The organism is Gemmatimonas sp., from assembly GCF_044376735.1.
Lineage (GTDB): Bacteria > Gemmatimonadota > Gemmatimonadetes > Gemmatimonadales > Gemmatimonadaceae > Gemmatimonas.
In genome coordinates, this window is sequence record NZ_JBILKJ010000011.1 from 1 (window position 1) to 57,671 (window position 57,671).

A 57,671-nucleotide genomic window follows, 5' to 3' on the forward strand; every position below is an offset into this window, starting at 1 on the left:
CCGGTGGCGAGTTCCCGCACCCGCAGCCCCGTCTTGTCTTCGTAGCGTGACCCGTACACGAGCCACTTGCCGTCAGGGCTGAGCGTAGGGCGTACGGCCGACCCGTAACGCGACGACTGAACGTCGCGCTCACCCGTGTCGCGATTGTAGACGTAGATCTGATACTGCGGGAACTGCGCGTTGTAGTTCCACGCGCCGGTGCGCTGCGTGTACCAGATCGACTTGCCGTCGGCGCTGAACGCGGCGCCAGTCTGTTGCACGGCGGTGCCCGGCGCGGCGTTGGCCGGCGCCGTGTACAGCGGCATGCCGTTGCCGCCATCGGCGTGATACATCCACAGCGTGGGCAGTCCGCCGCGGAATCCGCCCTTGCTGGCCACGATGTACTGGCCGTCGGGCGACCAATCGGCCGAGAGGTACACATTCGTCTTGCCGCGCGTGATGCTCTTCACGGCCTTGGTGGCCACATCCACCACATGCACGTTGTCGGCGCCCTCCCGATCGGAGATGAACACGATCGACTTGCCGTCGGGGCTGAAGCGCGGCTGCGCGTCGAAGGCCATGCCGCTGGTAAGGCGCGTGGCATCACCGCCGGCGAAGGGCATCGTGTAGAGATCGCCGAGCATGTCGAAGGCGATGGTGGTGCCGTCGGGGCTCACGTCGAGCGAGAGCCAGGTGCCTTCGCGCGTATCGAGCGAGAACGTACGACCTGCTTCCAGCGGCAGCGGCTTTTCAGGAGCGCGCGCACCACCACGGGGAGCGGCACCTTGTCCCTGCGCGATGAATGGAGCAGACGTCGCGATCGCGGCAGCACACAGCGCGCCGAATCGCCAGAACAGACGGGACATCAGGAGCCTCCAGGGCGGGAATTACAGGTTACGAACGTCCTTCGCTCATCGCGATTACAGTCTCCCACTCGTCGGGCTGCACCGGCACCACCGAGAGCCGACCGACTTTCACCAGCGCCATATCAGCGAGCGCCGCGCTGCTCTTGATGGCCGGCAGCGCCACCGGGCTCGCCAGCTTCTTCACGGCTTTCACGTCGACCATGAACCACGTGGGCGTATCCGCATTCGATGCCGCGTCGTAGTAGTCATGCGAAGGATCGAGGGCCGTAGGATCGGGATACCCTTCACGCACCACTTCGCAGATGCCTACGATCGCCGAGGGCTCGGCGTTGGAGTGGTAGTAGAACGCGAGATCGCCCTTCTTCATGCCATCGCGCAGGAAATTGCGCGCACTCGAATTGCGCACACTGTCCCAGCAGGTCGTTTGCTTGGGTGCCGCCAGCAAGTCGTCGAACGAGAACACGTCGGGCTCGCTTTTGATCAGCCAATACCGTTGCTCGCCCGGCGCGCGCGCCGAGAACGCAGCGGCCCACGCGCCCTTTTCGTAGGGCATCGACTTGGGCGCGGCTTTCTTGGCGGGTGCCTTCGTGGCGGGGGCTTTCTTGGCGGGGGCTTTCTTCGCGGGGGACTTCTTAGCGGGCATGGAGACCGTGGTTGGGGCAGTTGCCGTTCGGCGGGGAATCACATGGCCACAGCGGCGGCGGCGATGCCGGCCGAGCGCCCCGTGGCCCACGCCCAGAGAAAGTTGTAGCCACCGATCGGGCCGAACGCGTCGAGCACTTCACCGCACAAGAATAGCCCGCGGTGCCGGCGACTTTCCATCGTGCGCGGATCCACGTCGCTCAGCGCCACCCCGCCGCCCATCACCTCGGCCTTCTTGTAGCCCTCATCGCCCTGCCACGGCAGATCGCCGCGCACGAGGACATCGATGAGCCGTAACCGTTCATCGCGACGCAGCTCGGTGAGCGGGCGGGTGGGCTCCACGTTGGCCTTGGCCAGCAGGGCCGCGGCCAACCGGTCGGGCATCTCGGCCCGCAGCGCGCCGGTGACCGTGCGCGCGCCGTGTGGCTTGAGGGCTGCCTCCCACTCTTTTTCGCCCAGCGCGGTCCACTGCACCTGCACCTTGGCCGTGGACGGCTCCCCTTTGGGCGCATGACCGGCGCGGGCGCGCACCGCCACGTGCGACACGTTCAGCACCGACGGGCCGCTGTAGCCATGGTGCGTGAACAGGAAGCCGCCGCGCCACGTAGCCTGCTGCAACGCACTCTTGGCGGTGAGCGACACGGTGAGCGAGATCCCCGACAGGTCGTTGAACGCCGCGTCGGTAGTCGTGAGGGGCGTGAGCGCAGCGTAGGTGGGGTGCATCGTGTGCCCCAGCGCCTTCAGCATGTTGAGCCCCGCGCCGTCGCTCCCGGTGTTCGGCACCGACAGACCACCAGTGGCCACGATCACGGCGTCGGCTTTGAGCACAGTGCCGTCATCGACCGTCACCTCCCAGCCGCCGTTCACCGGGGCGATATCCACCACGCGCGACTCCATGCGCAGGCGGACCCCCTGCCGACGTGCGTAGTCCAGCAGCCCGTCGCGCACATCACGCGCCTTGTGCGACGCGGGGAAGAGCTTGAGCGATTCGGTCTCTTCCTCGAGCGGAATGCCCAGGGTGTCTTCGAAAAAAGCGCGCTGCTCGGCCAGCGGCCAGGCGCGCACGATCTTCTTGAGCAGATTCGGTGAGGAATCCGTCACGAACCGGGATTCGTCCACCCGCAGCGGGAGTACGTTGCAACGACCACCGCCACTGATCAGGATCTTGCGACCGCCGTCGCGCGTGCCCTCGATCAGCAGCGTGTCCGCCCCGCCGGATGCCGCGAAGATCGCCGCCATCGAGCCGGCCGCTCCAGCTCCGATTACAATCACCCGCCGCATACGCACTCCACGCCATCGCCTGTTGAGGAACCGCTGTCCATCAGGTAAGCTAGCGCATTCGCCTGTCATGTCCTCTGCCGAGCACCTCATGTCCCGTGCCCTGATTCTGCTTCTCCTTGCCGCGACCACGCTGCAGGCCCAGACCACCGGGCGCTCCGCCGACTGGCCCGTGTACGGCGGCAGCGAGGATCACACGCACTACACCACGCTGGGCCAGATCTCGCCGGCCAACGTGAAGCAGCTGAAGGTGGCGTGGACATACGACACGAAAGACTCGTTCACCGGCTCGGAGATGCAGGCGAATCCGATCGTGATCGATGGCGTGATGTATGCCACGACGCCCAAGCTGCACGTCATCGCGCTCAACGCCGCCACCGGCGTGCCGATCTGGCGCTTTGATCCCAACAACGGAGCGCCACCGGCCTCGCGCTTCCGCCATCGCGGCGTGGTCGTGACCGGCGACCGCGTGATCTTCAATTATCGCAACCGCCTCTACGCCCTCGATCGCAAAACCGGGCGCCCCATCACGACCTTCGGCGACAGTGGATGGGTGGACCTGCGTCAAGGACTCGGCCGTCCGGTGGAAGGGCTCTCGGTAAGCGCCAGCACGCCGGGCGTGGTGTTCGAAGACCTGCTCATCATCGGCAGCTCGGTGCCTGAAGCGCTGCCCAGCGCGCCCGGTGACATCCGCGCCTTCGATATCAACACCGGCAAGCTGCGGTGGAGCTTTCACACCATTCCGCATCCCGGTGAGCCCGGCTACGAAACGTGGCCGCCCGATGCGTGGAAGATCGCTGGCGGTGCCAACGCTTGGGCCGGCGTCACGATCGATACCAAGCGGGCCATGGTGTTCGCCGCCACCGGCTCGGCGTCGTACGACTTCTACGGTGCCAACCGTCTCGGCGACAACCTGTACGCCAACAGTGTGCTGGCCCTCGATGCACGCACCGGCAAGTACGTGTGGCACTATCAAGTGCTCAAGCACGACCTGTGGGATCGCGATCTCCCGGCCGCACCAGCGCTGGTGACTATCACGCGCGGCGGTCGGAAGATCGACGCCGTGGCGCAGATCACCAAAACGGGGCACACGTGGCTCTTCGAGCGAGAGAAGGGCACGCCGCTGTTCCCGGTAGAAGAGCGCGCCATGCCCGGCATCGCCCTCGGTGACGACAAGCCCGCCTCGTCCCAGTTCTTCCCCACCATGCCGGCACCCTTCGCGCGCCAGCAGCTCACGCGCAACGATCTCACGGCCCGCACCCCGGCCGCACGAGCATCGGCGCTCAAGATCTTCAACGAGTACAAGACGGAGCATCCGTACGACGCGCCGAACACCCGTGGCACCATCGTGTATCCCGGCGTGGACGGTGGCGGTGAGTGGGGTGGACCGGCGTTCGATCCGACCACCGGCCTGCTGTACGTGAACTCGAACGAGATGGCGTGGCTGCTGAAGCTGGTGCCGCGCAGCGACAAGTCGCTGTACGCCGCCAACTGCGCCGGCTGTCACGGTGACAAGCTGCAGGGCTCGGCCGCCGGCCCCACGCTCATGGACATCGCCAAGCGCCGCTCGAAGGAGCAGCTGGCCACGATCATCAAGGAAGGCACCGGTCGCATGCCGGCCTTCGGCACCGCACTCGAAGGCGGCGCCGTGAACGACATCGTGAGCTATCTGCTGACCGGCAAGGACAACTCGGCCGCACTGGTAGGCACGACGCCGTACATGCTGCCGTATCGCACGGCGTTCTTCGACATCTTCCTCGACCACGAAGGCTATCCGGGCATCAAGCCGCCCTGGGGCACGCTCAACGCGATCGACCTGAACGCCGGCACCATCAAGTGGTCGATTCCCTTCGGTGAGTATCCCAAGCTCGCCGCCAAGGGCATCAAGAACACCGGCACCGACAACTACGGCGGCGCCATCGTGACCGAGAATGGATTGCTGATCATCGCCGCGACCACCTACGACAACAAGATCCGCGCCTACGACAAGAGCAATGGACGCCTGCTGTGGGAAGCGAAGCTGCCGGCCGCCGGTAATGCCACGCCCAGCACGTACATGGTGGATGGCAAGCAGTATCTCGTGATCGCGTGCGGTGGCGGCAAGAACGGCGCGCCCAGCGGCGGCACCTACGTGGCCTTTGCGTTGCCCTAACCGTAAAGTGCGCCGTACATTCGGCGCATGACTCCTCGCCTCACTCCCCGCCCGGCGCGAATCGCCATCGCGCTCCTGCTGGGCACCCTCGCGCCGTTGACCGCGGGTGCCCAGCGTACCGACCTGGCCGCGGTGACCGATAAGGTCTTTGCCGCGTGGAACTCCACGCACACGCCCGGATGCGCCGTCGGTATCGCACAGGGTGGCAAAGTGCTGCTCACGCGCGGCTACGGCATGGCCGATATCGCCGGGGCCCGACCGATTCTCCCCGGCACCATCCTCGAGTCAGGCTCGGTGGCCAAGCAGTTCACCGCCGCCGCCATCATGCTGTTGGTCAACGACGGCAAACTCCGCCTCGACGACGACGCGCGCACCGTGCTGCCCGAACTTCCGGTGTACGGACGCACGATCACCTTCCGCCATCTCCTCACGCACACGAGCGGACTGCGTGAGTGGAGCAACCTGGTGGCGTGGCAGGGCTGGCCGCGCGGCACACGGGTGCATACCCAAAGCGATGTGTTCGAGCTCATCACGCATCAGCGGGCGCTCAACTATCCCGTGGGCGACTACTACTCGTACACGAACTCGGGCTTTCTGCTGCTGCGCACGGTCGTGGAGCGCGTGAGCGGCATGTCGTTCGTGCAGTTCACCACGCAGCGCATCTTTGTGCCGCTCGGCATGACCAACACGCAGTGGCGCGACGACTTCACGCGCATCGTACCGGGACTCGCGCAGGCCTACTCGCGTCGGCCCGACGGCCTGCACATCGACATGCCGAACGACAACGTGATCGCCGCCGGTGGACTGCTCACGACCGTGAGCGACTGGCTCTTGTGGAACGATCATCTCACGAAGAAGACACTCGGCGCCGGCGTGGTCGATTCCCTCACGCGCCGCATGACGCTCACCAGCGGCCTCGAGATCGCCTACGCGCTCGGGCTAACCGTAAACAACTACCGCGGCCTGCGCGAGATCTCTCACAGTGGCTCCACGGCGGGCTACGGCACATATCTCGCCCGCTATCCGGAACAGAACGACCTGTCGATCGCCGTGATGTGCAACGTGGCTGGCGCCGGCGCCACCGGGCTTACTCACGCGCTGGTGGACGCCATGGTGCCGGGACTCCCACGCGCCACCGCCCCCGACACCGTGCGAACCGATGCCGCGACAATCGCCCGTCTCGCGGGGATCTATCGCGACACCCGCACCAATACGGTCACGGTGCTCGACACCGCGCGTGGTCGCTTGCGGCGTGATGGCGGCACGGCCTTCCTGCCGCTGCGCGATGGCAGCTACCAGATGGGGGGCACGCGGGTGCGATTCACCACCGACGCCAGCGGCACGCCGGTCACGATGCGCATCCCCACCTCCGACGGCGACACGGTGGTGCACGCCTTCATGGCCGCCGAACGCTGGAAGCCGAGCGCCGCGGAGCTCGCCAGCATCGCGGGCCGGTACCGGAACGACGAGATCGACGTCACGTTCACCGTTGGCATCGCGGGGGATCGCGTTACCGTCAGCCCCCGCGTCGGTGTGGCGGATACGCTGGCGGCGACCTATCGCGACGCCTTCGGCGGCAGCGAGGAGACCGTCTGGTTCGTGCGCGACAAGCAGGGGCGTGTGTCGGCCATGCATTTCGGCAGTGGTCGTGCTTGGGATTTCGTGTCATCCCGGGTGAAGTAGGCCTCAACACCGTAGTTTCCAGAATGCCGATTGTCTTTCCTTTCGATCCCAACATCGAGCGCGCCGCGACCATTCCGGCACGCTTGTACAACGACCCCGTGTATCTCGAACTGGAGATGGAGCGCGTCTTTGCGCACACGTGGCAGCTCGTGGGGCGGGTCGATCAGGTGGCCGAGCACGGCCAGTTCCTCACGGCGGAGGTGGGGAACGACAGCATCGTGGTGCTGCGCGACGGCGACACACTGCGCGGCTTCCACAACGTGTGCCTGCACCGCGCCGGCCCGATCGCGCACGGCTGCGGCAAGCGCAACACGCTGCAGTGTCGCTATCACGGCTGGACGTACGGACTCGACGGCGCGCTGCAGCGCGCCCCGGGCATGGAAGGCGTGGAATCGTTCCGCCCCGCCGACATGCACCTGGTGCCGGTGAAGGTCACGACGTGGGGACCGCTGGTATTCGCGAACCTCGACGGCAAGGCGCCGCCGCTCGTCGACATGATGGAAGATATTCCCGCGCGTGTGCAGGCGTTCGGCTGCGAGTCGATGCAGTACGTGATGTCGCGTAGCTGGGACATCGCGTGCAACTGGAAGGTGTACGTGGACAACTTCCTCGAGGGGTACCACGTGCCCGTCGTGCATCCGGGATTACACAAGGAGCTCGACATGGACCACTACCGCGTGGAGCCTCGTCGATACTTCTCCATTCAGCATGCGCCGCTGCGTCCGGTGCATGGCGGCAATCCGGATCGCATCTACAATCCGAGTGCCACCGACACGCCGGAAGCGGTGTACGTGTGGATGTTCCCGAACATCATGCTGAACGTGTACCTCGGACAGATGCAAACAAACGTGGTCATTCCCATGGGCCACGATCGCTGTCGTGTGGTGTTCGACTGGTACGCCACGAACCCGCCCACCGACGCCGCCACAGATCCCGCCTGGACGAAGCTCCTGGCCTTCAGCGCGGAGGTGCAGGACGAGGACATCGAGATCTGTGAGACGGTGCAGCGGAATCTCCGTTCGCGTGTGTACGACCGCGGCCGCTACTCGGCGCGCCACGAGAACGGCGTGCACCATTTCCATTCGCTGCTTCACGAATTCCTGACCTGATCACGTGTCCGCTCTGTTCTCTCCGCTTACCCTCCGCTCCCTCACGCTGCGCAATCGCGTGGGCGTATCCCCGATGTGTCAGTACTCCAGCGAGGACGGCTTCGCGACCGACTGGCACCTCGTGCATCTGGGCGCGTTTGCGACCGGCGGGGCCGGGCTCGTACTGACCGAGGCGGCGGCGGTCACGCCGGAAGGGCGCATTAGCCCGCACGACCTGGGCATCTGGGACGACGCACACATTCCGATGCTGCGGCACATCACCGCGTTCTGCCGGGCGCAGGGCGCGGTCATGGGTATTCAGCTGGCGCACGCGGGTCGCAAGGCCAGCACGCGTCGCCCGTGGGAGCAACCGGCCGGTGCCGTGCCGCTTGCGGAAGGCGGATGGGACAACGTGATGGCGCCCAGCGCCGTGCCGTTTGCACCGACCTACCCGTTGCCGCAGGAACTCTCGCTCGACGGTATCGCGCAGGTGATCGCGTCGTTCCGCGCCGCCGCCAACCGCGCCCTCGCCGCCGGATTCCAGGTGGTCGAGCTGCATGCGGCGCACGGCTATCTGCTGCACGAGTTCCTGTCGCCGCTCGCCAACGCGCGCACCGATCGCTACGGTGGCTCGTTCGAGAACCGCACACGCCTGCTGCTCGAGGTCACCGACGCGGTGCGCGCGGTGTGGCCCGATGAGCTGCCGCTCATCGTGCGCATCTCGGCCACCGACTGGGCCGACGGTGGCTGGACCGTCGACGAGTCGGTACAGCTCGCCTCGCTATTGAAGGCGCGCGGTGTGGACCTCATCGATTGCTCGTCAGGTGGTCTGGCCGCGCATCAGCAGATCGCGATCGGCCCCGGCTATCAGGTGCCGTTCGCGCACCGCATTCGCGCCGAGACGGGTGTGCCCACGGCGGCCGTCGGGCTCATCACCGACGCCGCGCAGGCCGAGCAGGTCGTGGCGGACGGCAGCGCCGACGTGGTGTTGCTGGCCCGCGAACTACTGCGCAATCCGCGGTGGCCGCTCATGGCGGCCCACGCGCTCGGCGCCAGCATCACGTGGCCGCCGCAGTATGAGCGCGCGCGTCTGCGCTCGTGACGTGAAGCGGACGTTCGCGGAAAAGCCCGCGTGACGCTCTCGAGCATTTCGACCGCGGACGCGCTGGCATGAGCCGGGTCTTCCTCGCCGTGGAGTCCGCTCCCACCCGCTACTGGAGTCCCCTAGTGCCACATCAACGTCGAAGTCTGCCGGCCTGGATCGTCGGCCTGTCGCTCCTCCTTGGAAGCCCCGCCGCATCCCTGCCGGCGCAGGGCGCGCGCGCGGCCATCGAACGCTCGACCCGTGACTGGCTCGCGGCCGTGAAGGTCGACTCCATCGGGCTCACGCGAACCGATCTGCGCATCCTGGGTGACGTGGCCATCGAGATCGGCACCGTCCGCACCGCCTCCACGCCGCGGGGCGGGACCACCAGCACGGTCGATCACGCCGACTATCTCACCGTCTGGCACCGGCAGCGGGACAGCGGCTGGAAGATCGTGCGGGACATGACGAGCCCCCTGCCACGGCCGGCCGCCGCTGCGCGGTAAAGGGCGTCGGGGGCGCTCACCAATTCGGCGGGGGCTGCGCACCGTGCCACGGTCTCGCCCGCACGGCCCACGAGTCCGCCGCGTATTTTTCTGCATGACCACTGCCATGGCCCATGACTGATTTCGCCGCCGCGCTCGCGACCGCCCTCGGCCCCGCCTACCGACTCGAACGCGAGCTCGGCGGCGGGGGCATGAGTCGGGTCTTCCTCGCCGTGGAGACCGCCCTCGGCCGCCGCGTCGTGATCAAGGTGCTCCCGCCCGACGCGGTCGCCAGCGTCAATGCCGACCGCTTCCGGCGCGAGATCCAAATGGCGGCGCAGCTCCAGCATCCCGCCATTGTGCCGCTGCTGTCGGCTGGGAGCGGGGACGGCCTGCTCTGGTACGTCATGCCCTTTGTCGACGGGGCCTCGCTGCGCGCCAAGCTCGCGCGCGCGGGGCAGCTCCCGCTCGACGAGGCCGTGCGGGCGTGGCGTGACCTCCTCGAGGCCCTCGAGTACGCGCATGCGCAGAACGTCGTGCACCGCGACATCAAGCCCGAGAACATCATGCTCAGCGGGCGCCATGCGGTGGTGCTCGACTTCGGCGTGGCCAAGGCCGTCTCGGCCTCCACCGGCGTCACCGCCGCCGGAATGACGGGCCTCGGCATGGCCATCGGCACCCCCGCCTACATGGCCCCGGAGCAGATCGCCGGCGAGGCCGGTGCCGACGGCCGGCTCGACCTCTACGCCGCCGGGCTCGTGATGTACGAGATGCTCACTGGCCGCGCGCCCTTCGAGGCCACCACTGCCAGCGAGATCATGGCGGCGCACATCGCCCGGCCACCGGCGCCCCTCGGCCCCATCCGACCGGGGCTGCCAGCCGCGCTCGAGCGGCTGGTGATGCAGTGCCTCGAGAAGAGCCCTTCCGCACGCCCCCGGTCGGCGGCCGATGTGCTCCAGGCGCTCGACGCCATGAGCGGCGACATCTCCGGCGCCCGCACGCCGTCGGCCGTCCAGCCGCCGCCCACCGCGTCCGCCTCAGCTCGGCGTCGCATGCCGCGCGCGCTCTTGGCCGCGGTCGGAGTCGGCGGGCTCGCCGCCGTGGCGTTTGCCGGCTACCGGTATCGCGAACAGCGCGCCGAGGCCGTGGCGCGACTGGGCGAGACGCTCGCCGACTCTTCGCGCCTCGCCGTGCTGTTCCTGCCCACGGTGTCTGACCCCGCCGACAGCGTGCTGGCGCGCGGCCTCGCCAGTGCCGTGCTCAATGCTGCCCAGAGCGATCGCCGCTTGCTCCCGCTGGGCGACCAGCGGGCGATCTCGATGGCGCTCGAGTTGGGGTTGGAGCCCGGCACCGTGAGCCGCGACACGCTTTTTGCCATGGCGCGTGACCTCGGCCTGCATGGCACCGTGTCGCAAGCCGTCGCCCGCGTGGGGAGCGGGTTCCTCTTCAGTACCGAAGCCCGGGTCACCGCGAACGACAGCGCCCTCTTTCGCCTCGAGGTCTCCGCCGCCGACGCCGCCGGCGTGTCCGCCGCCATGCAGTCGCTGGCCGAGCAGACCCGCGTCGGGTTGGTCCGGGCCTTCAGCCGCCTCCCGCGGCCGCAGGCCACGGGGAAGCTCATTGGCACCACCCCCGAGGCGGCGCGCCTCTGGACGGAGGCTCAGGAACTGCTCGACCGGCAGGACTATCTCCCCGCCGCCGACAAGCTGCGGGCGGCGGTGGCGCTCGACAGCACGTTCGCCGGCGGCTGGAGCCTCCTTTCCATTGTGCTAGGCAATGCCGGTGTCCGCCCGCAGGAACGGTTCGTGGCCATGCGCGAGGCGTACCTGCACCGCGACGGAGTGCGCTCCAAGTGGACCCGTTCACTGGCCACCGCGCCGTACCTCCGTTCAGTTGGGCGGCCCGCCGAGGCCATCGAGGTGCTGTCGGCCGGGGCCCTGCGTGACCCGGGGCAGTTCCGCGGAAACACCGAGAACGAGATCGCGCTGGCGTACTCGGGGCTGCGCCGCCCCGACCTGGCCGCCCGCTACTACGCCGCCGCCCGCGATTCGACGCGCCGCGCCCCATCCGTCAGCGACCGGAACCTCCTGAGTGCGCTACTCGCGTCCGGCCAGGTCGACGAGGCACGCCGGGAGTTGGCCCAGTACGCCGCCCGCGCCGATGCCTCGAACGACTACGTGCAACGCATGCGGCAGGAGTTGGCCTTTGCGCTGCGCGACGTCGACAGCGCGCAGGCCATTGCCGCCGCGCGGATTGCGGCGGCACAGTCCTCCGCCGTAAAGCTCATCGCCGGCCGGGCGCTCCGAAACGCCCTGATCGCCGGTGGGCGGCTCGACTCGGCGTGGCGGGTCGAGCGCCGCCGTCGGGAGATCCTGACCGGCGTGTACGATACCGCGTCGCTGCTGGCGGCCGAGGTCACGGAGGCGCTGGCGCGCGCCGAGTTCGGCGAGGGCGCCGGCGCGGGGCCCCGTCTCGAACCCATCCTGCGGGATGGGCGCTGGCAGGCCTTGGCACCGCTCGATCGGCCGTACAGCGGCCTCGTGAGTGCCTTGGCCGCCACCGGCCGCGTCGCCGACGCCCGGCGGGTGCTGGCCGAATGGAGCGCGAGCATGCCCCCCGACCTGGCGCGCGTGCAGGGCTGGTCCATCGCGACCGCGCGCGGGGAGGTGTACCTGGCCGAGAAGAACGGGGCTGCCGCCCTCGCCGCGTTCCGTGCCGGCGACTCCGTGAACTGCGTCCCCTGCGCCTGGCCCGGCTACGCGCGCGCCTACGACCTCATGGGCAAGCGCGACTCGGCCATCTTTTGGTATGAGAAGTACCTCGCCGCTACCTCGGTGGCGCTCGCCGATTCATCCCACGCGCGGCTGCTCGCCCAAGGGTACCGCCGCCTCGGCGAGTTGCACGAAGACGCCGGCCACACCAAACAGGCGCTCCAGCGCTACAGCGACTTCGTGGCGCTCTGGAAGAATGCGGACCCGTCGCTCCAGCCGGCCGTGACGGCCGCGCGCGAGCGCATCGCGCGGCTCCAGGCCAAGCGGAACTGACCAGCGGGCGACAATGGTCGAGATTCGATGTCTCGATCACTCCGGCGTGCAGCCGCCGCCCGTTGTGAGCAACCTCCTTGTCATCTACCGCTAGCCCGTCATGCCAACCAACCGACGCAATCACTATCGGCTGCTTCATGTGCAGCCGGATGCGCCGACCGAGGTGATCCGGGCCGCGTACCGGGCCCTGATCGCGGTGCGTCATCCCGACGTCGGAGGTGACGGGTATCAGGCGACGCTGCTGAACGACGCCTATGCCGTGCTGTCCGATCCGGCGAAACGGGCGGCGTATGATGCCCGTCGCGCGTCACGCGCCGCATCACGCCAGCGTACCTCGAGTACGGTGGCCACCGAACTGGTCCCTCCACCGGCGAATGCCTGCCCGATGTGCCGCCTCGGTCTTCCGGGGCGCATCGGACGTGACACACGATGCGCGCGTTGCCGTGCGCCGCTGTCGCCGGCGCTCGCCGCCGATGCGCGCGCCATGCCGATGGATCGCCGCGGCATCCCGCGCGTAAGCAAGTCGGACTGGGCGATCATGCACGTAGATGGGCAGGCCGACGCGATCGATGTGCGGCTGCGTGATCTCTCGCTCGACGGCATCGGCGTGTACAGCGGCCTCGAACTGCCGCTGCACGGGATCGTACGCATTGTCGGTCAGTCCTTCGATGTGGTGGCCATGGTCGTCGGCTGCCGACGCCTCGACGCCGTCTTCACGGTCCATGCGCAACTCGTAACCGCACTCTTCGCCGGCCCCACCGGCGGTTTCGTCTCGGCCACCGCGTAACCAGCGCGTCTCACGGCAGAGAAAAGCCGAACGCGTATAGGGCATTCCGGGAGCCGGAACGTAGATTGCACCGACGGTCGCATCACGCTCCCGCCCTTTCACGACGCCCATGCATCAGCACCCGTCCATGTTCGGCCATGCGAAGGAAGACAGTGTGACCGGCTTCGTTGTCTTCCTCGTCGCCCACGTTCGCCCTCGAAGCGCGCCAATGTGATCGCCGGCGTGTTCATTGCAACTCTGCCCCTCGGACTGTAACCTACAGCAGTGTACTCCGTGGCGTTTCGGTGTGGTGTCTCGCCACGACGTCGGGCGTCGTGGCGCCCTGAACGGCCTTCGCCAACCCAATCCCGCACCTTAACATGAACCGAAGCTCGGGCATCACGGCATTTCCGACGACCCCTGTCGGCAGGCTGAAGCTGTTCTTCACGTTCTTCGATTCGCGCTGGGAAGACCTAACCCGCGAGAACTGGGGCAAGGTCGTCTATAAGGACTTCAGCGCCGGCCTGATCGTGGCGATGACCGCGATCCCGATGGCGATGGGCTTCGCGATCGCGATGGGTATGCGCCCCGAGCACGGCATCATCGCCGGCGCCCTCGCCTGCCTGGTAGGGCGGACCTTCGGCGGATCCAAGTATCAGGTGTACGGACCGACCGCCGCGTTTATTCCGATCATCGCGGCCGTGATCACTAAGTACAGTGACCCGGCCACGGGTGGTTCCTTCGAGTCGGCTCACGCCTTCCTCGTGTTCGTCTCGATTCTCTCCGGCATCGTCCTGATCGTGATGGGCATCTTCGGCGTAGGCAAGTACGCGAAGCTCGTGCCGAACTCGATCATCGTGGGATTCACCGTCGGCATCGCAGTGGCCATTGCGCTGTCAAACTTCAAGGATATCCTCGGTCTCGCGTCGTTCTCCGATCTGGTAGGCACCACCTCAGTGGGATTCCTCGCCAAGCTCGATGCGGCGCGGGCCAACCGCGATATGATCAACGTCTGGGCGATCCTCATCGGCATCCTCACCTTCGCGATCACCAAGACCCTGCTGCGCATCTCGGTGTATATCCCCGGTCCGGTCATTGCGATGGGCACGGCCACCCTGCTCGCCGCCACCGTACTCGCCGACAAGAAGATCCTGCTCGTGAAGGACCTGTACGGATCCATTCCAAGTAACCTTTTCAAGCTCCAGCTCCCTGGTTTTCCAGATATGACTGGGGCACTGGCGTTTGACATTGTTTACTTCGTGGCGGCCATCGTCTTCGTCTCCGGCGTAGAGAGCATCCTCTGCTCGTCGATGGCCGACAAGCTGGCGAAGAATACGCGCACGCCGTTCAACCCGGATAAGGAGTTCTTCGGGCAAGGGCTGGTGCAGATCATTACGCCGCTCGTGCAGGGCTTCCCGTGTACCGGCGCGCTCGCTCGGACGGCCACCAGCATCAAGGCCGGCGCCACCACGCCGCTGGCCGGCTACTTCAAGGCCGTGCTGAAGCTGACGATGGCCTACTTCTTGGCGCAGTACCTCGAACTCATTCCGATGGCCTGCATCGGCGGCATCCTCGTCTGGGTGGCCAGCAACATGATCAAGGTGTCGGAGATCAAGGAAATCCGTCACCTCGGTAAGTTTGAGTTCTCGATGATGGTGTACACCGCGTTGATGGTGCCGCTGACCGACTTCCTGACCGGCGTGCTCTCGGCACTCGTGATCTACTTTATCGTGCGTAAGGTGTTTGTCGAAAAGGTCATGGCGTAAGAATTCCGCGGCTGACCAGTCGATGGTGGCACCACGCGCACAGGGTGAGACCATCAGCGGTCTGGATGTATCGCTCCGTGAGAGTCAACCGGCAGGATGAGTAGACGATTTCGGTTCCTGCCGGTATGCTGTTCCACATGACCACTCCCGCAAGACCCGTCTGCCTCATCACCGGTGCGGCCACCGGTATCGGCGCCGCCTGCGCCCGCACCTTCGCCCGCCACGGCTGGGACGTCGGCATCTGCTCGCTCGACGACGACACCCGCCCCGCCGCCGACGCGGTAGCGGCCGAATGCGCCGCGCTCGGCGCGCGGGCCGAGGTGGTGCTGCTCAACGTCACCAGCGACGACAGCTGCCGCGCGGCCGCGTCCACCATGCGCGCGCATTTCGGACGCACCGATGCGCTGGTGAATTGCGCCGGGACCACGCGCTTCATTCCGCACGCCGATCTGGAGGCACTGCCCGACAGTGAGTTCGCGCGCACGTACGACGTGAATCTCACCGGCACCTTTCGCATGATCCGCGCCTCTCGCGATCTGCTGCGCGAGTCGGGGCGCGGGGCGGTGGTGAATCTCTCCAGCATCGCCGGCACGGCGGGGCTGGGGTCGAGTGTGGCCTATGCCGCGTCGAAGGGCGCCGTGAGTACGCTCACGCTGTCATTGGCCCGCGCCCTCGCGCCGGACATCCGCGTGAACGCGATCGCCCCCGGTTATGTGAGCGGTGGTTTGCCCAGTCGCGTGCTCGACGGCGACAAACTGAAAGCGGTGGAAGAGAAGTATCTGGTCACGCAGGCGCTGCCGCGGCTGCTGCAGGTGGACGAGGTGGCGGGGCTGGCGTACTTCCTCGTGGCCGGCGCCCCCGGCATTACCGGCGAAGTGATTCGCATGGACAACGGGTTGCACCTTTATGCCTGAGTCCACGGGCACCGCGATGTCACCGCGCATCGGATTCATCGGCACGGGGCTCATTGGCACGCCGATGGTGCAGCGCTTGCTCGAGTGCGGGCTGTCGGTAACGGTGTGGAACCGTACGCCAGACAAAGCCACCCCACTCGTGCTCGACGGCGCGGCGTTGGCCGAGTCGCCGCGCGCGCTGGCCGAGTCGTGCGACATCGTGTGCTTATGCCTCACGAACACGACGGCGGTGCACGACGTGGTGTTCGGGGTGCAGGGCATCGACGCCGTGCTGCGCACAGGTCAACTGCTCATCGATCTGTCGAGTATCGCTCCCGACGCCACGCGCGAGATGGCAGAGCGGTTGGCGAGCGCGTGCGGCGCGCGATGGATCGACGCCCCGGTGTCCGGTGGCTTGCCACTGGCGCGCGCCGGTCGGCTCATCGTATTTGCCGGTGGCGACGCCCACGATATCGCGCGCGCGGCGCCGGTGTTCGACGCTCTGTCGCAGCGTGTGACGCACATGGGCGGACACGGCGCCGGTCAGCTGGCGAAGAGCTGCAATCAGATGATCGTGGCGTGCAATCTGGTGACGATCGCCGAGATGCTGGCGTTCGCGACTACATCTGGCATCGATGCCGCGCAGCTGCCGGGCGCATTGGCCGGTGGCTTTGCCGACTCGCTGCCGCTGCAGATTTTCGGACCGCGCATGGCGGCAGGCGTAGACAGCCCGCGGATCGGCGGACTGGGCACCTTCCGCAAGGATATCGATCAAGTGGTGCGTCTGGCCGGCGAGTGCGGGGCGTATGCGCCGATGGCAACGCGCGCCGCCGAGGTGATGTTGGAAGCCAGCCGCACGGAGCAGATCGGGGCCGATCCCGATGTGTCGCGCATGATCGCCCTCTTCCTCGAGCGGGCCGCGACCAGCGACGCCTCGGGGACGCCGTGATGCACGCATGACCAAGCGCTTCCGCTCGGCTAACATCCACGAGGGGATGCTGCGCGCCCCCACTCGCGCATTTCTGCAGGCGCTCGGGCAGGACGACGACGAGATCGCGCGTCCGCACATCGGCGTGTTCCATACCGGCGGCGAGATGAGCCCGTGCAATATGCTGCTGCGCGATCAGGCGCTGCATGCGAAAACGGGGATCTACGCCGCCGGTGGCATGCCGCACGAATGTCCGGTGGCGTCGGTGTCGGATGGGTTGTCGATTGCGCACAGCGGCATGCGCTTTTCGCTGGTGTCGCGCGAGATCATCGCCGACAGCGTGGAAGCCTCCACGCGCGGCCATCAGTGGGACGGCATCTTCGCGATCGGTGGCTGCGACAAGAATCTGCCCGGGCTCATGATGGGCATCGTGCGCTGCAACGTGCCCGGCGTGTTCGTGCACGGTGGCGCCGCGCTGCCAGGGCATTTCCGCGGGCGCGACACGAACATCGGCGAGACGTACGAGATGATCGGCAAGGTGCTCGCCAACGAAGCGACGCCGGACGATCTGCAGGAGATCACGCGTTCGTGCCTGCCCACGGCGGGATCGTGCGCCGGGCAGTTCACGGCGAACACGATGGGCATGGTGTCGGAGGCGCTTGGGCTCGCACCCATCGGCTCGAGCATGATCCCGGCCGTGTACAGCGAGCGTGCGCCGCTCATGCGACGCGCCGGCGTAGCGCTGATGCGCGCCGTCATGGGCGACGGTCCGTTGCCGCGCGATATCGTCACGCGCGAGTCCCTCGAGAACGCGTGCGCGGTGGTGTCGGCCACGGGCGGCTCCACCAACGCGGCGTTGCATCTGCCGGCCATCGCGCACGAAGCCGGCATCCGCTTCCACCTGGACGACGTGGCGGCGGTCTTCGCGCGCACACCCCTCATTGCCGACCTGCAGCCGGGTGGCCGCTTCCTGGCGCGCGACCTGTACCACGTGGGCGGCGCCGGCGTGGTGTTGCGAGCGCTGCTGGAGGCGGGCGCGCTGCATGGCGACTGTATCACGTTCACCGGGCGCACCCTGGCCCAGGAACTGGAGAGCGCGACGCTCCCCGATGGTGAGGTGGTACGTACGGTGGCGAATGCGCGCTCGGCAAACGGCGGCGTCACCATGCTCACGGGCAACCTCTGCCCCGACGGCGCGCTGCTGAAGACGGCGGGACTGGCCACGCTGGTGCATCGCGGCCCGGCGCGGGTGTTCGAGTCGGAGGAACAGGCGCAGGCGGCCGTGCGCGACCGGCGCTACGCGCGCGGCGACGTGCTCGTGATCCGCAACGAAGGCCCCCGGGGCGGCCCGGGCATGCGCGAAATGCTCGGCATCACCGCGCTGATCTACGGACAGGGAATGGGCGCCGACGTGGCGCTGCTGACCGACGGCCGCTTCAGCGGCGCCACCCGTGGCCTGTGCATAGGCCATGCGGGGCCGGAAGCGGCCGACAGAGGCCCGATCGCCCTGCTCCGCGACGGTGACATCATCTCGATCGACGCGCGCCCTGAGGCGCGCCGTATCGCCGTAGAACTGAGCGCCGAGGAGTTGGCCGCGCGCTTAGCGGCGTTACCGGTGGGCGTCGCGCCGCGGCTCGGTGGCGTGCTGGAGAAGTACACCCGCCTGGTGGGCCCGGCGCATCAGGGCGCGGTCACGCACTCGGGAGCGGTGGAGTGGCCGGCGGACGGCTAGCTACCGCGGTGCCGCGGGCATGGCGGGCAGGCACATCACGAACATCTGGTAGCGGGTCTGCCCCGCCGGCACCCGCAGCGCGTCGTTCACCCGCTGCTCGGCGTCGGTGCCCAGTAGCGCTTCGGCGTTGATGTTGAACAGGCAGTCCGACCGCTCCCAGCGAAAGCGCAACGATCCCTCGTTCGGGGAATCACGCGGCTCCGGCGTACGTGCCCACTTCGCCGCGCGCAGCAGCTCGTAGAAGCGCACCGCTTCCCGGCCAACACCGATTTCGGTACCACCGGCGGCGGTGACGCGGCAGCCGGGCACCCGCTTCTGCGTGCGCCAATCGTCAATCGTATCGACCTCGACCTCGGCGATCATGTGCCGTTCATCGCGCAAGAAGCGCGCCGCCGCCTCACAGTGCGACGTATCGGCAACGAGTGGCGCGACCATCATCGCCAGCAGGGCAGCCATCACCATCGAGTCGATTCCCTCCGCACCGCAGCACGCGGTGCTAGAATACGCGGATCGTTGGCCAGCGCGGCTCAGCGCGGCATGTGCAGTCCTCTGGAGTCTAATACCATGCTGACTGGCGGACGTCCCACCCTCGCCCAATTCATCATCGAGGAGCGCCGACAGGCACCGGGGGCCACCGGCGAGTTCGATGCACTCATCACCGACATCGCCCTCGCCTGCAAGGCGATTTCCCAGCGCGTAGCGCTGGGGGTGCTCGTCGATGACGAACGGACGGTGGGCAATCGCAATGTCCACGGCGAGGAGCAACAACCGCTCGACATCGCGGCCAATGACCTGTTCCTGCGGGCCGCCGAGTGGGGTGGACATCTCGCCGGCATGGCGTCGGAAGAGCTCGAGCAGCCGTACGCCATCCCCTCGCGCTATCCGCTCGGGAAGTATCTGCTGCTCTTCGACCCCCTCGACGGCTCGTCGAACATCGACGTCAACATGTCGGTCGGCAGCATCTTCTCGGTATTGCGTGCGCCGACTCCGGGGGCGCACGCGCAGCTGGCGGACTTCCTGCAGCCCGGCACGGCGCAAGTTTGCGCCGGGTACGCCGTGTACGGACCGAGCACGATGCTGGTCCTCACGTTCGGTCGCGGGACACACGGGTTCACCCTCGAGCCGCAATTGGGCGAGTGGGTGCTGACGCATCCGAACCTGCGCGTTGCCCCATCGGCCCGCGAATTCGCCATCAACGCCTCCAATCACCGGTTCTGGGAGCTGGCGGTCCGACGCTACGTCGACGAATGCCTCGCCGGCACGGCGGGCCCGCGCGGCGTCGACTTCAACATGCGCTGGATCGCGTCGCTGGTGGCCGAAACGCATCGCATTCTCATGCGTGGCGGCGTGTTTCTATATCCGCGCGACAGTAAGGCGGCCACGAAACACGGTCGGTTACGCATGCTCTACGAAACCAATCCCATCGCGTTCCTCATCGAACAGGCGGGCGGGATGGCCAGCACCGGCGAGCGTCGTATGATGGACGAACAGCCGACCGGGTTGCATCAACGCAGCGGTTTCGTGTTCGGCTCCAGCGAGGAAGTGCTGCGGATCGAGCAGTATCATCAGCATCAGCCACAGCAACAGCCACGGCAACAGCCAGAACACGGAGACCACGGATAACACGAAAACAACACGGATAAGCAAAAAGCGCTCTTCATCTTATCCGTGTTGGTTCTGTGTTTTCGGCGTCATCCGTGTTCTGGCTGTTGCTGTGGCTGTTGCTGTTGCTGTGGCTGTTGCTGTGGCTGTTGCCGTTCCTACCCTATCCGCCGATCGGCGAACCCGGGAACGCGGGCAACCCGACGGTCGCGCACCGGCGTGATGTCCCTCCATACTTATCCGTCATGCCTGGATTCTTCGAGAAGCTCGCCGCACTGTTCCAGCCCGCCGCCTCGCCCGACCGCGCGAACACGGCGGCAACCGTGCGCACCACGCTGCACGGCGTCCCGGTCGAGGTGATCAACACGCGCCCGGATATCGCCACCGCCGACGTGCTGGCGCGCCTCGACGAATCGCTGGCGCTCATCGCCACATATCAGCCGTGGCGTCTGGCGCACATACAACGCGATATCCGCGCCATCCGCGTGGAGCGCTTCGCCTGCCGCGGCGCCTTCATTCCGCAGGACAACGTGATCATCACCGAACTCACGTTCCTCGCGCGGCGCGACATCACCGCGGCGCCGGTGGCCTCGTCGATTCTGCACGAGGGCGTGCACGCGCGCGTGCATGCGATGGGCGTACATCGCACCGAAGACCAACTGCCGCGCGAAGAGCGTCTCTGCCGCCGGGCGGAACTTTCGTTCGGCCAGGCGTTGCCGACGGAACTCGGTGCGCCGGTCGTGGAGCGCGCGATGGCCAGTCTGTCGCTGAACGATCGCGACGTAGCGCCGATCGTGGATTGGCAGGAAGCGCAGCGCCGGCAGGACGCCGCCGATCGCACCGCATCGGCTTGAACGGCATGTAGGGTAGTGCAACACAGCGCGTGTCTCTCTCACTGAGCCTCCGTCGCGCGACGACATCCCCGCGCCCACGGACATCTCGACACATCACAATAGAGAGGCACCATGACGCACCACTCCACACGATGGACGGCGCTGCTCGCGCTCGCCCTTGGGTCACTCACGCCGACGTCACGCGCCGCCGCGCAGGTATCGGTGCTCGCGCGCACCGCGATCGACGATGCGGTGCACGTCACCTTCGGCCAACTGTGCGAGGACCGCTTCGTGATCCGCAACGACGGCGCGAAGCCGGTGGATCTCGAGTACGCCGTCGAAAAGGGCACCGAACACACCAAGCTCACGCTCAATGCGCGCGAACTGGTGGAACTCGAATCGAAAGCCAAGGAGCCGCTGGAACTGTGGATCGGCGGCAAGCTCGTGGCCAAGGCCGTGAAGGAGAAGCGCGCCTGCAAGGATGTGCAGGGTAATGCGTCCGTGCTGGTCGCCCCGCTCGAAGTGGCCGCGAACACGAAGGACGACCGGAACGCCTATGCACGCGGCTACCCGTACTACGACCCGTTCATGTTCGGCGCCGGCTTCGGCTACGGCGGATTCGGTCTGGGCGGCTTCGGCTATCGCCCGTTCTACACTGGCTTCGTGGGCGTGCCGATCATCGTGGGCGGCGGCCCGCGCGGCGGCGGCGGACGCCGCCGATAGGCGGCCCGGGGCGCTGCGCCCACCCGAGGGAACTTCCCGCCCCGATTCCGGCTATGTTCTGCAGTCCGTTGCCGGGGTCGGTGCGGGTTTTCCTTTCGGGAGACGTCTGATGATTCGTTCGCTCATGGTCGCCGTGGTGCTGGCCACGGTCTCGCTCACCTCGACCGCACGCGCCGCCACCCTGCAGACCGCCGTTTTCGCCGGTGGCTGCTTCTGGGGTGTCGAAGCCGTCTTCGAGCACGTCAAGGGCGTCAAGTCGGTCGTGTCGGGCTACGCCGGCGGCACGGTGGTGAACCCCGACTACGAAACCGTGAGCAGCGGTCGTACCGGACACGCCGAAGCCGTGAAGGTCACCTTCGACCCGGCCGTGGTGTCGTACGAAACGTTGCTGGCCGTGTTCTTCACCGTGGCCCACAACCCCACGGAGCTCAACCGGCAGGGTCCCGACGTGGGCACGCAGTACCGGTCGGCGATCTTCTTCACCAACGCCGAGCAGCAGAAGAGCGCCACCACCGTGATTGCGCAGCTCACCCAGGCCAAGGCGTTCCCGCGCGCCATCGTGACGCAGGTGGCGGCGCTGTCCAAGTTCTACGACGCCGAGTCGTACCATCAGAACTACCTGTACAGCCACACCGATCAGCCGTACATCGTGTACAACGACCTCCCCAAGATCGACGCGCTGAAAAAGCAGTATCCGGCGCTCTGGGAGAAGACGCAGGGAAAGTAGGGCACTGGCGCCTCAGGCGGGGCCCAGTACCTCCGTGAAGAACGGCTCCAGCTCGATCACGAAGGGCGCATCGGCACCCGCGGGATGCCACTCCACGCGCTCGGCATGAATGCTCGGGCGATCGTCGCCCGGCAGCCATCGCTCGATCAGGCGCGAGTCGAGGTCCACGATCCAGTACTCGATGTTCGCGCGCTGATAGCGGCCGCGCTTCACGACGCGATCGAAGCGGGCGGTGCTGGGCGACAGGATCTCGATGAACAGCAGCGGATGGCCGCGCTCCTCGTCGGTGCGCGGGCGGCGACCATCGACGAGCGAAACGACATACAGGTCGGGCTGCACGAGCGTGCGTGGGTCGAGGACCCAGTCGGATGGCGCCACGAACACGACGCCAACCCCTGCTGGGCGCAGGATCGCCTCCAGCATGACGGTCAGCACGATCAACGCCGACTGATGCAGGGTGCGCGGCGACGGGCTCACCAGCAGCTCCCCGTCCACGCACTCGTACCGGTTGGACGGGTCATCCGGCAGCGCCTGCACCTCGGCGGCAGTCCAGATGCGGGGCATGAGCGCGGGCATGGCCATAGTGTGCCGAGCAGCGGGGGGAGATGGCAAGGGGTCACGTCCCATCATGACGGTCCGAAACGGATCGTGCGTCATCGTTTTCCCGCCGGTGGTATCGCGGAAACGTACGGCCTGCCTTTGGGACGCATTACCCCGCTCCGCACGGCGCAGTAGACTCCCAGTGACAGCAGCCAGACTCAACCTGCAGCCGGGATCCTGATGCGCCGCTCTTGGTCGTCCCTCGTCGTGCGTGCTGCCGTAGCAGCCCTGCTCTCCACGACCGCGGTAAACGCCGTCGCCGCGCAGTCCAGCATCGCCCCACCCGCGCGCTTCACCGACCCCGATCGCGTGGCGAAGCTACGCACCGCGCTCCCGCAGATCGACAGTGTGATGCGCGCCTTCGCCACGAACGCGCGCGTACCCGGCATCGCCTACGGTGTGATCGTGGACGGCAAGCTGCTGCATGTGGCGGCGCTGGGGCTGCGCGAGGTGCCAACCAAGGCGGCCGTCGACACCAGCTCGGTGTTTCGTATTGCGTCGATGACCAAGAGCTTCACCGCGCTTTCCATTCTGCAGCTGCGCGATGCCGGTAAGCTGTCGCTCGATGACCCGGCCGAACGCTATGTCCCGGAAATGAAGGCCATGCGCTACGCGACGAGTGACGCACCGCGCATCACCATCCGGCATCTGCTGTCGCACTCGGCGGGATTCCCGGAAGACAATCCGTGGGGTGATCAGCAGCTCGCCGCCACCGATGCGCAGCTGTCGGCCATGATCAAATCGGGCATTCCGTTTTCGAATGCCCCTGGCACGGCGTACGAGTACTCCAACTTCGGCTTCGCGATTCTTGGGCGCATCGTGCAGAACGTGAGCGGCATGCCCTACGCCCGCTACATCCAGCAGCGCGTGCTCCGGCCCCTCGGCATGACCTCCACCACCATGGAAGCGCGCGATGTACCGGTCAATCGCCTGGCGCACGGCTACCGCCTGCAGGACGGCGCATGGCTGGAAGAGGCGGCACTTCCGGACGGCTCGTTCGGCGCCATGGGTGGCATGCTCACCAGCAGCGCCGACCTGTCGCGCTGGGTGGCACTGATGCTCGACGCGTGGCCGGCGCGCGATGGCGCCGAGTCGCCGGTGCTCAAGCGCTCGTCGCTGCGCGAGATGCAGCAGATCGCGCGCTTCAGCGGCGCTTCGGCCGCGCGCAATGCGGCTGGTGTGCTGTCACTGAATGCCGGCGGCTACGCCTACGGCCTGCGCTCGGCGTCGAACTGTCTGTTCGCGCATATCGTGTCACACTCCGGCGGCCTTCCGGGTTTCGGCTCACAGATGCGCTGGCTCCCCGAGTACGGCGTGGGGATCGTGGCACTCGGAAACCTCACGTACACGGGCTGGACGGGGGTGATCGATCAGTCGTTCGAGATCCTCGCTCGCAGCGGCGGCCTCAAGCCGCGTGAACCACAGCCGGCGCCGGTGCTGCTGGCCATGCAGGAACAAGTCACGCGTCTCGTGCAGGAGTGGAAGCAGCCGCTGGCCGACAGCATCGCGGCCATGAATCTGTTTCTCGACGAGTCAGGCCCGCGTCGCGCGGCAGCCATCGAGCAGATGTCGAACGCGGTGGGCGGCAACTGCAAAGCCGTGGGACAGCTCTGGACCGAGAACGCGCTGCGCGGCGTGTGGCGCATGCAGTGCGCGAACGGGGCGCTTTCTGTTGCCATCACACTGGCGCCGACGGAACCGGCCCGAGTGCAGCAGTTCACGGTGGTGCCGATGCGGGCGGACGCGGTGCTGGGGCCGGCGCCGCTGTGCCGGCAGTGAACTGCTCAGTGGTCAGTGAACTGAATTCTGGCGTCTGACTGCTTATAGTGGTCGGAATTCAGCAAACTTCAGTCCACAGTACCGAGAGTTTGTCTGGCGGCATGGCCGTGAGTGCACCGCAATCCCGAGCGGCGAACGTCACCAAGGAAATTCTCGAAACTGTGCACGGTAGCTGCTGAACTCCGACCACTATACCCAGTCTGAAGCCTGAGCCTGACCGTCTGAACTCAGACTACTGAGCCGTCCGCAGCGCCCGCACACGGTATCGCCGCCCGGCTTCCCACACGTTGGCTACCAGCAGTCCCGCCAGCAGGAAGTACACCGCGCCCACCAGCTCGAACACCAGATACGACACCACCGCCGTGATCACGCCGAACACGATCTGCTCGCGCGCCTTCGGCGGCGACGTAGGCGGGTCGGTGACCATGAAGAACGCGAAGAACAGCGCGGCGTGCAGGTCGGGCTCCCGATACAGTTCGGCCACTTTCGCTGGGTCGCCCACGAATGCGGTGAGTGTGAACAGCAGGAAGTGCACACCGAGAAACGCCAGCACTGCCGGCATCTTGTTCACGCGATCGGTGATGAACACTCCGGTCACGAACAGCGCGGCGATGGCAAGGATGGGCAGCTCGGGAAGGGCGCCCCACCACGACTGGCCCGTGTCGAAGGCGAAGTAGCTGATCACCAGCGCCAGTGCGGCGGGATTGAACACGTTGGCCGAGCGTCCGCGCGCCACGTACTTACTGAGCACACCGATGGCAGCCGTGGCAGCAGCGACCTTCCACGAGCCGAACGGGCTGAGCACCATCGCCACCAGCAGCCCCGTGAGCAGCGCGCCACTGGGAAACGACCACTCCTTGTCGCGGTAGCGCAGGATCGGTGCGTCCACCAGCATCGCGGCGATGGCCGCGGCCGCCACACCGGGTGCGACCACCGCAAAGCCGCTATGCGCGCCCGCGATCGGGATCAGCACGGCGAGTGCGATCACCAACAAACCCTTCGGTGTCTTGAAGAACTTGTTGATCGACTTGATCGACTTGAACGAGTTGTTCGGCATCGGCGACATGGTCGCGATCACTTCAGACATCGATCCAATCCGGCGTTGTGTGACGAACGAGCTGCGCATCTACCAGGCACGCGCGGAGTTCATGATGTTCCAACAGGGCGAGCCCCTCGCCGCACCCCAACACAAACGCCGCGGTACCCAGAGCGTCGGCCACCATGGCGGCCGGGGCGATCACCGACGCACTGATCACATCGCGCGGCGAGGCGCCGGTACGCGGATCGAGCACATGATGTTCACCCGCCGTATGGTCGGCCACCCGCCGCTCATAGTCGCCTGACGTGCACAGCGCGGCGTCGGTGATCGCCACGCGCGTGAGCAGCACATGCGATTCGCGCGGATGGCGAATCCCGACCGTCCACGGCTGCTCAGCCGCGTTGTGTCCGCCGCAATACACGTCGCCGCCGGCGTCGACCACAAAATTCGCCAACGGCCGCAGCTCCTGCACTGCCATGTCGATGGCGAGTCCTTTGGCCACCGCGCCTAAATCCAGCACGAGCGTGCGCTCGAGCCGAACGGACCGCGCGGACTCGTTCAGCACCACATCACGGAACGACACCGGGTCCTCTTCACGCACGCCGGAGCGCACCACGGCGCCATCGCGATAATCGCAATTGAAGCCGCGGGCTTCCATACGTGCGCCCACGGTGGGGTCGAACGCGCCGTCGGTTTCTTCGGCCACCGCAACCGCGAAGCGCACCGCCTCGAACAACATTGGCGACACTTCCACGTCTACGCCGTGCGTGGCACACAGGCGCCGCAGCTCGCTGCCGCCATCGAACCGCGAGCACACCGACTCCACACGATCGAACCAAGCGAAGGCCCGTTCAATGGCGACATCGCGGGTGCGACGGGCGCGCGCACTGCGATCGTGCCCGACCACTTCGATGGTGACCACCGTGCCCATGCGCGCTCGTGAGGATTTCGGCGCACTCACGCGCGTGGCCTCCGACGGCAGCGCAAGCGTCGCGCGACTCACTTCGCCTGCGCGAGCGCCTGCGTGACCGCGTAGTAGAACGCGTCGGAGCTGACGGTGGCGCCCGACACGTAGTCCACCTCGGCCGACTGACGCGCCACCACCTGCGGTACCAGCACCGCGATCCACGAGCACGAGTAGCGCGTGAGGCACTGCGAGATCACGGCGTTCGTGATGCGCCCGTTCTGGATCTCGACCATCGCCTCGATGTCGCCATGCCGCGACGTACCGCGACCGAGGTACACGCCGTCCTTGTACGTCGTTTTCGCCGCGGTCTTGGCGGCGGGTGCGGCGGGTGGAGCAGCCGGTGGAGCAGCCGGCGGCGCGGCGGGTGCGGGCGTCGAAACAGGCACCGGGGCCGACTGCACCGTCGGCGGTGCGCTCGGCACGGCCGCGGGCGCCGCAGCAACCGGCGGAGTGGCCGCCACGGTCACCGGCGCATTCACCACGGGCGGCGGTGCGGTCTCCACCGTGGCCACCGGTGCCGACACCAGCGGCGTCGCGGCAGCAGCCTTGGAGACCGTCGCACTGGTCGCCGGTGACCCGGTAGCGGTCACGTTCGACGGGGCCGGCGTTGTGGCGACTCCGGCGGGCGTGGCCACCGCACTCGGAGTGCTCGGCGCCAATGCCGCCGCTGGCGCGTCCACCACCGCCACCGCCGGCATCGCCGGGACCGTTGCCGCGTCCCCCGACCCCCCAGCCGCCGTGCGCGCGCCCGCCGCGCCCGCCCCCGCCCGCGACGCACTGCGCGGACGACGCTCGGCGCTCTCCGCGGCCATGCGATCAGCCGCCGGCTTCGTTTTCGCGAAGCCGGCCGTGTACACGATCAGCACAGCCGCTGAACCGAGGGCGACCAGGTTGTTGCCGCGAGGTTTAGGCACGGAGAAGGCGGGTGCGTCGAAAGGCGAGACAGCAGGTCGGGCCGGAAGTATGAACGTGATGTTATACGTTGCGAACCGTGTCTCTGCTGCGCCATTCGTCCGAGTCCGCCCCGGGGAGACCATGCGCCTCACGGTGCTTCGATAGACTGGCCCCGTGACAAAGGGTGGCATGACGGCTCGCCGGTCGGGATCTTTCGACACGCGCGACGCGCCGCTCTCGATATCCTCTTCGCCCTCATGACTCTTCCGCCGCTCGATCCGCAGGACTGGGAGCAGTACCGCGCCCTTGCACACCGCATGGTGGACGAATCGCTCGACTACCTCCGAGACGTGCGCGACCGACCCACGTGGACCCCGATGCCGCCACCGGTGCGGGAGCGACTCACCTCCGAGCCGTTGCCGCGCAGCGGCGTGGGCGATGTCGCCGTGTACGAGGAGTTTCTGGCCGACATTCGCCCCTATCCCAACGGCAACATCCACCCGCGATTCTGGGGGTGGGTGATGGGCACGGGAACGCCGCAGGCGGCCATGGAAGATTTCCTCGCCTCGGTGATGAACCCGAATGTCGGTGGCTTCGAGCAATCGCCGGTGCTGGTGGAGCGACAGGTCATCAAGTGGTGTGCCGAACTCATGGGCTTCCCCGACACGGCGGGCGGGATCCTGGTGAGTGGCGGAACGCTGGCCAACGACCTGTGTCTCGCCGTCGCACGACAGAAGGGGGCCGGATTCGATGTGCGCGCGGAAGGACTGCAGGGCGGTCATCCCACGCTGCTCGTGTACGGCAGCACCGAAACGCACGGCTGGCTCAAGAAGGGCTGCGAGTTGCTGGGGCTCGGCGCCGCCGCTTTCCGTCGCGTGCCGGTGCTCGACGACTTCACGGTGAACGTGGCCGAGATGGAAGCGATGATCGTGGCCGACCGCGCGGCCGGTCATCGCCCCATCTGCATTGTCGGTACCGCCGGCACGGTGCAGACGGGCGCGACCGACGATCTCGAGGCACTGGCCGATCTGGCGGCGCGCCAACAGCTCTGGTTCCACGTAGACGGCGCCTTCGGGTCGATGGCGGCGCTGTCGCCCGACACGGCTGCGCAGGTGAAGGGGCAGGAGCGCGCCGACTCGATTGCCTTCGACTTGCACAAGTGGGGCTATCTGCCCTTCGACGTGGCGTGCGTACTGGTGCGCCATGATGCCGATCTCGTGGAGACGTTCTCGGCGCAGGGCGCGTACCTGTCGAGTGAGAAACGCGGCGTGATGGCACAGAGCGGTGTGTTCTTCGCCGACCGCGGCGTGGAGCTCACGCGCAGCTTCAAGGCCCTCAAAGTGTGGATGCGCCTCCGCGCCATAGGCACCGATACCCTCGGCCAGCACATCGCGCGCAACGTCGCGCAGGCGCACCGTCTCGCGGCCCTCGTACAGGCGCACCCGGAGCTCGAACTGCTTGCGCCGGCGCCGCTCAACATCGTGAACCTGCGTTACACCGCGCCGGGGCTCGACGACACGGCACTCGACGCACTCAATCGCGAGATTCTCATTTCACTGCAGGAAGACGGCGTGGCCGTGCCGAGTGGCACGGTGATCCGCTCTCGGTTCGCGATCCGTGTGGCGATCGCGAATCACCGATCGAACGACGCCGATTTTGATGCGCTTGTTGAAGCGGTCGTGCAACGCGGTCGGTCGCTGACGGTCGTGAGATAACGTCAACGCCTATGGCCCATAACGCACAAACCGCGCGGACCCGTGAGGATCCGCGCGGTTTCGTCGCTCTATAGGCAGCGAGCGCGCCTACCGGCTCACGCCTTCGCCAACAACGGCACCAGCAGGAGCGCCACGATGTTGATGATCTTGATGAGCGGGTTGATGGCGGGGCCCGCGGTATCCTTGTACGGATCGCCCACGGTGTCGCCGGTCACCGACGCCTTGTGGGCTTCGCTGCCCTTGCCGCCGTGGTTGCCTTCCTCGATGTACTTCTTGGCGTTGTCCCACGCGCCACCACCGGTGCACATCGAGATGGCCACGAACAAGCCGGTCACGATCGTGCCCATGAGCAGGCCACCCAGCGCCGCGCCACCCAGCAGGAAGCCGACAATGGGCGGGATCACGAGCGGCAGCAGCGACGGGAGAATCATCTCGCGAATGGCGGCCTTCGTGAGCAGGTCCACCGCCTTGTCGTACTGCGGCTTCTGCGTGCCCTTCATGATGCCGGGCAGTTCCTTGAACTGACGACGCACTTCCTGCACCACCGCACCGGCCGCGCGACCCACCGCCTGCATGGCCATGGCGCCGAACAGGTACGGAATCATGCCGCCAATGAGCAAGCCGATCACGACCTTCGGATCGTCGATCGAGAAGTTGACCGCGCTGCCGAGATGCACGCCCAGCTTGCTCGAGTAGTCGGCGAACAGCACCAGCGCGGCGAGGCCGGCCGAACCGATCGCGTAGCCCTTGGTCACGGCCTTCGTGGTGTTACCCACCGCGTCCAGCGCGTCGGTGATCTTACGAATCTCCGGGCCGAGATGGCTCATCTCGGCGATACCACCGGCGTTGTCGGTGATCGGACCGTACGCGTCGAGCGCGACGATCATGCCCGCCATCGACAGCATCGACGTGGCCGCGATGGCGATGCCGTACAAGCCGGCGTGCAGGAAGCAGAAGTAGATCGCGGCGGCCACGACGAGCACCGGGGCGGCCGTCGACTTCATTGAGACCGCGAGGCCGGCGATGACGTTCGTACCATGGCCGGTTTCGGACGCCTTGGCGATCTGACGCACCGGGGAGTACTCGGTGGCCGTGTAGTACTCCGTGATCACGACCAGCGCGGCCGTGAGGCCAAGGCCGATCATGGCACAGATGAACAGGTTCGTGCCCAGCTCACCGGGGAACATGGTGCGCGTCACGAAGAAGAACGCGATGGCCGCCAACACACCCGACACGATCAGGCCGCGGTACAGCGCATTCATGATCTTGCCGCCCGGCTTCACGCTCACGAAGAACGTGCCCACGATCGACGCCGGGATCGACACCGCGCCGAGCACCAGCGGATACAGCACGCCGGTGTTGCCGTAGGTCGCGAACGACAGACCGGCCACCAGCATCGCGGCGATGATCGTCACCGCATACGTCTCGAATAGGTCAGCCGCCATGCCGGCGCAATCGCCGACGTTGTCGCCGACGTTGTCGGCAATCACGGCCGGGTTGCGCGGATCATCTTCTGGAATGCCGGCTTCCACCTTACCCACGAGGTCGGCGCCAACGTCGGCACCCTTCGTGAAGATGCCGCCGCCCAGTCGGGCAAAGATCGAGATGAGCGACGACCCGAAGGCCAGACCGATCATCGGCTCAAGTGCGGAGCGGATCGCTTCTTCACCCGTGCCGTTGCCGAGCACGTACATGAAGAAACCGGCCACGCCCAGCAGGCCGAGGCCGACCACGAGCATGCCGGTGATCGCGCCGCCCTTGAAGCTCACATTGAGCGCGGCGTTCAAGCCGCTGGTCGCAGCCTGCGCGGTGCGGGAGTTGGCGCGCACCGAGACGAACATGCCGATGAAGCCGGCGAGCCCGGAGAGCACGGCGCCGATCGCGAAGCCGACGGCGGTGACCCAGCTGCCGAGACCGAAGCCGACGGCGAGGAAGAGCACCACACCGACGATGGCAATGGTGGTGTACTGGCGCTTCAGGTAGGCGTCCGCGCCTTCCTGAATGGCACCAGCGATCTCCTGCATGCGCGCGTTGCCGGCGGGGAGCGAAACGATCCAGCGGGCCGAGAGAATGCCGTAGGCAATGGCAACGGCCGAGCACACGAGGGCAAGGACGAGAGCGTACTGCTCGAGCACGGGGTATCCGGGGTTATTGAAGTGAGACGTGGGATGCCCTTGGCGCAGAGCATCCCGGTAAAGTCGCTGAGCGGCGGGGGTTAGGCCAGTCCCCTTGGGCCGCGGCGTACCGACGCGGTGGGGGTGGCGGGCGAATCCCGCTGGCGCGGCTGGGTCTCGTCACTGAGATTCTCGGGTGTCGCCCCCACCTCTGCCAGGAAGCTCCCATGTCCCGCCGAATTTCCCTGATCGCCGTGGCACTGCCCACCGTCGCGGTCCTCGCCGGCTGCACGCTCCAGCGCTCGGCCCCCGGCACCGCCGGTGCACTCGCCTCGTCGGCCATGGCCGATGACCACATGGCGCACATGAACGCCGCCGACCTGTCCATGCCCGCCAGGCGCTCGTCCGGCGCGCAGCAGGGCATCGCCGGCCTGCCCGCCAGCAACAACACGGCGCCGGCACGCCTCAAGGCCAGCCCGCGTCACGCCGAGTGGGTGAAGATCGCGTGGGAAGCCGGATCGGCCGACTCCATCATGGCGTGGGTGGTATACCCGGCCAGCCCGAACAGCCGGGCCAAGGCGCCGGTCGTCGTCGTGGTGCACGAGATTTTCGGCCTCTCCACCTGGGTGCGCGGTGTGGCCGACCAAGTGGCCGCCGACGGCTTCATCGCCGTCGCCCCCGATTTCCTGTCGAAGGTGCGTGGTGGCCCCAGCAGCGTCGAACTCCCCGCCGACTCCGCGCGCAAGCTCATCGCCGGCGTGAACTCGGCCGACCGCAATCGCGCCATCGCCGCCGCCGCGAACTACGCCATGATGCTGCCCAGCGCGCAGCAGAAGTACGCCGTGATCGGCTACTGCTGGGGTGGACAGACGGTGTTCATGCACGCCGTGAACGGCGGCCTGAAAGGCTTTTCGGGCGGTGTGGCCTTCTACGGCCTGCCCTACACCACCGGCGGCACGCCGGCCACGGCCACCACGGCGGCCGTACCCGCCAGCATCAACACCGACTCGATCGCCAAGATCTCGAAGCCCGTGATGCTGCTGAACGGCTCGAAGGACGCGCGCATCGCCGCCGCCATGCCGGCCCTCGATTCGATCATGAAGGCGATGAAGAAGGACTATTCGGGCACGAACTACGAAGGCGCCACCCACGGCTTCCTGCGCGCGCAGGATGACCCCAAGGCCACGCGCGACGAAGCCGAAGAAGCCGCCAACCTCGCGGCCACCAAAGACGGCTGGCCCAAGACGATCGCCTTCCTCAAGAAGAACCTCGGCGTGAAGTAAGCGCCGCGTACCGGTCTGCTCCCGCTGTCGACGCGAGGCTCGTGCTCAGAGCTTTTGCGTCGACAGCAGGAGGCTGGTTTCGGAGTTGGCTACGCCCTTGATGCCCCGAATGCGACGCAACACCGCGTCGAATGCTTCCAGACTGTCGGTGCCGATTTCGGCCAAGATATCCCAGCGCCCGTTGGTCGTGTACAGCGCCTGCACCTCCGGGTAGCCCCGCAGCGTGCGCAGGATCGCATCCGAGCGATCCCCTTCGATTCGGTCGCCTTCCACCGCGATCGACATGATGGCCCGCACGCGGTGCGCCGCCGCTTCCGGCGTGGTCCGCACGGTGAACCCCAACAGCACGTTGTCGGCGATGAGCCGGTCGATCCGGTTCTGGACGGTGCCACGCGACACCTTGAGCTGCTTGGCCAGCTGGGCCACCGACATCCGGGCGTTCTCCCGGAGCAGCCCGATCAGCCGCAGGTCCTGCGCATCGAGGTCTTTGAGCATAATGACAGAATTATGCCGCATTTTGTCAGATTATGCAGCATTTATGGTCATTCGTTGAACTTGTTGCTGTCATTGGACCGCGGCAGCTTGAAGACATGAATGCGACCATCGCCTCCCCAGCCCGCGCCGTCGTCAAACCGTGGACGGGCACCGTCCAGCTGATCGGCGTCCCCATGGACCTCGGCGCCAGCCGCCGTGGGGTGGACATGGGTCCGTCGGCCATGCGCCTCTCCAGCCTCACCGCCCAGCTCGAACGACTCGGGCTCACGGTGGAGGATGCGGGCAACGTGCCGGTGCCCGATCGCACGTCGCTCGGGAGCGACCCGCGGGCGGTGCTCGACGCGATTACCGCGGTCTGCATCGATCTGGCCGGACGTACCGCCGCCGCCGTGCGCGCCGGCATCCGCCCGCTGGTACTGGGTGGCGATCACTCACTCGCTGCCGGCTCGGTGGCCGGGACTGCCACGGCGCTCGCCGAGCGCGGGCAGCGCACGGGGCTCATCTGGCTCGACGCGCACGCCGATCTGAACACGCCGCAATCGAGCCTCAGCGGCAACGTGCACGGCATGCCCGTCGCGCATCTGTTGGGCTTCGGACATCGGCGCCTGCGGCAACTGTCCACCGCGACACCGGCGGTGAGCCCGGAGCATCTCGTGTACGTGGGGCTGCGCGACCTCGACGACGCTGAGCGCGCCATGATCCGCGAGCTGGGACTGCATGCGTACACCATGCGCGACATCGATGAGCGCGGTCTGCGGGCGGTGATGGACGAAGCCGTCAGCATCGCCACCACTGGCACCGGCGGCGTACATGTGTCGTGCGACGCCGACTGGGTCGATCCGGCCGAGGCACCGGGGGTGGGCACGCCGGTGCGCGGAGGTGCCACCCTGCGTGAAGCACATCTCGCCATGGAGATCGTGCACGACTCCGGCGCGATGGTGGCCATGGACCTGGTGGAAATCAATCCGATTCTCGATCGACAGAACCAGACCGCCGAACTGTGCGCCGAGTTGATCGCGAGCGCGTTCGGCCGTCGGATTCTCTAAGCGCGGAGCACACCATGACGATGACGACCATGACCGCCACCGACGAACTGATCGCCCGCGAAGACGCATGGGGCGCGCACAACTATCATCCGCTCGACCTGGTGATCGATCACGCCGAAGGCGCGTGGGTCACCGACGTGGAAGGCAACCGATACCTCGACTGCCTCAGCTCCTACTCGGCGGTGAATCAGGGGCACTGTCACCCGCGCATTCTCGCCACGCTGGTGCAGCAGGCGTCACGCGTCACGCTCACGTCGCGCGCCTTCCGCAACGATCAGCTCGGCCCCTTTTGCGAGGAGCTCGCCGCGTTGTGCGACATGGAGATGGTGCTCCCCATGAACACCGGTGCCGAAGCGGTGGAAACGGCCATCAAGGCCGCGCGACGCTGGGGCTATCGCACCAAAGGCATTCCCAGTGGCCACGCCACGATCATCGCCTTCGAAAACAATTTCCACGGACGCACCACGACGATCGTAGGGTTCTCATCGGAGCCGGCGTACAAGGCCGACTTCGGTCCGTTCGCCCCGGGCTTTGTGCTGGTGCCGTTCGGCGACATCGAGGCCGTGCGGGCCGCGATGACGGCGAACACCTGCGCGGTGCTGATCGAGCCGATTCAGTGCGAGGCCGGCGTGCTCATGCCGCCCGATGGGTTTCTGGCAGAACTCTCGGCGCTGTGCACAGCGAATCGCGTGTTGCTGATTGCCGATGAAATCCAGACGGCGCTCGGTCGCACCGGCACCATGTTCGCCTGCGATCACGACGGCGTGACGCCCGACATGTACGTGCTGGGTAAGGCCCTCTCCGGCGGATTCTATCCAGTGTCGGCGGTGGTGTCGCGACGCGACGTACTCGGCGTGTTCGGCCCCGGCTCGCACGGCAGCACCTTCGGCGGCAACCCGCTCGGCTGCGCGGTGGCGCGCACGGCGTTACGCGTGCTGCAAGACGAGCATCTGGTGGAGCGGTCGGCCGAGCACGGGGCGTGGTTCCTGGAGCAGGTGCGCACGTTGCGTCATCCGGCCATCAAGGCCGTGCGCGGCCGCGGATTGATGATCGCGATCGAATTGCACGAGAAGGCGCGACCGTATTGCGAAGCGCTCAAAGCGCACGGCATGCTGTGCAAGGAAACGCACGATACGGTGATCCGCCTGTCGCCACCGCTGGTGGTGAGCCGCGAGGATCTGGCGTGGGCGATGGAGCGGCTGCGGGTGGTGTTCGCGAGCTGAGGCCGCTAACTGCCCAGTACTGAGTGTTCTGGCGACAGGCGTCGGACTGGGTATAGTGGTCAGATTTGAGCAGCTACAGTGCTCGGTGCCGAGGATTTCCTGACTGCGTGTGCGGGGGCGGGGGGTCGTTCGTGTCGCCGACCTCTCGAACCGCCAGCGCCACGAAACCCGCTCGGCACCGTGCACTGCTCCTGCTGAATTCAGACCGCTATACCAAGCAGAGTTCTGAGTTCAGATCACTGACCACTGAATCAGCGCATTCAGCCGAATCACCGCTGACCCGAACCGCCCCGCGTTCACTCCAGCTCCTTCCCCTGCGTATTCGGGATCACCGACCACGTGAGCGCGGCCAGCAGGTACGCCGATCCCGCCACCGCGAACGCGGTCTGAAAGCCGCGTGACGTAGCCAGCGTGCCCACCGTGAACGGCGCCGCTGCACTCGCGATGCGTCCGATGTTGTACGTGAATCCCTGCGCCGAGGCGCGAATGGAGGTGGGGTACATCTCGGCTGTGACCGCGCCGAAGCCGCTGAAGAAGCCGGTACCGAAGAACGCCACGAAGGGTCCGAGCAAAAGCAGCAACAGCGGGTTTGACAACGAGCCATACAGCGGCAGCAGCAGGCTCGCGCCAAGCAGGTACGCCACGTACACCTTTTTGCGACTCATCACGTCGGTGATGTAGCCGAACGACACGTAGCCCAGCCACATGCCGAGCTGCATGAACACCACCAGCTTGGACATCGTGGCGGTGCTGAGTCCGATGCCACCCTGCGTGACGGGCAGCGAGAGGTACGCCGGGATCCAGCCGTTCATGCCCCACCAACCGAACAGCGTGCAGGCGTTCATGAACGTGACCGCCGCCGTGCGCTTGAACATCGCGCCACGAAAAATGTCGAACACCGATTGGGCGCGCGGTGCATTCGGCCGTGCGGCGGCACCCGACCGCTCGGCGTCGAGACGCGCAGCGTTCAGCGACTTCCAGGCATCGGGTTCTTCCACGTTGCGGCGCACCCAGAGCGTGAAGAACGCCGGCAGGATGCCGATGAAGAACACGGCGCGCCATCCGTAGGCGGGGAGCACGAACCCCACCACTGTGGCAGCGGCGGCAAACCCGATCGCCCATGCGCTTTGCATGAACGCCAGCGCACGGCCACGAGATTTTGCAGGCCAACTCTCCGACACCAACGCGGCGCCACTGGCCCACTCGCCGCCCATACCGAGACCGAGCAGCGCGCGGAAGAACGCGAACTGCCAGAACGTACTCGAGAGGCCGCAGGCGGCGGTGAACACGGAGTACAACAGCACACTCGCAATCATCGATCGCGTGCGGCCGTAGCGGTCGGCTACCCATCCGAAGAACAGGCCGCCCGCCGCGCCGCCCAGCAGCGTGATCGATCCCAGTGCGCCGGCCTGGCCCTTCGTGAGCCCCAACTCGGCGATCACCGCCGAAAGCGTGAGCGAAAAGAGCATGACGTCGAACGCGTCGAGCGCCCATCCCATGGAGGCGGCGATCAGCGCACGGCGAGACTGCGGGGGCGCGACGCGCCACCAGCCCATGAGGCCGGAATCGGACGGAGCAAGCGACGCGGTGCTCACGCGAGCAACTGCGCCGCAAACGTGGCCGCGTCGATATTCGCGCCACACACCACGATCCCCACGCGCTGGCCCTCGAGCCGTTGGCGTAGTGGATACATCAGCGCCGCCAGTGAGGCCGCACCGGCCGGCTCCACCACGAGCTTCGCCGCGCGGAAGGTGAGACGCATGGCCTCGCGGATCTGGTCGTCGCTCACCAACACCACGTCGTCCACGAACCGTCGGTTGAGCGCGAACGAGTACGGCTCACAGCGCGGCGCACCAAGTGAATCGGCAATGGTACGAACCGCGTCGATCGATTGCGGTGATCCCGCCGCGAAGCTGCGCGCCATGGTATCGGCGCCTTCCGGTTCCACCACATACACCGCCGTGCCCGGGCTCATCTGCTTTACGGCGCAAGCCACACCGCCGGTCAGACCACCACCACCGGCGGCCACGATCACGGCGTCGAGTTCATCACCCGCGGCGCGCACCTGATCGATGAACTCCATGCCCACACCGGCGGTGCCGAGTGCCGTCTTCGGGCCCTCGTACGGATGCACGAACGTGCGTCCTTCGCCGGCTTCGATTTCCTTCACCCGCGCGAACGCCGCGTGCACGTTCTCCACGAGTTCGACCGTGGCGCCCAGTTCACGACACACCTGCACGCGGAAGGCGTTCGCCGTTTTGGGCATCACCACCGTGGCGGTGGTACCGAGCACGCGCGCCGAGTAGCCGAGCGAGATGGCGTGATTCCCGGCGGATACGCCCACGACGCCGCGGGCGAGCGCGTCGGCATCGAGATCCAGCATCACCGAGAGTGCGCCGCGCGGCTTGAAGCTGCCGGTGCGCTGAAACAGTTCTTCTTTCAGCCACACGCGTGTGGTATCGCCCACGGCGCGTGCGAGGGCATCGTCCACCAGCACACGCACCGACGTGGTGATGACGCGATCGCCGAGTCGTTCCCGGTTGGCGCGGATGGCGTCGATCGTGGGAACATCGACTCCCCCGTGCGGATCGCTCACGGCGCGGGCCGTTTGTACAGCCCCACCAGTACACCCTTGCCGCGGATATGCGAGGCCATGGCGGCCATCACCTCACGTCGCGTGAGCGGCGGCGACATCCCGGTGGGCGCCACGTTCACCATCGCGTCGAGGGCATACAACTCGAATACGTAGTGATGCGCCGGTCCGGTGGCCGGTGCGGCCGGGCCACGATAGTACGGCCCGGTGCCGCTGATCTGGCGCATGCCGTTGACCGCCTGCGCGCCCTGGGGCACGCCCTCGGGCAGCGACGTGGCATTGCCCGGGATATTCCACACCATCCAGTGCAGCAGGTCGTCGGTGCCGTCGCCGATAGCCGCGTCGGCATCGTGGACCAGCAGCACGAAGCTGCGAGTGGAATCCGGGGCGCCGCTCCAGCTCAACGCGGGTGACACATCGCGTCCCGTTTGCGCGTGGCGTGCCGGGATCATGCCGCCGTCGGTGAACGCCGTCGAGGTCAGCGTCATCACGCGCATCGCGGCGCGGGCAGGGGCGCGGGCGGGCTGCGGGGCGGCCGGGGCGGCGGGCCGCGCCTGCGCGAACGCCGTGGTGGCGGTGCACAGCAACGCGACCACGAGGACCACGCGGGTCTGAACCTTCGTCATCGTGGCGCTCACGAGAACGACTTCGGCTGACGCTTCCGCCACACGTCGTACCGCGCGCGAAGGGTCTTCACCGGATTGAGATTCTCGCCGGCCTTGATCGCATTCGGTCCGCCCTGCTCCGGCTGCGTGACCGTGAGATACATCGCGTACGTACCGTTGTTGTGCGAGTCGCCGCTGGTGTCGTTCGCATTCGCCATCAGGATGTAGGCGATGTACGAGGTGCGTCCTTCGCAGGGACTGGCCGGGGCTGAACCGTCGGCGGGGAGAGGCGGGCAGACACAGCGACTATCTCCGCCGTATTGGTCTGCGGTTTCGAGGGCGGCCATCACGCGATCGGTGAGCGCGCCGTTGGTGTGCAGAAACGCCTTTACCGCGTTGGGAATCACTTCGCCCGGGCGCAGGATATTGCCCTGAATCGAGTAGTAAATCTGCGTACCCGGGACGCGGCCCTGAATATCCTGGCTCACGTACCCGTTGGTGAGCCCCGAATGGCCGGCGCTGCGTCCCGTGAGGTCGAGAATGCCGAACTGCCTCGACTGAAAGGAAGGGTCTTCCGACAGCATCTCGATGATGCGCGCCGGGTCGGTGCCTTTCTGGAGCTCGCGGTACACGAGCATCTGATTGGCGTGGGTGCCGTCCACGCCAGCCTGACAGGCCGCCACCCCCTTGCCGGGCACGACGACGGCCTGGATGCCCATCAGAAAGGCGTCATTGTTGTTGACGCAGGTGGCCGAGGCGATGACGACACGCCCGGTGGCCGCGTCGACGGCGATCACCGACCAGGTGGCGTGCGCGGCCCGTGGCAGGGTGACGGACAGGAGGACGAGGGCGGCCGCGTGGCCGACGGCACGCCGCAGATGAGATATCAGCATGTCGCAAACGTGCGCCCCACACCACCGGACTCGCAAGGGAGCGTGGGCTTATCGCACCAGCCGGAGCGCCCAGTCGTACACGTCGCCGTACTGCTGCGCCGCGTGGTCCCACGAATTGTCCTCGCGCATGCCGCGCGCCCGCAGCAGCGCCCAGCTTTCGTGGTCACGATACACCTGCAGCGCGCGGCCGATGGCGTCGGTGAAGTGACGCACGTCGAACGGGTGGAAGCGGAAGCCGTTGCCGTCGTACCCTTCGCGCACCGTGTCGTTGAGGCCACCGGTGGCGCGCACGATCGGCACACTGCCGTAGCGGAGCGCGATCATCTGGCCCAGGCCGCACGGCTCGAATCGTGACGGCATGAGAAAGGCATCGCTGCCCGCGTAGATGCGCTGCGCCAGCGCCGCGTCGAACCCGATGCGGGCCGCGATCCGGTGCGGGTGCGCGCGCGCATGCTGCTGCATCAGGAACTGCAGATGCGCGTTGCCCGACCCGAGCACCACCAGCTGCGCATCGGTGCGCTGCAGCAACCACGGTATGGCCCGATCGAGCAGGTCGAGCCCCTTCTGTTCCACCAACCGGGACACGATGCCAAGCAGCGGGCGATCGGGCGCCACCGGCAGATCGAACTCCGCCTGCAACGCCGCCTTGCAGGCCGCCTTGCCCGAGGGATCGTCGGCGTCGAACAGGGCGGCGATGTGTGCGTCGGTGGCCGGATCGAAGGCCTCGCGGTCGATCCCGTTCAGGATGCCCGCCACCCGATCGCGTTTGGCGCGCAGCAACCCGTCCAGCCGCTCACCGTACTCGGCCGTCATGATCTCCTGCGCGTACGTGGGGCTGACCGTCGTGACCACGTCGTTGAACAGGATCCCGCGCGCCATGAAGTTGAAGGTGCCGGCGATGCCGGGGCCCATGCCATCCTCTGGCAAGCCACCTTCCGTGAGCCCGGCCAGGGCCAGCGTTTTCGTGCTGCGCTGCCCTTGATACGCCAGGTTGTGGATCGTGAACACCGTGGCGACGTGCCCGAAGGTGTAGGCGCAGTACGTCTTCAGGTAGTTCGCGATCAGCGCGGCATGCCAGTCGTGACTGTGCACCAGATCAGGCTGCCACCGTTCCACTTCGCGCAGATGTTGCATGAGGGCCAGCACGCCGCGCGCGAAGAGGATGAAGCGGCGATCGTCGTCCGCTTCCCCGTAGATGGCCACGCGCTCGAAGGCGGCGGGAATATCGAGCAAATAGATGGGCGTGCCGCTGCCGGCGAGGCGCCAGATCCGCAGCTCTTCCTGTCGTTCGCCGACGGTCAGAAACGAGGCGGCGATGGGACCCTCCACCGGGAGGCCGCGCTCGCGGAGTTCGCGGAAGTACGGCATGACGACGCGCACGTCGTGCCCTGCGCGCCGCAGCGCCGCCGGAAGGGCACCGGCCACATCGGCCAGTCCACCCGACTTGATCAGGGGGGCGACTTCAGCCGCCGCGAAGAGAACGTTCATCTCCGAAAAATGCAGCTCCGAATCCCCTGCGGACACCCTTCCGCGAGATCCATCACAGGGACAGAATGAGGAGAGATGGACTCCTTGTCCCGATTTCGAGTGCCTCCCGACATGACCGCTCCCTCCCGCTCCGGCTTTCTCGCCAGAAACGCCATGGCATACGTGCTCGCCGGAGGCCGCGGCTCACGGCTGTACGAACTCACCGATCGGCGCGCGAAACCGGCCGTCTACTTCGGCGGAAAGACGCGCATCATCGACTTTGCGCTCTCCAATGCCCTCAACTCCGGCATTCGCCGCATCGGCGTCGCCACGCAATACAAGGCGCACAGTCTGATCCGCCACTTGCAGCGCGGCTGGAACTTCCTGCGCCCCGAGCGCAACGAAAGCTTCGACATCCTGCCGGCCAGTCAGCGTGTGAGTGAAACGCAGTGGTACGACGGCACGGCCGACGCGGTGTATCAGAACATGGACATCATCGAGGCCTATCACCCGGAGTACATGGTGATTCTCGCCGGTGACCACATCTACAAGATGGATTACGAGCTCATGCTCGAGCAGCACGTCGATCAGAATGCGGACGTCACCGTCGGCGTGCTCGAGGTGCCGCGGAAGGACGCCTCCGGATTCGGCGTGATGCACGTCGATACCGATGATCGGATCGTGCACTTCCTCGAAAAGCCGGCCGATCCCCCCGCCATTCCCGGCAGCCCGGACACGTCACTGGCCAGCATGGGCATCTACGTGTTCAAGACGACATTTCTGTTCGAACAGCTGCGCCGCGACGCCGCCGACCCGAGCTCGTCGCGCGACTTCGGCAAGGACATCATTCCGTACGTCGTCGCCAACGGCAAGGCGGTCGCGCACCGCTTCAGCACATCCTGCGTCAAGGCCGATCGCGAAGTCGAAGCCTACTGGCGCGACGTGGGCACGATCGACGCGTATTGGGAGGCGAACATCGACCTCACCAGCGTCGTGCCATCGCTCGACCTGTTCGACCAGGATTGGCCGATCTGGTCATACAGCGAGATCACCGCCCCCGCGAAGTTCGTCCATAACGACACGCACCGTCGCGGCGCCGCCATCAATTCGCTCGTGGCCGGCGGCTGCATCGTGTCGGGCTCGCACGTGGAGAAGTCGCTGCTGTTCACCGGCGTGAAGGTGCACTCCTTCGCGCATCTCGACGGCGCGGTGGTGCAACCCGACGTTCAGATCGGCCGCGGCGCACGGCTGCGCAACGTCGTCATCGATCGCGGCGTGGTCATCCCCGCCGGCTTGGTGGTCGGCGAGGATCCCGAGAAGGATGCGCGTCGGTTTCGGAGAACCGACAAGGGCCGCGTGCTCATCACCCAGCCGATGATCGACAAGCTGCCGGAGTAACGGCGAACACTGAGTAGTCAGTAGGCAGTCGCTGATATCAGACTGGGTATAGTGGTCAGAATTCAGCACCGACAGTGCTCGGTGTTGAGAATATGATGGCTCCCGTGTGCGTCGACCACGATGGCGCTGCGGAGCACCCCGTGGTCATCACACGCTCGACACTGCGCACTGTTGCTGCTGAATTCTGACCACTATACGAACCAGACGCCTGAACTCTGTAGCTGAACTCTGTAGCTGAACTCTGTAGCTGAACTCTGAGCTGTTCCCCCGCTCCCCCTACGCGTTCAGATTGTACCGCATGATGCTGGCATGCACGCCCGTCATGTCCCGCTCGAGATCGTACACGTCACCACGTGGCCCCGGCGCGGCCGCCACCAGCGCCTGCAGCGCGGCCCGCTCGCTCGCCGAAAAGTCCAGCGAGAGCGAGGCCAGCGTGGCCGGCAGGTGATCGGCGTGTCGCGCGCCGAAGATCACCGACGTCACGGCCGGTTCGTCGAGCACCGCGCGGAGCGCCACCGCGCCGATCGTACTCGCGTGCGCATCGGCGATACCGCGCATGCTCTGCAGCAACGGCTGAAACGCCGCCCAGCCCCCGAACTCGTCGATGATCAGCTTGTACTTCACCAACGAGCGGTTCTCGAACGGCGACTGCGGCTCCGCCGCGTCCAGCCAGCGCTCGTGAAAGAAGCCACCGGCCAGCGCGCCGTACGTGAGCAAGCCCACGCCACGTTCGGCACAGAGCGTGGCCATGTCGCCCAACGCGCGGCGATCGAGCAGCGAGCACTGCACCTGATGCGACACCACCGGAATGCCCGCATCGAGCAACTGGCGTAGGCGCACGGTGTCGAAGTTGGTGACACCAAGCTGACGGATCTTGCCGATGCGCTTGAGCTCTGCGAGATGACCGGCCGCGTCGAGCCATCCGGGGACGTCGAAGTTCCACCAGTGGAACTGCACCAGATCGAGCGCGTCCACCCCCAGCCGCGTGAGGGAGCGATCGATCAGTCGCTCGATATCGGCACGCGTGAGGGTGGGCAACGCGTCACGATCGGGCACGCACTTGGTGTGCACGCGAATCGTGGGCGCGGCAGCGCCATACCGTTCGTGCCAGCCGCGCAGAAACTCCCCGATGAGCGCCTCCACGCCGGTATAAATGTCCGCACAGTCGAACGCCGTAATGCCCGCCTCGGCGAACGCCACCATGTCGGCGATCGCACGCGCGCGATCCACGCTGCCGTGACCACCAGCCAGTTGCCAGCCGCCCTTGATGAGGCGGGGCACCACGTAACCCGGCGCGAGCACGCGGGTGGGGATCGGCGGATGCTGCACGGCGCTCACGAGTTGGCCTCGGGCGGCAGCGGCACCAGGGTCACGTCGGCATGGCGAAACGTGGTGGTACCCGTGCGCGTGATGCGGAACCGTCCCCCGCAGTACGGGTCGGGACAGGCGATTTCGGCGTCGGTCGTCATCCAGTCATTCGGATGCGTGGGTCGCTGCTTGGCCGGCAACAGTGGCAGGAGCGCCGCCAGCGGATAGAGCGGAAAGGTCTGACCGGCCGGGAACGCGAGGTTCTCCCCGCGCAGCGTGAAGAAGTCGCCCGCCTGATGGTTGCACACCATCGGGCGTTCAGTGGCGATCACCTCCACCCGGAGATCGAACAGCGTAAAGGCGTCGTCGCGCGCGGTCGATGAGGTATCCCGTGCGGGTTCCCGATTGGTCTCAGACATGGCGCGAACGATAGCGCCACACGACCTTCTCCTGCCATATGCCCAGCCCATCGCCCTCCCCTGCCCCGATGCCGACGCCGCTCACCTTCTACGGCGGACTCGCCGGGGCGCTCGCCCCCTTTGCCGCATTCCTTGGCGGCGTGGCGTGGCTCGCGCTGAACGGCGCGCCCGATGAAAAGGGGTTCTGGCCGATCTTGCTGGGCGCGCTCATGCTGGGCCTGCTGCTGGCCAAGGACCGCGAGCGCTACGCCGAGGCGATGCTGGATGGCATGAGCGAACGCGTGGTGATGGTCATGTTGTGCGCCTGGCTGTTCGCCGGCGTGATGGGCGCCGTGCTGAGCGCGGGTGGATTGGTCACGGGCCTCGCGTGGGCTTCGCGCACCGTGGGGCTGGGCGGCGGCGCGTACGTGGCCGCGACCTTTCTCACCACCGCGATCGTGTCCACCGCCACCGGCACCAGCTTCGGCACGATCCTGTTGTGTGGCCCGATTCTGTATCCCGCCGGCGGGGCGGCCGGTGCCATGCCGGCGGCGCTGATGGGCGCAGTCCTCGCCGGCTCGACGTTCGGCGACTCGATGTCGCCGGTGTCGGATACCACCATCGCCTCGAGCGGCACACAGCGCGTGGACATCGGCGGCACGGTGCGCAGCCGCTTGAAGTACGCCGTCCCCGCCGGGCTCGCGGCCCTGGTGGCGTCGGCGCTGCTGGGTGGTGGCGGACCGGTCACGGAGGTCATCGCCGCCACGACCTCCGACGTGGCACCGGCGTCGCCAAACGGACTGGTGCTGTTGCTCTCCCCCGCCCTCGTGATCGCGATGCTGCTGCGCCGCACGCATCTCATTACCGCGTTGCTGACCGGCGTCGCCACGGCGGTGGGCATCGCCCTCGCGCTGCAGCTCGTCACGCCGTACGACCTGCTGCACATCGCGCCCGGCACCTTCGGGGCCACGGGCGTGCTGGTCGACGGCATGCAGCGCGCGATCGGCGTGAGTGTGTTCACGCTGCTGCTGGTGGCGCTGGTGGGCACGTTGCAAGCCACCGACGTGCTCGACCGACTGGTGCAGGCATCGCAGCGTCGGGCCCATTCGGCGCGCGCGGCCGAGGGGTGGATGGTGGGCGTGGTGTCGGCCGCGGTGTTGCTCACCACGCACAGTGTCGTGGCCATTCTGGCGGTGGGGGAGTTCACGCGACAGACCGGTGAACGCTTCGGCATCGATGGCTATCGACGCGCCAATTTGCTCGACCTCACCGTGTGCACGTGGCCGTTTCTGTTGCCGTATTTTCTCCCCACGATTCTGACGGCCAGCGCCAGTCGCAGCGGCGAGGCCTTCGGCATGCCGCCGCTGGCCGCCGGCACCGTGGGGCTGTACAACTCGTACGCGTGGGCACTGGTGGCGGTCGTGCTCTTCACGGTCTTCACCGGATACGGGAGCACACGACGCACCCGTATATAGCAGCATCATCGACACACTTATGCGCCATTATCACACTTTTGGACCGCATAATGCGGCAAAAACGCGTTGGAGTGCGTCACCGACGAACAGCGGACGCGCGCGCTGAACCGGGCGCGCCCTCAGCGCGAACGGGGCGCCGGAGGCGGCTTCACCGTGCCCTTGCGGCCGAAGTACAGCACGTTCGGCGCTTCCGACCGCCCCGCGGCGATGTCCATCTGGCCGTCCATGTCCACGTCGCCAATGGCAAAACCATACACCGTGCCCTTGCCGTCGCCGAACCGCACCCGGGAGACGGTGGCCCCCGTGCGGATGTACGCCACCGACGCCGCCTCCACGTACCCAACCACGACATCCGGAAGGCCATCGGCATTGAGATCGCCAACGGCCAGCGCGTATGGCGCCGATTGCTCCCGCCCGAACGACGTCCCCGGCGCAAAGCCGCCGTCGCGGGTGCCGGCATAAAGTGAGAGGCCGTTGGCTTCATCGATCGCGACCAGATCGACCAACCCGTCGCCGTTGAAGTCGCCCGCCTCCGAGGCCCGAATGGCGGCGTCGGCCGGACCGAACGGGACACCGGTAAACGCGAGTCCGGCGCTAGTGCGCGCCTGCTGCAGATACACCATGCTCTGCCCACCATCGCGATGTGGCACGATGAGGTCGATCAGCCCGTCGCGGTTCACGTCGGCGGGGGTGATGGTGGTGGCCGACTCCTGCGAGAAGCGCTGGCACTGGTCGTCAAACCGCCCCGCCCCGCGATTCAGGCAGACGTAGTTGCCGCCGGGATTCTTGCCGTACCGGTTGGCCACGATGATGTCGGGCAGGCCGTCGCCGTTCATGTCGGCCACACTCGCATTCCGCGTGGGCCACTCGGCCTTGCCGAAGGTCGAGCCCACCGTGAAGTGCCCCGTCCCGTCGTTGAGATACACGAGCTTCGGGTCGGGGCGGTCGTTGCTGAGCACCACGTCGAGATCGCCGTCCCGATCGAGATCCACCAGGCGCGCCGCGTACGAGCGGTCGGAGGCGGTGCCGAGGTCACGGGCCGGCGCGAAGCCGCCCTTGCCGTCACCGATCAGGACCCGGTCCACCAACGGCCAGTGCCGCCCCTTGGCGAGCATGATGTCCGGCTTCCCGTCGCCGTTCACGTCACCGATGCTGGCATTGGCCGACGTTTCGGAGGTCGTCTCGAGCAGGAGCACGCGATCGAACGTCGGCAGCGTGGGCTGCGCCTGCGCGCTGGGGACGGCGAGGGACATCGACATCGCCACGAGGGCGGTAGTGGTGCGTAAGGAAGACATCCCTCAACCTGCTGTCCGATGCGATCGCTCGCCAGCACGGCGGTGGACGCGGCGGTTGAACGCCACTCCCATATCGCTCTGCGCCCTCTGCGCCCTCTGCCTCTCGGCGTGATCAGGCACCCCGTGGTCGGCCGCGAGCGTTGCTGAACCGATCACGCAGAGAGAAGGAGAACACGGAGGCCACGGGGGCCAGCTGATCTTGGCGGACTGATCCGTGCGCCCCGAGCTCCGTTGACATAGGGGTGGGGGGTATATATTCTTTTATGTCAAGGGCGCCTGCCCTCCCCTATTTCATGGAGCGACCCGATGGACAAGCTCACGATGCAGATCACCGGCATGACCTGCGGCCATTGCGTGGCCGGCGTTACGCGCGCCCTCAAGGGCGTGCCCGGCGTCACCGTCGATCAGGTGGTCATCGGCACGGCGTCGGTGGGATACGACCCGACCGCCACCACGCCCGCCGACATCGCGAAGGCGGTGGAAGAGGAAGGCTATCGCGTCGTGTCGGCCGCCTAACACCGGAGCCGCCATGAGCCGCCGCGCCGTGACCGCGCCGCCGGCCACGGGGCCGCGCACCATCCGCATCCCGGTCACGGGGATGACCTGCGCCGCCTGCCAGTCTCGCGTGCAGCGCACGCTGCAGAAGCAGCCGGGGGTCAGCGACGCCACCGTGAACCTGATTCTCAACGACGCGACCGTCACCTTCGACCCGGCCACCACATCGCCCGACGCGCTGCTCCACGCGATCCGCGATGTGGGCTACGGCGCGTCGATGGCGGTGCCCGATCAGTCGGCGCTCCAGGAGCAGGATGCGCGCGATGACAGCGCGGCCGAGGAGTACGTCGCGTTGCGCCGCAAGGCCATCGTGAGCGGCATCGTCGGGCTGTTCGCGATGATCATCTCCATGCCGCTCATGAGCCAGCTGGCCGCCACCACGCACACGCATGGCGGTGCCTCCGGCGTGGGCGATCCGTTCATGCGCTGGTCCATGACGGTGCTCGATCCCGCGTTGCGGCGGGTGGCCCCGTGGATGTACGCCGTCGATCCGCGTATCACGACCTGGCTCCTGCTCGTGCTCACCATCGGCGTGATGACGTGGGCCGGCCGGCATTTCTACACGCACGCGTGGTCGGCCTTCAAGCACCACGCCGCCGACATGAATACACTGGTGGCGGTCGGTACCGGCGCCGCGTTTCTGTACTCGGTGCTGGCCACCGTGGCACCTGACTTCTTCGTGCGCCGCGGCGTGGCCCCCGATGTGTACTACGAAGCCGTCATCCTCATCATCGCGCTGATTCTCACCGGCAACCTGTTCGAGGCGCGTGCCAAGCAGCGCACGTCGGCGGCGCTGCGGGCGCTTGTGCACCTGCAGCCCAAGATGGCGCGCGTGCTGCGCGATCAGGTGGAACTCGACGTGCCCGTGGAGACGGTCATGGCCGGCGAGACGGTGATCGTGCGTCCGGGCGAGCGCATTCCGGTGGACGGCGCCATTCTCGCCGGCAGCAGCGCGGTGGACGAAAGCATGCTCACCGGCGAGTCGATGCCGGTGGCCAAGGCCGTCGGCGACCGCGTGATCGGCGGCACGATGAACGCCACCGGAGCCTTCCGCTATCGCGCCACCACCTTGGGCGGGGACAGCGTGCTCGCGCAGATCGTGCAGCTGATGCGCGACGCGCAGGGCTCGCGGGCGCCGATCCAGCGGCTCGCCGACCGCATCTCGGGCATCTTCGTGCCGATCGTGATGTCGCTGGCCGTCGTCACGTTCGTGGTGTGGTTCATCGCGGCCGAGCAGGCGCCGACGGTCCGCGCCTTTGCCGCCGCGGTGGCCGTGCTGATCATCGCCTGCCCCTGCGCCATGGGGCTCGCCGTGCCCACCGCCGTGATGGTGGCCACCGGCAAGGGCGCCGAACTCGGCATCCTCATTAAAGGCGGCGAGGCGCTGCAGCGCACCGGGGATGTCACCACCGTCGTGCTCGACAAAACCGGCACCGTGACCGAGGGGAAGCCGGCGGTCACCGACCTCGTACCGGCCCCCGGCGGCGCGTTCGCCGACCGCGAGGCGGAGCTGCTGCAGTTGGCGGCGTCGCTCGAGTCGCGCAGTGAGCACCCGCTGGCCGACGCCATCCTGCGGCATGCCGCGGCCCGCGGGCTGGCCGTGGTGGAGCCGGACACCTTTACGTCGATCACCGGGCGCGGCGCTATTGGCGTGGTCAGCGCGGGCGGTCGCGCCTTCGCCGTCGCCATCGGCAACGCCGAGCTGCTGGCCGAGTACGCGGTGCCCGTCGCCCCCTTGCAGGAGCAGGTGGACCGCCTCGCCAACGACGGCAAGACGCCGATGTTCGTAGCGGTCGACGGCGCGCTCGCCGGCCTGATTGCGGTGGCCGACCCCATCAAGCCCAGTTCGCGCGACGCCATCACGCAGCTGCGCGCCATGGGGCTCGAGATCGTGATGCTGACCGGCGACCAGCAGCGCACGGCAACCGCGGTGGCGCGCTTGGCCGGCATCGATCGGGTCGTGGCCGGCGTGCTGCCGGCGGGCAAGGTCGCGGAAGTCGCGCGCCTGCAAGCGCTTGGGCGGGTCGTGGCGATGATCGGCGACGGCATCAACGATGCCCCGGCGCTGGCCAAGGCCGACGTCGGGATGGCCATCGGTACCGGCACCGACATCGCCATCGAGGCGGGGGACATCGTGCTCATGCGGGGCGATCTGCGCACCGCGGCCCAGGCGATCGCCCTGTCACGGCGGACGATGCGCACGATCAAGCAGAATCTCTTTTGGGCGTTCGTGTACAACGTGGTCGGCATCCCGGTCGCGGCCGGCATCCTGTACCCGGCCTTCGGGCTGCTGTTGAGTCCCATTTTGGCCAGTGCGGCCATGGCCTGCAGTTCGGTGAGCGTCGTGTCGAACAGTTTGCGGCTGCGGCGCTTCGCGGGGACGCGTCCCGCCTAGCACGCGGGAACGACACGCGGGAACGACACGCGGGAACGACACGCGGGAACCGGCCCGGCGGCGAGACGTCCAGCCCGCGCCGGAGCCCCCTGCCAGCGCTCCGACCACGGGTCGCCGGCCTGCCCGAGGCGACGTCGGGTGGACAACTAGGCGCGGAGCGGGCTCCGCCGCTAGCTTCCGCTTCGCATTGGCCTGCCGCGTCCCCCGCGTGCCACGCCGCGACTGCTCGCCCCCCTCGCTCGCACGATGAGTCCTTACGTCACCTTCCTGCTGTATCTGCTGGCGATCATCGGGTTTCTGGGACTCGTGCTCACGTTGAACGCGTGGCTGGGGCCCAAGCCGGCGATGACCAGTACCAAGTTCGAGCCCTTCGAATGCGGGGCGACGGTGGTGGATGTCGTGAACGTGAAGGCCGTACCGATCAAGTACTACGCGGTGGCCATCATCTTCATTCTGTTCGACCTCGAGACGATGTTTCTGTTCATCTGGGCCCTTGGTGCCCGGCCGCTCTCGGGGTTCCTGATGTTCACGCTGACCCTGTTCATCTTCCTGCTGGTCATCAGCCTGTTGTACGTCTACAAGGCGCGCATTCTGGAAGCGGTGACGGAGTAATCATGTACGGCAAAGCCCTTCCCATCGTGGACGCCCTTGGCGCCCCGGCCGCGTCCTCGACGGCGGCCACGCACACCAAGCACGCGTCGTTCGAGTATCTCACGACGCGCAAGGACGAACTGGTCGGCTGGGCGCGCAAGTTTTCGCTCTTCCCCTACCCGTTCGTGACCGCCTGCTGCGCCATGGAGTTCATGGCCGTCAGCGCCTCGGCCTACGACACCGACCGCTTTGGCGCCGCTCTGCCCCGCTTCTCCCCGCGTCAGGCCGACCTCCTCATGGTCGTGGGCACCGTCACGCAGAAGCAGGCGCCGATCCTGCTCAAGGTGTACGAGCAGATGTGCGAGCCGAAGTGGGTGATGGCCTTCGGCGTCTGCGCGACCTCGGGCGGCTTCTACCAGAATTACGCGTCGCTGCCGGGCATCGACCGCATCATTCCGGTGGACGTGTACGTGCCGGGCTGTCCGCCCCGCCCCGAGATGGTGATCGACGGCATCATGCAGCTGCAGGAGAAGATCGCCAAGGGCAAGCACCACATCGTGAACGAGTCGTTCTGATCGTGGACGCTCCGATCCTCGATCTCATGGCGCAGGAGCTGGCGCCGGATGCCGGTGTCGAGTCGCTCGGCGTGCAGCATGGCGTACTGGTGCTGCAGCTCGACCCGTCGGCGCTGCTACCGGTGGTCACCCGCCTCAAGTCGGCGTTCGCCTTCGACCTGTTTCTCGACGTCACCGCCATCGACTGGCCCGACGCCCCGCTGCGCTTCGAAGTCGTGCACCATTTCTACTCGACCACGCACAAGGTGCGCGTGCGCCTGAAAACGCGGGTCGGTGCCGACGATCCCACCGTGGACACGTTGACGTCGCTGTTCGGATCGGCCGGCTACATGGAACGCGAGTGCCACGACATGTACGGCATCGTGTTCCGCGGCAACGACGATCTGCGCCCCATTCTGCTGTACGAAGGCTTTTCGGGACACCCGCTGCGCAAGGATTACCCCAAGCAGCTGGAGCAGCCGCTGGTCCCCTACCGTCCGCCGCAGGGTACCCTTGTCCGCTAGCATCCCGAATCCGGTTCGCTCGGCCTTCACCACGCACGAGCGCGACGACACGGTCATCGTCAGCATCGGCCCGTCGCACCCCGCCACGCACGGCACGATCCAGATCATCGCCGAGCTGGATGGCGAGAAGGTGCTGCGCACCGATGTGCACTGCGGATATCTGCACCGCGGCTTCGAGAAGGAGTGCGAGGATCACACCTGGCACAACCTGATCCCGTATGTCGACCGCCTGAACTACTGCTCAGCGCTCATCAACGACTTCGCGTACTGCGACGCCGTGGAACAGATGATGGGCATCGAGATCACGCCACGCACGAAGTACCTGCGCACGCTGCTCTCCGAGTACATGCGCATTACCGACCACCTCACGTGCGTGGCGGCGAGTCTCATGGAGCTCGGCGCGCTGACGGCGTTCCTGTACCTGGTCACCGTGCGCGACTACATGTACGAGCATCTCGCGGCGCTCACCGGCGCGCGCGTGACCTACTCGTACGGCCGCATCGGCGGGCTCGCCAACGATGTACCCGACGGCTGGTTCGCGCGCCTCCGCGAGATCCTGGTCGAGTACGAGACGTACGTCGAGCGCGTGCACGGGCTCGTGGACCGCAACCGCATCTTCATCGACCGCCTGCGCAACGTGGGGCGGATCAGCACCGCCGACGCCCTGCACTGGGGCTTCACCGGCGTGATCCTGCGTTCCACCGGCGCGCCCCGCGACCTGCGCAAGGACACGCCGTATCTGGCGTACGCCGAGCTCGATTTCGATGTGCCGGTGGGCATCAACGGCGACAACTATGATCGCTATTACGTGCGCATGCGCGAGATGGACGAGTCGGTGTACATGATCCGCCAGCTCATGGACATGATGCCCGAGGGGCCGATCAACGTGGACGATCGGCGCTGTGTGTTTCCCGAGAAAACGCTCGTGTACAACGAGATCGAATCGCTGATCAATCACTTCAAGCTCGTCATGGAGGGCCCGTCGGTGCCCGCCGGCGAGATCTACGTGGCGCACGAGGCGCCCAACGGCGAACTCGGGTTCTTCCTCGTGAGCACCGGCGGCGGGACGCCGCACAAGGTGCACGTGCGGTCGCCCAGCTTTGTGCACATGGGCGGGGTGCATCGCATGCTCGATGGTTATCAGCTGGCCGACATCGTGACGACGTTCGGCTCCGTGAACATGATCGGTGGGGAGTGCGACCGATGACCGGCCTGGTACAACGCCTGATCCCCGAGTTCGAGCAGTGGAAGCGCCGCTACCCGGCCGGCTTCGAAGGGTCGCTCTCCATTCCTGCGCTCCGTCGCATTCAGGAAGAACGCGGCTACATCGCCGACGAAGACATCACCGATCTCACGGCGTACCTGGGCGTGCCGCGCACGCAGATCGATGAAGTCGTGGCGTTCTACACGCAGTTCACGCGCGTGCCGCTGGGGAAACATCACATTCAGGTGTGCCACAATGTGAGCTGCTCGTTGCGTGGCGCCGAAGGGCTGGTGCGGCATCTGGGCGCGCGGTTGGGCATCAAGCCGGGTGAGACGACGGCCGATGGACAGTTCACGCTGACCACGGTGGAGTGCCTCGCCTCATGCGGCACCGCGCCGATGATGATGGTGGGTGACGCGTACTTCGAGAATCTGACGCCGGCCTCGGTGGATGCGCTGCTCACCGAGTTGAAGGGGAGCACACCATGAGCACCGCCGAACTGACGGGCACGAAGTTCTTCATGAACTTCCCGGTCACCGACACCTCGCATACGCTGGCCGAGTATCGCACGCGCTTCGGCTATCAGGCGCTGGAGAAGGCGCTTGGCATGGCGCCGACCGATGTGACGAAGGAAGTGGCCGCATCCGGCTTGCTCGGCCACGGCGGCGCCGCGTTCCCCGCCGGCCGCAAGTGGGGCGTGGTCAAGCTGGGCGATGGCGAGCCACACTACGTCTGCATGAATGCCGACGAAGGCGAGCCGGGGACCTTCAAGGACCGCTGGCTCATGGAGTGTGTGCCCCACATGGCGATCGAGGGGCTGATCATCGGCTCCTACGCGCTGGAGGGACGTCACGCGTTCATCTACATCCGTGGCGAGTTCGACCTCGCGCATCGGCGGATGGCCGAGGCCATCGAAGAAGCCTACGCGGCCGGGCTGCTCGGCGAGAACATTCTCGGGAGTGGCTATTCGCTCGACGTCGTGCTGTATCGTGGCGCCGGTTCGTACGTGTGTGGCGAGGCGTCGGCCATGCTGGCCTCGCTGGAGGGTAAGAAGGGGTGGCCGCGCAACCGGCCGCCGCGCCTCACGGTGAAAGGGCTGTATCAGAAGCCCACGGTGGTGAACAACGTAGAAACGCTGGCCAACGTACCGGTGATTCTGCGCCTCGGCGCCGCCGAGTTCAAGAAGGTCGGCACGCCCAAGAGTCCGGGCACGCAGATGATCTCGATCTCCGGTCACATCGCGAAGCCGGGCGTGTATGAGATCGAGTACGGGTACCCGTGGACGAAGTTCATTTACGAAGACTGCGGTGGCATGCAGAACGGGAAGGCGCTCAAGTGCATCATTCCCGGCGGCGTGTCCACGAAGCTGCTCAGCGCGAGTGAGATCGAAGGCGTTAACCTCGACCACAACTCGGCGGTTGCCGCCGGCTCGCAGGTTGGCTCGGGCGGCATGATTGCCATCGCCGAAGGCACCTGCATGGTGCGTCTGGCAGCGGTGATTCAGCGCTTCTACCACCATGAGTCGTGTGGCCAGTGCACGCCGTGCCGTCAGGGCATGGGATGGATGGAGCGCATCCTGAATCGCATCGTGGCCGGCGGCGGACGCCCGGATGACATCGATCAGTTGTACAAGATCGGCGAAGCCAACGACGGCACCACCATTTGCAGCCTGGGTGACTCGGCCGGCTATGCCTGTTCCGCGATCCTCGATCATTACCGTGACGAGTTCGAGTACTATATTACGAACGGACGCTCCATGTACGACGGCAACCTGACCGTTCACGACCCGTTCGCGGATTCGCCGTTCGCGAACTCGATTGGCGGAGCCGCTACGTGAGTGATGTGACGGTGGCACCCGTGGCGGCCAAGAAGATGCTCGACTTCGCGATCGATGGCGTGGCGATGCAGGCGGAGGACGGTCAGACGGTGATCCAGGCCGCCCGCGCCAATGGCGTGGAGATTCCGCACTTCTGCTGGCATCCGCAGCTGTCGGTTCCCGGCAACTGTCGTATCTGCATGGTGGAGATCGAGCAGGATTCGGGCGACCCGTGGTTCGATATCGCCTGCAATATGCCGGTGACCGCCGGCATGCGCGTGCTGACCAAGTCGGAGAAGATCAAGACGCTCAATCAGGACACGATGCAGTTCATCACGCTCAACCATCCGGTTGACTGTGGCATCTGCAACAAGTCGGGTGAGTGCCTGCTGCAGGATTATCACTACGAGTTGAATGGCGCTGCGTCGAAGTCACGCGACCCGAAGACGCACGCCACCAAGTTCTTCCCGCTGTCCGACCGCATCATCCTGGACAACGAGCGGTGCATCATGTGCACGCTCTGCGTCCGCTTCACGAACGAAGTGTCGGGGTCGAAGGCGCTCGGTGCCGTGAATCGTGGGGACCATGCGCTCATCCGTCCCGCCGAAGACGCCGACTTCAACCTCGACGTCTACTCCGACAACGTGATCGATCTCTGCCCGGTGGGTGCGCTGCTCTCCACCGAGCTGATGACGCATGCCCGCGTGTGGTACCTGCAAGCCACGAAGTCGGTGTGCCCCGGGTGCGAACGCGGCTGCAGCATCGACGTGTGGCACCGCAAGCACGAGTGGAAGCTCAACGCACTCGACCCGCAGCTGAACACCACTATCGATCGTGTCACGCCGCACGAGAATCCCGAGGTGAACGGCCTGTGGGTGTGCAACAAGGCCCGCGACCTCGCGCAGGTTTTCGAGCGGCCGCGCGCCGAGCAGTCGATGCAGCGCGGTGCCCCGGTGGAGTTGGGCGTGGCGATCACGGCGGCGAAGCAGCTGATCGCGGCGGCGCGCAAGCCGGTGGCGATCGTGTCGAGCTGGGGCTCCAACGAGGAGCTGGCGGCGTTCCATGCCGCCTTCGGTACCACGGTGCCGGGCTTCGTGAAAGCCGATCACGTGCCGCTGCTCGGTGAAGTGATCGAAGACCATCTGCTCATCAAGCCCGACAAGAACCCCAACCGCAAGGCGGCGCTGGCGCTGTATCCGGCGCTCCCCGAGCGAGTGAGCGACGCCCTGCCGGCCGACACCGACGTGGTGCTGGTGTGGGGCGAAGGCTTCGATAGCGCACTGGTGCCGAGTGGGGCGAAGGTGATCCGCCTCGACTCGTACGTACACGCCGCCAACGCGACGGCCGATGTGTTCATTCCGATCAGCGTGCAGACCGAGCGCAGCGGCCACTACACCAACTTCGCCGGCGTGGTCACGCCGTTCGAGGCGTGCTTCCCCGTGAAGCCCAGCATCGTGCACGCCGAAACGCTGTTTGGCCAGCTCTCCGTCGGGGCGGGCGCATGAACGTATTCATGCCCGATCTGGTCGTGTCGCTGGTGTTCATCACGTACGCCATGGTGGTGCTGCTCAGCTTCGGCGGGCTGCTCACGTGGGTGGAGCGCAAGCAGGCGGCGGTGATGTCGGACCGGATCGGCGCCAACCGCGCCTACATCAAGATTCCGTTCACCAACATCAAGCTGGTGTGGCTTGGTCTGTTTCACGGCATGGCCGACGGCCTGAAGATGCTCCTCAAGGAGAACTTCAAGCCGAAGACACACGACGCGTTGGGCTACCTGCTGGCGCCGTTCATCGTGTTCGCGCCGGTTCTGCTGGTGTTCGCCGTGATTCCGTTCGGCGGTACGCTCGATCCCGCGCAGCTGTTTCCGTCGCTGGCCGGGTGGTTCGGTGGCCGCACCTATCCGCTGCAGATCGCGCAGCTCGATGCCGGCATCCTGATCGTATTCGCCTTTGGCGGGCTCACGATCATCGGCACCATGCTGGCCGGCTGGAGCTCCGGGAACAAGTTCTCGCTGCTGGGTGGACTGCGGGCCGGCTCGCAGATGATTTCGTACGAGCTGGCCATGGCCCTCACCATCATGGGGCTGATCCTCGTGTACGGCACGGTCGATCTGGGTGCCATCGTGCGGCAGCAATCGGGCGTGGTGCTGGGCGTGCTCCCCAGGTGGGGCCTGTTCATGCAGCCCTTCGCGGCGTTCCTGTTCCTCACGGCGGCGATCGCTGAGAACAAGCGCATCCCGTTCGACCTGCCTGAGGCGGAGTCGGAGCTGGTGGCCGGCTACTACACCGAGTACAGCGCCATGAAGATGGGTCTCTTCATGTTCGCCGAGTTCATTCAGATCGCCATCGTGGGCGCGCTCTTCACCACGCTGTTCCTGGGTGGCTATAACCTGCCGTTCATGAGCGACGCCGGTTTCCTGTTTCCCGGCGGCCATTCGGTGGCACTGAGTCATGGACTGGTGGTGCCGCTGCAGATGCTCGGCTTCCTGGCCAAGGTGTTCCTGATGTGCGTGGTCCAGATCCAGATCCGCTGGTCGCTGCCCCGTTTCCGGTATGACCAGATGCTCTCGTTCGCGTGGAAGATGCTGCTGCCGTTGTCGCTGGCGAATCTGGTGGTCACCGCGGCGGCCATGTGGCTGATGGATGGTGCGAAGTGACGACGCCGATCAAACCACCGGTACGCACCGTGAAGTACGAGCGCAAGCAGTACTGGAACGAGCCCACCATGACGTGGTGGGAAAGGGCGTACCTCCCCGAGGTGTTGCGCGGATTGGCGATCACGACCGGCATCTTCCTGCGCAACATGGGCAAGTGGATTACCGGCCGTCGTGGCGCCATCACCACGTACTATCCCGAAGAGAAGCGTGCGGATTATGCGCCGGCCAATCGGGGCAAGCATATCCTCACGCAGCGTCCCGACGGGTCGCCGCAGTGCATCGCGTGCAACATGTGTGCAACGGTGTGCCCGGCGAAGGTGATCGAGATCGAGGCCGGTTTCGACATCAACGATCCGGCCCACCCGAAGTCGCCGATCCGCTTCGAGATCGACTACTCGCGTTGCGTGTTCTGCGGCCTCTGCGTTGAAGCCTGTCCCGAAGATGCCATTCGCATGGAGCAGGACATCCCCGACCTCGTGTCGGGGGATCGCTACAACATGTGGCTCACGATGGATGAG

Annotated in this window: 51 protein-coding genes (1 of these 51 running past the window's edge); 33 read left to right on the forward strand and 18 right to left on the reverse strand. The window is 66.7% G+C overall.

Going from position 1 to position 57,671, the window contains the following annotated elements; all coding sequences use genetic code 11:
* From ACIRA7_RS02990 to ACIRA7_RS03000, 3 genes are all read right to left on the reverse strand, one after another.
* On the reverse strand, positions 1-845 hold an 845-nt coding region (locus ACIRA7_RS02990; RefSeq protein WP_396219317.1), incomplete at its 3' end, for a TolB family protein.
* A 28-nt stretch (positions 846-873) separates the two neighbouring features.
* A complete protein-coding gene (locus tag ACIRA7_RS02995; RefSeq protein ID WP_396219375.1) occupies positions 874-1,398 on the reverse strand; it encodes an EVE domain-containing protein in 525 nt (174 codons plus the stop codon).
* A gap of 128 nt (positions 1,399-1,526) precedes the next feature.
* Entirely contained in the window at positions 1,527-2,768 is a 1,242-nt protein-coding gene (locus tag ACIRA7_RS03000; protein ID WP_396219318.1) for an NAD(P)/FAD-dependent oxidoreductase, read from the reverse strand.
* A gap of 88 nt (positions 2,769-2,856) precedes the next feature.
* Between ACIRA7_RS03000 and ACIRA7_RS03005 the strand changes: the two genes are divergently transcribed.
* The 11 genes from ACIRA7_RS03005 (at position 2,857) to ACIRA7_RS03055 (ending at position 18,386) form a co-directional block, all read left to right on the forward strand.
* Entirely contained in the window at positions 2,857-4,917 is a 2,061-nt protein-coding gene (locus tag ACIRA7_RS03005) for a PQQ-binding-like beta-propeller repeat protein (RefSeq protein ID WP_396219319.1), read from the forward strand.
* 27 nt (positions 4,918-4,944) lie between these two features.
* Positions 4,945-6,600: a serine hydrolase domain-containing protein gene (locus ACIRA7_RS03010; RefSeq protein WP_396219320.1), complete on the forward strand. Its 1,656-nt coding sequence runs from the start codon at positions 4,945-4,947 to the stop codon at positions 6,598-6,600.
* 23 nt (positions 6,601-6,623) lie between these two features.
* Positions 6,624-7,709, forward strand: coding sequence for an aromatic ring-hydroxylating dioxygenase subunit alpha (locus ACIRA7_RS03015; protein ID WP_396219321.1), 1,086 nt, complete (start codon positions 6,624-6,626; stop codon positions 7,707-7,709).
* Positions 7,710-7,713: 4 nt separating this feature from the next.
* A complete protein-coding gene (locus ACIRA7_RS03020) occupies positions 7,714-8,790 on the forward strand; it encodes an NADH:flavin oxidoreductase/NADH oxidase (protein WP_396219322.1) in 1,077 nt (358 codons plus the stop codon).
* 125 nt (positions 8,791-8,915) lie between these two features.
* The gene (locus tag ACIRA7_RS03025) at positions 8,916-9,278 is read left to right on the forward strand and encodes a YybH family protein (protein WP_396219323.1); all 363 of its coding nucleotides are present in this window, start codon (positions 8,916-8,918) and stop codon (positions 9,276-9,278) included.
* A 113-nt stretch (positions 9,279-9,391) separates the two neighbouring features.
* Positions 9,392-12,301, forward strand: a complete 2,910-nt coding sequence (locus ACIRA7_RS03030) for a protein kinase (RefSeq protein ID WP_396219324.1) — start codon at positions 9,392-9,394, stop codon at positions 12,299-12,301.
* A gap of 100 nt (positions 12,302-12,401) precedes the next feature.
* On the forward strand, positions 12,402-13,088 hold the full coding sequence (locus ACIRA7_RS03035) for a J domain-containing protein (RefSeq protein WP_396219325.1): 687 nt from the start codon (positions 12,402-12,404) through the stop codon (positions 13,086-13,088).
* Between the two features lie 359 nt (positions 13,089-13,447).
* Entirely contained in the window at positions 13,448-14,833 is a 1,386-nt protein-coding gene (locus ACIRA7_RS03040; protein ID WP_396219326.1) for a SulP family inorganic anion transporter, read from the forward strand.
* 137 nt (positions 14,834-14,970) lie between these two features.
* Positions 14,971-15,747 carry an SDR family NAD(P)-dependent oxidoreductase gene (locus ACIRA7_RS03045; RefSeq protein ID WP_396219327.1) on the forward strand — a complete coding sequence of 259 codons (777 nt, stop codon included), beginning with the start codon at positions 14,971-14,973 and terminating at the stop codon, positions 15,745-15,747.
* The gene (locus tag ACIRA7_RS03050; protein WP_396219328.1) at positions 15,740-16,675 is read left to right on the forward strand and encodes an NAD(P)-dependent oxidoreductase; all 936 of its coding nucleotides are present in this window, start codon (positions 15,740-15,742) and stop codon (positions 16,673-16,675) included. Before ACIRA7_RS03045 ends, ACIRA7_RS03050 begins: the two co-directional genes overlap by 8 nt.
* Positions 16,676-16,682: 7 nt before the next feature.
* Complete coding sequence (locus tag ACIRA7_RS03055; protein WP_396219329.1) at positions 16,683-18,386, forward strand: dihydroxy-acid dehydratase; 1,704 nt, start codon at positions 16,683-16,685, stop codon at positions 18,384-18,386.
* Here the strand turns inward: ACIRA7_RS03055 and ACIRA7_RS03060 are convergent, their stop codons facing one another.
* Positions 18,387-18,848 (reverse strand): hypothetical protein, encoded by a 462-nt coding sequence (locus ACIRA7_RS03060; RefSeq protein WP_396219330.1) that lies wholly within the window; start codon positions 18,846-18,848, stop codon positions 18,387-18,389.
* Between the two features lie 102 nt (positions 18,849-18,950).
* Between ACIRA7_RS03060 and ACIRA7_RS03065 the strand changes: the two genes are divergently transcribed.
* The 4 genes from ACIRA7_RS03065 (at position 18,951) to msrA (ending at position 22,271) form a co-directional block, all read left to right on the forward strand.
* On the forward strand, positions 18,951-20,009 hold the full coding sequence (locus tag ACIRA7_RS03065) for a class 1 fructose-bisphosphatase (protein ID WP_396219331.1): 1,059 nt from the start codon (positions 18,951-18,953) through the stop codon (positions 20,007-20,009).
* Positions 20,010-20,065: 56 nt separating this feature from the next.
* A complete protein-coding gene (locus ACIRA7_RS03070; RefSeq protein WP_396219332.1) occupies positions 20,066-20,842 on the forward strand; it encodes a hypothetical protein in 777 nt (258 codons plus the stop codon).
* Between the two features lie 111 nt (positions 20,843-20,953).
* Positions 20,954-21,544, forward strand: coding sequence for a hypothetical protein (locus ACIRA7_RS03075; RefSeq protein ID WP_396219333.1), 591 nt, complete (start codon positions 20,954-20,956; stop codon positions 21,542-21,544).
* 109 nt (positions 21,545-21,653) lie between these two features.
* A complete protein-coding gene (gene msrA, locus ACIRA7_RS03080; protein WP_396219334.1) occupies positions 21,654-22,271 on the forward strand; it encodes a peptide-methionine (S)-S-oxide reductase MsrA in 618 nt (205 codons plus the stop codon).
* 12 nt (positions 22,272-22,283) lie between these two features.
* Here msrA and ACIRA7_RS03085 read toward each other — a convergent pair whose 3' ends face one another.
* Positions 22,284-22,847, reverse strand: a complete 564-nt coding sequence (locus ACIRA7_RS03085; protein ID WP_396219335.1) for a Uma2 family endonuclease — start codon at positions 22,845-22,847, stop codon at positions 22,284-22,286.
* Between the two features lie 231 nt (positions 22,848-23,078).
* Between ACIRA7_RS03085 and ACIRA7_RS03090 the strand changes: the two genes are divergently transcribed.
* Positions 23,079-24,650: a serine hydrolase domain-containing protein gene (locus ACIRA7_RS03090; RefSeq protein ID WP_396219336.1), complete on the forward strand. Its 1,572-nt coding sequence runs from the start codon at positions 23,079-23,081 to the stop codon at positions 24,648-24,650.
* Between the two features lie 232 nt (positions 24,651-24,882).
* Here the strand turns inward: ACIRA7_RS03090 and ACIRA7_RS03095 are convergent, their stop codons facing one another.
* From ACIRA7_RS03095 to ACIRA7_RS03105, 3 genes are read right to left on the reverse strand one after another with little or no spacing between them, the layout of a single operon-like run.
* Entirely contained in the window at positions 24,883-25,737 is an 855-nt protein-coding gene (locus ACIRA7_RS03095; RefSeq protein ID WP_396219337.1) for an RnfABCDGE type electron transport complex subunit D, read from the reverse strand.
* Positions 25,730-26,692: an FAD:protein FMN transferase gene (locus tag ACIRA7_RS03100; protein WP_396219338.1), complete on the reverse strand. Its 963-nt coding sequence runs from the start codon at positions 26,690-26,692 to the stop codon at positions 25,730-25,732. The genes ACIRA7_RS03095 and ACIRA7_RS03100 overlap by 8 nt, the downstream gene beginning before the upstream one ends.
* A complete protein-coding gene (locus ACIRA7_RS03105; protein ID WP_396219339.1) occupies positions 26,689-27,570 on the reverse strand; it encodes an FMN-binding protein in 882 nt (293 codons plus the stop codon). The genes ACIRA7_RS03100 and ACIRA7_RS03105 overlap by 4 nt, the downstream gene beginning before the upstream one ends.
* Before the next feature lie 237 nt (positions 27,571-27,807).
* On the opposite strand from ACIRA7_RS03105, the gene ACIRA7_RS03110 reads away from it, so the two are divergent.
* A complete protein-coding gene (locus ACIRA7_RS03110; protein WP_396219340.1) occupies positions 27,808-29,265 on the forward strand; it encodes a pyridoxal phosphate-dependent decarboxylase family protein in 1,458 nt (485 codons plus the stop codon).
* A gap of 95 nt (positions 29,266-29,360) precedes the next feature.
* Here the strand turns inward: ACIRA7_RS03110 and ACIRA7_RS03115 are convergent, their stop codons facing one another.
* Positions 29,361-31,400 carry a sodium-translocating pyrophosphatase gene (locus tag ACIRA7_RS03115; protein ID WP_396219341.1) on the reverse strand — a complete coding sequence of 680 codons (2,040 nt, stop codon included), beginning with the start codon at positions 31,398-31,400 and terminating at the stop codon, positions 29,361-29,363.
* Between the two features lie 206 nt (positions 31,401-31,606).
* Between ACIRA7_RS03115 and ACIRA7_RS03120 the strand changes: the two genes are divergently transcribed.
* Positions 31,607-32,662, forward strand: coding sequence for a dienelactone hydrolase family protein (locus ACIRA7_RS03120; protein WP_396219343.1), 1,056 nt, complete (start codon positions 31,607-31,609; stop codon positions 32,660-32,662).
* 45 nt (positions 32,663-32,707) lie between these two features.
* Here the strand turns inward: ACIRA7_RS03120 and ACIRA7_RS03125 are convergent, their stop codons facing one another.
* The gene (locus ACIRA7_RS03125; protein ID WP_396219344.1) at positions 32,708-33,178 is read right to left on the reverse strand and encodes an Lrp/AsnC family transcriptional regulator; all 471 of its coding nucleotides are present in this window, start codon (positions 33,176-33,178) and stop codon (positions 32,708-32,710) included.
* A 74-nt stretch (positions 33,179-33,252) separates the two neighbouring features.
* Between ACIRA7_RS03125 and rocF the strand changes: the two genes are divergently transcribed.
* Together rocF and rocD are read left to right on the forward strand one after the other, a co-directional pair.
* Positions 33,253-34,203, forward strand: coding sequence for an arginase (gene rocF / locus ACIRA7_RS03130; protein ID WP_396219346.1), 951 nt, complete (start codon positions 33,253-33,255; stop codon positions 34,201-34,203).
* Between the two features lie 14 nt (positions 34,204-34,217).
* Complete coding sequence (gene rocD / locus ACIRA7_RS03135) at positions 34,218-35,426, forward strand: ornithine--oxo-acid transaminase (RefSeq protein ID WP_396219347.1); 1,209 nt, start codon at positions 34,218-34,220, stop codon at positions 35,424-35,426.
* Positions 35,427-35,722: 296 nt separating this feature from the next.
* Here rocD and ACIRA7_RS03140 read toward each other — a convergent pair whose 3' ends face one another.
* The 5 genes from ACIRA7_RS03140 to ACIRA7_RS03160 are packed head-to-tail and all read right to left on the reverse strand — an operon-like array spanning position 35,723 to position 41,005.
* Positions 35,723-37,021: an MFS transporter gene (locus tag ACIRA7_RS03140; protein ID WP_396219348.1), complete on the reverse strand. Its 1,299-nt coding sequence runs from the start codon at positions 37,019-37,021 to the stop codon at positions 35,723-35,725.
* The gene (locus ACIRA7_RS03145; protein ID WP_396219349.1) at positions 37,018-38,022 is read right to left on the reverse strand and encodes a threonine/serine dehydratase; all 1,005 of its coding nucleotides are present in this window, start codon (positions 38,020-38,022) and stop codon (positions 37,018-37,020) included. The genes ACIRA7_RS03140 and ACIRA7_RS03145 overlap by 4 nt, the downstream gene beginning before the upstream one ends.
* Positions 38,019-38,645, reverse strand: coding sequence for a YbhB/YbcL family Raf kinase inhibitor-like protein (locus ACIRA7_RS03150; RefSeq protein WP_396219350.1), 627 nt, complete (start codon positions 38,643-38,645; stop codon positions 38,019-38,021). Before ACIRA7_RS03150 ends, ACIRA7_RS03145 begins: the two co-directional genes overlap by 4 nt.
* A gap of 8 nt (positions 38,646-38,653) precedes the next feature.
* Positions 38,654-39,517 carry a DUF1028 domain-containing protein gene (locus tag ACIRA7_RS03155; protein WP_396219352.1) on the reverse strand — a complete coding sequence of 288 codons (864 nt, stop codon included), beginning with the start codon at positions 39,515-39,517 and terminating at the stop codon, positions 38,654-38,656.
* Positions 39,518-39,565: 48 nt separating this feature from the next.
* Complete coding sequence (locus ACIRA7_RS03160; protein ID WP_396219353.1) at positions 39,566-41,005, reverse strand: glycogen synthase; 1,440 nt, start codon at positions 41,003-41,005, stop codon at positions 39,566-39,568.
* A 111-nt stretch (positions 41,006-41,116) separates the two neighbouring features.
* Here ACIRA7_RS03160 and glgC point away from each other — a divergent pair, with 111 nt between their 5' ends.
* Positions 41,117-42,382 carry a glucose-1-phosphate adenylyltransferase gene (glgC, locus tag ACIRA7_RS03165; protein ID WP_396219354.1) on the forward strand — a complete coding sequence of 422 codons (1,266 nt, stop codon included), beginning with the start codon at positions 41,117-41,119 and terminating at the stop codon, positions 42,380-42,382.
* Positions 42,383-42,658: 276 nt separating this feature from the next.
* Here the strand turns inward: glgC and ACIRA7_RS03170 are convergent, their stop codons facing one another.
* Positions 42,659-43,720 (reverse strand): aldo/keto reductase, encoded by a 1,062-nt coding sequence (locus tag ACIRA7_RS03170; protein WP_396219355.1) that lies wholly within the window; start codon positions 43,718-43,720, stop codon positions 42,659-42,661.
* Positions 43,717-44,109, reverse strand: coding sequence for a TIGR04076 family protein (locus ACIRA7_RS03175; protein WP_396219356.1), 393 nt, complete (start codon positions 44,107-44,109; stop codon positions 43,717-43,719). The genes ACIRA7_RS03170 and ACIRA7_RS03175 overlap by 4 nt, the downstream gene beginning before the upstream one ends.
* Before the next feature lie 68 nt (positions 44,110-44,177).
* On the opposite strand from ACIRA7_RS03175, the gene ACIRA7_RS03180 reads away from it, so the two are divergent.
* On the forward strand, positions 44,178-45,563 hold the full coding sequence (locus ACIRA7_RS03180) for a Na+/H+ antiporter NhaC family protein (RefSeq protein WP_396219357.1): 1,386 nt from the start codon (positions 44,178-44,180) through the stop codon (positions 45,561-45,563).
* A 119-nt stretch (positions 45,564-45,682) separates the two neighbouring features.
* On the opposite strand, the gene ACIRA7_RS03185 is transcribed toward ACIRA7_RS03180, so the two are convergent.
* Positions 45,683-46,858: an FG-GAP repeat domain-containing protein gene (locus tag ACIRA7_RS03185; protein WP_396219358.1), complete on the reverse strand. Its 1,176-nt coding sequence runs from the start codon at positions 46,856-46,858 to the stop codon at positions 45,683-45,685.
* Positions 46,859-47,164: 306 nt separating this feature from the next.
* On the opposite strand from ACIRA7_RS03185, the gene ACIRA7_RS03190 reads away from it, so the two are divergent.
* From ACIRA7_RS03190 to ACIRA7_RS03240, 11 genes are all read left to right on the forward strand, one after another.
* The gene (locus ACIRA7_RS03190; protein ID WP_396219359.1) at positions 47,165-47,374 is read left to right on the forward strand and encodes a heavy-metal-associated domain-containing protein; all 210 of its coding nucleotides are present in this window, start codon (positions 47,165-47,167) and stop codon (positions 47,372-47,374) included.
* Positions 47,375-47,387: 13 nt separating this feature from the next.
* Positions 47,388-49,808: a heavy metal translocating P-type ATPase gene (locus ACIRA7_RS03195; RefSeq protein ID WP_396219360.1), complete on the forward strand. Its 2,421-nt coding sequence runs from the start codon at positions 47,388-47,390 to the stop codon at positions 49,806-49,808.
* A 246-nt stretch (positions 49,809-50,054) separates the two neighbouring features.
* Entirely contained in the window at positions 50,055-50,420 is a 366-nt protein-coding gene (locus tag ACIRA7_RS03200) for an NADH-quinone oxidoreductase subunit A (RefSeq protein ID WP_396219361.1), read from the forward strand.
* 2 nt (positions 50,421-50,422) lie between these two features.
* Entirely contained in the window at positions 50,423-50,974 is a 552-nt protein-coding gene (locus ACIRA7_RS03205; RefSeq protein WP_396219362.1) for an NADH-quinone oxidoreductase subunit B, read from the forward strand.
* A gap of 2 nt (positions 50,975-50,976) precedes the next feature.
* The gene (locus tag ACIRA7_RS03210) at positions 50,977-51,477 is read left to right on the forward strand and encodes an NADH-quinone oxidoreductase subunit C (RefSeq protein ID WP_396219363.1); all 501 of its coding nucleotides are present in this window, start codon (positions 50,977-50,979) and stop codon (positions 51,475-51,477) included.
* Positions 51,467-52,684 carry an NADH-quinone oxidoreductase subunit D gene (locus ACIRA7_RS03215; RefSeq protein ID WP_396219364.1) on the forward strand — a complete coding sequence of 406 codons (1,218 nt, stop codon included), beginning with the start codon at positions 51,467-51,469 and terminating at the stop codon, positions 52,682-52,684. The genes ACIRA7_RS03210 and ACIRA7_RS03215 overlap by 11 nt, the downstream gene beginning before the upstream one ends.
* Entirely contained in the window at positions 52,681-53,169 is a 489-nt protein-coding gene (gene nuoE / locus ACIRA7_RS03220; protein WP_396219365.1) for an NADH-quinone oxidoreductase subunit NuoE, read from the forward strand. The genes ACIRA7_RS03215 and nuoE overlap by 4 nt, the downstream gene beginning before the upstream one ends.
* Positions 53,166-54,518 (forward strand): NADH-quinone oxidoreductase subunit NuoF, encoded by a 1,353-nt coding sequence (gene nuoF, locus ACIRA7_RS03225; protein ID WP_396219366.1) that lies wholly within the window; start codon positions 53,166-53,168, stop codon positions 54,516-54,518. Before nuoE ends, nuoF begins: the two co-directional genes overlap by 4 nt.
* Positions 54,515-56,002, forward strand: a complete 1,488-nt coding sequence (locus tag ACIRA7_RS03230) for a 2Fe-2S iron-sulfur cluster-binding protein (protein WP_396219368.1) — start codon at positions 54,515-54,517, stop codon at positions 56,000-56,002. The genes nuoF and ACIRA7_RS03230 overlap by 4 nt, the downstream gene beginning before the upstream one ends.
* Positions 55,999-57,153: an NADH-quinone oxidoreductase subunit H gene (locus tag ACIRA7_RS03235; protein ID WP_396219369.1), complete on the forward strand. Its 1,155-nt coding sequence runs from the start codon at positions 55,999-56,001 to the stop codon at positions 57,151-57,153. Before ACIRA7_RS03230 ends, ACIRA7_RS03235 begins: the two co-directional genes overlap by 4 nt.
* Positions 57,150-57,671, forward strand: the 5' portion of a protein-coding gene (locus ACIRA7_RS03240) for a 4Fe-4S binding protein (RefSeq protein ID WP_396219370.1). The gene runs 111 nt beyond the window's last position; only the first 522 of its 633 coding nucleotides appear in the window; its start codon is at positions 57,150-57,152; its stop codon lies beyond the right edge, outside the window. Before ACIRA7_RS03235 ends, ACIRA7_RS03240 begins: the two co-directional genes overlap by 4 nt.

Excerpts from the sequence above, each read along its gene's own strand:
- ACIRA7_RS02995 (WP_396219375.1), bottom strand. The coding sequence starts at position 1,398 with ATGCCCTACGAAAAGGGCGCGTGGGCCGCTGCGTTCTCGGCGCGCGCG.
- ACIRA7_RS03000 (WP_396219318.1), bottom strand. The coding sequence starts at position 2,768 with ATGCGGCGGGTGATTGTAATCGGAGCTGGAGCGGCCGGCTCGATGGCG.
- ACIRA7_RS03005 (WP_396219319.1), top strand. The coding sequence starts at position 2,857 with ATGTCCCGTGCCCTGATTCTGCTTCTCCTTGCCGCGACCACGCTGCAG.
- ACIRA7_RS03010 (WP_396219320.1), top strand. The coding sequence starts at position 4,945 with ATGACTCCTCGCCTCACTCCCCGCCCGGCGCGAATCGCCATCGCGCTC.
- ACIRA7_RS03015 (WP_396219321.1), top strand. The coding sequence starts at position 6,624 with ATGCCGATTGTCTTTCCTTTCGATCCCAACATCGAGCGCGCCGCGACC.
- ACIRA7_RS03030 (WP_396219324.1), top strand. The coding sequence starts at position 9,392 with ATGACTGATTTCGCCGCCGCGCTCGCGACCGCCCTCGGCCCCGCCTAC.
- ACIRA7_RS03035 (WP_396219325.1), top strand. The coding sequence starts at position 12,402 with ATGCCAACCAACCGACGCAATCACTATCGGCTGCTTCATGTGCAGCCG.
- ACIRA7_RS03040 (WP_396219326.1), top strand. The coding sequence starts at position 13,448 with ATGAACCGAAGCTCGGGCATCACGGCATTTCCGACGACCCCTGTCGGC.
- ACIRA7_RS03045 (WP_396219327.1), top strand. The coding sequence starts at position 14,971 with ATGACCACTCCCGCAAGACCCGTCTGCCTCATCACCGGTGCGGCCACC.
- ACIRA7_RS03050 (WP_396219328.1), top strand. The coding sequence starts at position 15,740 with ATGCCTGAGTCCACGGGCACCGCGATGTCACCGCGCATCGGATTCATC.
- ACIRA7_RS03055 (WP_396219329.1), top strand. The coding sequence starts at position 16,683 with ATGACCAAGCGCTTCCGCTCGGCTAACATCCACGAGGGGATGCTGCGC.
- ACIRA7_RS03060 (WP_396219330.1), bottom strand. The coding sequence starts at position 18,848 with ATGGTGATGGCTGCCCTGCTGGCGATGATGGTCGCGCCACTCGTTGCC.
- ACIRA7_RS03065 (WP_396219331.1), top strand. The coding sequence starts at position 18,951 with ATGCTGACTGGCGGACGTCCCACCCTCGCCCAATTCATCATCGAGGAG.
- ACIRA7_RS03075 (WP_396219333.1), top strand. The coding sequence starts at position 20,954 with ATGACGCACCACTCCACACGATGGACGGCGCTGCTCGCGCTCGCCCTT.
- msrA (WP_396219334.1), top strand. The coding sequence starts at position 21,654 with ATGATTCGTTCGCTCATGGTCGCCGTGGTGCTGGCCACGGTCTCGCTC.
- ACIRA7_RS03085 (WP_396219335.1), bottom strand. The coding sequence starts at position 22,847 with ATGCCCGCGCTCATGCCCCGCATCTGGACTGCCGCCGAGGTGCAGGCG.
- ACIRA7_RS03095 (WP_396219337.1), bottom strand. The coding sequence starts at position 25,737 with ATGTCTGAAGTGATCGCGACCATGTCGCCGATGCCGAACAACTCGTTC.
- ACIRA7_RS03110 (WP_396219340.1), top strand. The coding sequence starts at position 27,808 with ATGACTCTTCCGCCGCTCGATCCGCAGGACTGGGAGCAGTACCGCGCC.
- ACIRA7_RS03120 (WP_396219343.1), top strand. The coding sequence starts at position 31,607 with ATGTCCCGCCGAATTTCCCTGATCGCCGTGGCACTGCCCACCGTCGCG.
- ACIRA7_RS03125 (WP_396219344.1), bottom strand. The coding sequence starts at position 33,178 with ATGCGGCATAATTCTGTCATTATGCTCAAAGACCTCGATGCGCAGGAC.
- rocF (WP_396219346.1), top strand. The coding sequence starts at position 33,253 with ATGAATGCGACCATCGCCTCCCCAGCCCGCGCCGTCGTCAAACCGTGG.
- rocD (WP_396219347.1), top strand. The coding sequence starts at position 34,218 with ATGACGATGACGACCATGACCGCCACCGACGAACTGATCGCCCGCGAA.
- ACIRA7_RS03150 (WP_396219350.1), bottom strand. The coding sequence starts at position 38,645 with ATGACGAAGGTTCAGACCCGCGTGGTCCTCGTGGTCGCGTTGCTGTGC.
- ACIRA7_RS03155 (WP_396219352.1), bottom strand. The coding sequence starts at position 39,517 with ATGCTGATATCTCATCTGCGGCGTGCCGTCGGCCACGCGGCCGCCCTC.
- ACIRA7_RS03160 (WP_396219353.1), bottom strand. The coding sequence starts at position 41,005 with ATGAACGTTCTCTTCGCGGCGGCTGAAGTCGCCCCCCTGATCAAGTCG.
- glgC (WP_396219354.1), top strand. The coding sequence starts at position 41,117 with ATGACCGCTCCCTCCCGCTCCGGCTTTCTCGCCAGAAACGCCATGGCA.
- ACIRA7_RS03175 (WP_396219356.1), bottom strand. The coding sequence starts at position 44,109 with ATGTCTGAGACCAATCGGGAACCCGCACGGGATACCTCATCGACCGCG.
- ACIRA7_RS03180 (WP_396219357.1), top strand. The coding sequence starts at position 44,178 with ATGCCGACGCCGCTCACCTTCTACGGCGGACTCGCCGGGGCGCTCGCC.
- ACIRA7_RS03185 (WP_396219358.1), bottom strand. The coding sequence starts at position 46,858 with ATGTCTTCCTTACGCACCACTACCGCCCTCGTGGCGATGTCGATGTCC.
- ACIRA7_RS03190 (WP_396219359.1), top strand. The coding sequence starts at position 47,165 with ATGGACAAGCTCACGATGCAGATCACCGGCATGACCTGCGGCCATTGC.
- ACIRA7_RS03195 (WP_396219360.1), top strand. The coding sequence starts at position 47,388 with ATGAGCCGCCGCGCCGTGACCGCGCCGCCGGCCACGGGGCCGCGCACC.
- ACIRA7_RS03200 (WP_396219361.1), top strand. The coding sequence starts at position 50,055 with ATGAGTCCTTACGTCACCTTCCTGCTGTATCTGCTGGCGATCATCGGG.
- ACIRA7_RS03205 (WP_396219362.1), top strand. The coding sequence starts at position 50,423 with ATGTACGGCAAAGCCCTTCCCATCGTGGACGCCCTTGGCGCCCCGGCC.
- nuoE (WP_396219365.1), top strand. The coding sequence starts at position 52,681 with ATGACCGGCCTGGTACAACGCCTGATCCCCGAGTTCGAGCAGTGGAAG.
- nuoF (WP_396219366.1), top strand. The coding sequence starts at position 53,166 with ATGAGCACCGCCGAACTGACGGGCACGAAGTTCTTCATGAACTTCCCG.
- ACIRA7_RS03235 (WP_396219369.1), top strand. The coding sequence starts at position 55,999 with ATGAACGTATTCATGCCCGATCTGGTCGTGTCGCTGGTGTTCATCACG.